The following is a 56,485-nucleotide window of genomic DNA, read 5'->3' as shown; positions in this document are numbered from 1 at the left end:
GTCCGCGAGGTGGGCCAGCCACAGCAGCCGGACGTTGCGCCGCCCGCCGGAGGTCGCGAACCAGGTGCCGACGTCCTCGCCGTCCAGGGCGCGGGTGATGTTCTGCGCCGACGTGACGAGCGCCGGGATGCCCGAGGCCGCCGCGATGCGCGCGGCCTGGACCTTGGTCACCATGCCGCCCGAGCCCACCCCGGCGGCTCCCACCGAGCCGATCTGCACGCCCTCGAGGTCCTTGATGGGGTCGTTGACCACCGGGATCCGCTCGCCGCCCTTGCGGGGGTCCATGGTGTAGAGCGCGTCGACGTCGGAGAGCAGCAGCAGGACGTCCGCCTTGATGAGGTGGGCGATCAGGGCGGCGATCCGGTCGTTGTCGCCGAACTTGATCTCCTGGCTGGAGACGGCGTCGTTCTCGTTGACGATGGGCAGCACCCCGAAGTCGAGGAGCCGCTCGATCTGGCGGTGGGTGTTCTTGTAGTGGCTGCGGCGCATCAGGTCCTCCGCGGTGACCAGCACCTGGCCCACGGTGACGCCGAAGCGGGCGAAGGACTCGATGTAGCGGCCCATCAGCAGTCCCTGGCCCACGGCGGCGGCGGCCTGCTTGCCCGCCAGGTTCTTGGGCCGCCGGGACAGCCCCAGGGGCGCCAGGCCCGCCGTGATCGCGCCCGAGGACACGAACACGAGCTCGATGCCGCGGGCCTTGGTCTCCCCGAGGGCGTCCACGATCATCCGCACGGCCTGCTCGTCGATCGAGCTCTCGATGGACGTCAGCGAGGACGAGCCGACCTTGACCACCACGCGGTGGGCGCGCGGGATGTCCTCGCGGCGCTCGATGGGGCTGCGCCGGTTCTTGCCGCGGTTCTCGCTGCTGAGCTGGACCGCGGACTTCTCCGCGACCTCCTCGAGCTGCTCGACGTCGATCTCGTTCGTCTGCTCGTTCATCCTGGGCGTCTCCCTCGTCCGGTGGGCGTCGTCGGTGTGTCGGTCAGTCGTTCGTCGGGTGCTGCGGTCGGGGGCGGGGCCGGGCACGCCGTCCCGGTCCCGCGGGTGCGGTCAGTCGTGGGTGCCGGAGCCGTCCGGGGCCTCGCCGCGCCGGGCGTCGACCGACTCGGTCCACACCCCGGCGGTGCGCTCGGCCTCGAGCTCGGCGCGGGCGGCGGCCTTGGCGTCCTTGCGGTCCTGGTACTGCTGGCGCTTCTGCTCGCGGGTGGGGCGGTCGATGTCCGCGAAGCGCAGGTCGGTGCCGCGGGGCCCGGCCAGCAGCTCGGCGCCGCCGACCATCGTGGGCTCCCAGTCGAAGACCACGCCGTCGTCCTCGGGTCCGATGAGCACGGCGTCGCCGGGCCGGGCGCCCTGCTTGAACAGCTCCGACTCGACGCCGAGCTTCGCGAGCCGGTCGGCGAGGTAGCCGACGGCCTCCTCGTTGTTGAAGTCCGTCTGCAGGATCCAGCGGTCGGGCTTGTCGCCGCGCACGTGCCACAGCGGCTCGAGGTTGCGCTCCTCGCGGCTGATGGTGAACTCGGGCCCGCGCACGCCCTTCGGGCGCAGCACGACCCTCGGCGCCTCCGCCGGAGCGGGTCGCGCCGCCCGTGCCTGCTGCACGACCTCGCCCATGGCGAAGGTCAGCGGTCGCAGCCCCTCGTGGGAGGCGGTGGAGATCTCGAACACGCGGTAGCCGCGGGACTCGAGCTCGGGGCGCACGAACTCGGCGAGCTCCCTGGCCTCGGGGACGTCGATCTTGTTCAGCACCACGAGGCGGGGACGGTCGTTGAGGGGCACCGCCTGCCCGCCGTCGAGGTCGCCGTCGACGGCGTAGCCGGCGAGCTCCCGCTCGATCGTCTCGAGGTCGGAGACCGGGTCCCGGCCGGGCTCGAGGGTCGCGCAGTCGAGGACGTGCACGAGCGCGGCGCAGCGCTCGACGTGGCGGAGGAACTCCAGTCCCAGCCCCTTGCCCTCGGAGGCGCCGGGGATCAGCCCCGGGACGTCGGCCACCGTGTAGCGCACGTCCCCCGCCTGCACCACGCCGAGGTTCGGGACGAGCGTGGTGAAGGGGTAGTCCGCGATCTTGGGGCGGGCGGCGCTGATGGCGGCGACGAGGCTGGACTTGCCGGCGGAGGGATAGCCGACCAGGGCGATGTCGGCGATGGACTTGAGCTCCAGGACCACGTCGCGGGCCGAGCCCGGCGTGCCGAGGAGCGCGAAGCCCGGGGCCTTGCGCTTGACCGAGGCCAGCGCGGCGTTGCCCAGCCCGCCCTGCCCGCCCGGCGCGGCCACGAACTCGGAGCCCTGCCCCACCAGGTCGGCCAGGACGTTGCCGTCCTGGTCCTTCACCACGGTCCCGTCGGGGACGGACAGGACGAGGTCCTCGCCCTTGTGCCCGTGCCGGAGGTCGCCCTTGCCGGGGCCGCCGTTGGGCGCGGACTGGTGGGGCGCGTGGTGGTAGTTGAGCAGCGTGGTGGTCTGGCCGTCGACGCGCAGGATCACGCTGCCGCCGTCTCCCCCGTTGCCCCCGTCCGGCCCGCCGAGCGGCTTGAACTTCTCCCGGCGGATGGACACGCAGCCGTGCCCCCCGGAGCCGCCGGAGACGTGCAGGACGACGCGGTCGACGAAACTGGCCACGGGGAACTCCTCTGGTCAAGAACGGGCGGGCCCGCGAACGGGCCACGTTAAGACTGTAGAGGGCGGGCGCTGGACGCACCCACCCTCTACAGCACAAACAATGGGCGGCGCGGGTGGGGACCCGCACCGGGACCGACAGGGCCGGTCCTTCCGACTACTCCGCGGCAGCCTGGATGTTGACGACCTTGCGGCCCCGGCGGGTGCCGAACTCGACCTGGCCGGCGGCCAGGGCGAACAGGGTGTCGTCGCCGCCGCGGCCGACGTTCAGGCCGGGGTGGAAGTGCGTGCCGCGCTGCCGGACGAGGATCTCGCCGGCGTTGACGGTCTGGCCGCCGAAGCGCTTCACGCCGAGGTACTGCGCGTTGGAGTCGCGACCGTTGCGAGTGGAGCTCGCGCCCTTCTTGTGTGCCATGAGGTGTGCCTACCTTCGGGTCTTTACTGGCTGATGGAGTCTGGAGGGGAACCGGGCCGATCAGGCGTCGATGCCGGTCACCTTCACGGTGGTCAGCTCGGCACGGAAGCCCTGGCGCTTCTTGTAGCCGGTCTTGTTCTTGAACTTCTGGATGGAGATCTTGGGACCGCGGAGGTTCTCGACGATCTCGGCCGTGACCTTGACGTTCGCCAGGGTCGGGGCATCCGAGGTGATCTTGTCCCCGTCGACCAGCAGCAGGGCAGGGAGCTCGATGGTGCTGCCTGCTCCGCCGGCGACGCGGTCAAGGGTAACGAGGTCTCCGACGGAAACCTTTTCCTGGCGGCCGCCAGCGCGGACAATCGCGTACACCACTTGGGAACTCACTTCTCTCGACGTCATGTGTAAACAGTGTGGGTCGAGCGCATACCTGTCAGGACCAACGACGTTGAGACGAGCTGTCGGTGACCGGCCCGTGGGACTAGGCCGAGGTCAGCGCAGGTTCGCCGCAATTCAGGAACTGCACCCGCATGTGCCGCCAGGTGGGGTGTCGAGTTTTTACACGCGCGCACCGGCATGGCACCGAAGATCAAGACTACTCGATCCGGTCAATGCCCGCCAACCGGCGCCCCGTCCCCGGCGCGGCGAAGAAGTCCCGCTCGAGCGCGCAGGCCTCCAGGAACACCTCCCGCATCCGCTCCCGGACCTCCGCCGGGGCCGCCCGGGCGGCGTCGTCGAGCAGCCGCCGTGCCGTGCGGGTGGCCTCCTGGAACCCCTCGTCCGCGTACGTGGCGAGCCAGTCGGCGTAGGGGTGCTCGCCGGGCCCGCCGGCCGCGGCGAGCTCGCCCAGGTGGCGTCCCACGTCCGCGTACACCCAGTAGCACGGGAGCACGGCCGCGAGGCCCACGGGGTAGGGCTCCGCGGCGGTGGCCGCGAGCAGGAAGGTGGTGTACCGCCGTGTCACCTCCGCCGGCTCGTCCCGCGCGCCGCCGTCCCCCGCGTGCTGCAGCCGGGCCCGGTGCAGCTGCGCCTCGGTCTCGGTGCAGGACACGGCGCCGGCCGCGAAGAACAGCCGCTGCTCCTCGTCGGGCGCCCGTGCCGCCAGCAGGGCGAGCGCCCTGCTGTAGCCGTCGAGGTACTGCAGGTCCTGGTCGAGGTAGGCGAGGAAGCGGTCCGGCTCGAGCCGCCCGTCCCCGAGGCGGCGCACGAACTCGAGCTCCTCGATCTCCCGCCGCAAGGCCGCGGAGGCCTCCCACAGCTCGTCGCTGAACCGCTCCGGCACGGTGCCCCAGGTCTCGAGGGCGTGCTGGACGTGGTGGAAGTGGTGGACGGGCCCGCTCCCGTGGCCGACGGAGAGCTCCCCGGAGGTCTCGAGGGCCCCGCGCAGCCAGTCCCGGGCGATCCGCAGGCTCCGGGGCCAGTCCCCGTGCCGGGCCTGGAGGGTGGCCAGGGCCGAGGAGAGGGAGCACCCGGTGCCGTGCGAGTTCTCGGTGGGCACCCGGACGCCGTCGAACGCCACGAGGGGCTCCGGGGCGTCCGGGCCCACGAGGGCGTCCGGGGTCCGGTCCCCGGTGAGGTGCCCGCCCTTGACGAGCACCAGGGTCCCGTGGGCGCGGGCCACGCGGTGGCCCTGCGCGAGGGCCTCCTCCCACGACGACGCCGTGTCCTCGCCTGCCAGCACGGCGAGCTCCTGCAGGTTCGGGGTGATCAGGTCGGCGAGGCCCAGCATCGAGCGCAGGGCGTCCTCGGCGTCGGGCTCGAGCAGGCGCCCCCCGGAGGTCGCGACCATGACGGGGTCCAGGACCACGACCGGGGGCCGGTGGGCTCCGAGCCACCGGGTGACGGCCTCGATGACCGGCACGGAGCCGAGCATCCCGATCTTGACGGCGTCGATCTCGACGTCCTCGGCGACCGCCTCGAGCTGGGCGGTGAGGAACTCGACCGGCGGGACGTGGATGGCGCGCACGCCCACGGTGTTCTGCACGACGACGGCGGTGACGGCGCTCATCCCGTAGCCGCCCATCGCGGCGATCGACTTGAGGTCCGCGTGCTGGCCGGCCCCGCCCGTGGGGTCGGTGCCGGCGACGGCCAGGACGCGGGGCACGCGTGCGCTCACAGCGCCACCTCCTCGGCGGGCGCCGCGCCGAAGGCGCGCACGTAGCGGGCGGCAGCGGCCGCGGGGTCGGGAGCGGCGCAGATCCCGGAGACCACGGCCAGCCCGGCGGCGCCCGCGGCGCGCAGGGCGGCGGCGTCCTCGGCCTGCACCCCGCCGATGGCCAGGCAGGGCAGAGAGGTGCGCGCCGCCGCGCGGGCGAAGCCCTCGACGCCCAGCGGCTCGGGGTGGTCGGGCTTGGTGCGCGTCGCCCGCACCGCCCCGACGCCCAGGTAGTCGACCGTGCCGGCGGGCAGCGCGGAGGCGGTGTCGAGCTCCTCGGCCGTGGCCGCGCTGAGGCCCAGCACGGCGTCGGGGCCGCAGATCCGCCGGGCGAGCGCCACGGGCAGGTCCGTCTGCCCGACGTGCACCCCGGCCACGGGGGCGCCGGCCGCGCGGGCGGCAAGGTACACGTCCGCGCGGTCGTCCACGAGCACGGGGACCTGCCGGCCCACGCGCTCGGCGACGGCCGTCAGCAGGGCGACGAGATCACGGACCGGGGCGTCCTTCGCGCGGACCTGGACCATGGTGGCGCCCCCGCGCACGGCGGCGGCCACGACGTCCGGGACCGGCCGGGGCGCGCTGAGGGCGGTGTCCGTCACGAGGTGCAGGGCCAGGGCCGCGGGATCGAGGCGCGGGCTCACCGGGCCACCTCCTCGCGCACCAGCTCCGCCCGGGCGGCGACCTGCTCCGGCGTCACGGCGTACAGGCGGTCCAGCAGGGCCACGGCGAAGGACCCGGGGCCGGAGGCGTCGGCGGCCGCGTCCTCGGCGGCGAGGGTGTACACCGTGGTGGCGGCCACGGCCGCCGCGCCGGGGTCCGTGCGCACGGCGGTGAATGCGGCCATGAGGGCGCCCAGGGCGCAGCCCCCGCCGGTGATGCGGGTCAGCAGCGGCGTGCCGTGCGGGACGCGGACGACGGTGCCGTCCGGGGAGCGCACGAGGTCCACGGGCCCGGACACGGCCACCGCCGAGCCGGCCCGCTCGGCGAGCGTGGCGGCGGCGTCACGGGCGGCCTCGACGCCGTGCGTGGCGTCCGTGCCCCGCCCGCCGGAGCCGCCGGCGAGAGCCATGATCTCGGAGGCGTTGCCGCGCACGATCGCGGGCCGGAACTCGAGCAGGTCGCGGGCCAGCGCGGTGCGCACGGGCAGGGCGCCCACCGCCACGGGATCGAGGACCCACGCCCGGCCGGCGCGGTGCCGAGCCCCGACGGCCTCATAGGCGGCGCCGCGCTGCTCGGCGGTGGGCGTGCCGGTGTTGACGAGCAGGCCGTCCGCGAGCTCCGCGAAGACCCCGCCCTCGCCCTGGATGTCGGTCATCGCCGGGGACGCGCCCACGGCGAGCAGCGCGTTGGCCGTGAAGTTGGTGACCACGGCATTGGTGATGCACTGCACCAGCGGCGCCGCGGAGCGCAGGTCCTCCAGGGCCGCGGCGGCGTCCTCGGCGAGCGCGGGGTCCGGTGGTACCGGCCGGACGGCTCCCGGTGTTCCGGCGGACGTGGGTACGGCATCGCGCATCTGCGACATCCCTTCGCTAGTACTGGCTAGATCAGGTTCGACGGGTGTGTTCTCAGCCGCTCGCGCGGCACCCCGTGTCAGGTGTCCTGCCAGTCTAGTCGCTGAAGGTGCGCCGGGACGCCGGAGGGCCCCGTCCGCGGCGCTCGGGTTATTCCGGCCGTCCTGCCCTCGGGGGCTGCCGTCCGGGCGGAGGGGCACGCCGGTGATCGGCTCCCCACGGCCCGACACCATCGGGCTCGTGGGGACGTCCTGACGCTCAGAAGAAGCCGTTGCCGTGCGGCATCCGCTCCGGGACGGGCTGGCAGACCTCCCAGTGCTCGAGGATCCGGCCGTCCGAGACCCGCCACAGGTCGTAGCAGGCGGCCGGGACGCGGTCTCCGGGCTCGGCGCCTCCCTCGCCGGGACCGAGCAGGGCCTCGGTGACGGTGAGGACGAGGTCGCCCTCGCCGAGCACCCGGTGCAGGGTGCGCCGGGCGAGCCGGTCGTCCGGGCCGGGGCCGTGCTCCACGTAGCGCGGGTCGCGGGCCAGCTCCTCGAGGGCGTCCCGGTCGGCGCCGATGAGCCGCTCCTGCACCCACTCGGTCACCGCTGCCTTGTTCGCGCCGGTGCGCTCGCGCCCGGTGATCTGCCGTGGTCCGTCGATCCGGTGCGTCCCGGCCGAACCGCCGGGCAGGGGCGCCAGGGCGTCCCAGTGCTCGGCGATCTTTCCCTCCGACACCCGGAACACGTCCACCGCTGCCGTGGGGTCGGGTCCGAACCCGTGGTAGACGCAGTGGACCGCGACCATGTCGCCGTCCTCGAGCACCCGCAGGACGTCGATGCGGAAGTCCTCCGGCAGCTGCCCGAGCGCCGCGCGGAGGCCGTCCCGGCCGTCGGCCCCGAGCGCGGAGTGCTGCCGGTAGTCCGGGGCCCAGTGCCGGTCGATGGCCGAGGCGTCCCGCTCGCCGAAGAGCTCGCGGCCGGCGGTGAGGACGATCTGCTTGCTGTTCATGGCTGTCCCCTCGGGGCTGCGGGCCGGGGATCCGACGGATCGGCCCGGTCGGCCGGCCCGCGTGTCGTGCCACCACGCTACTCGCGCCGTGCCCGGCCCGACAGAGAGGCGGAGCGCACGACGACGGAGGACCCCGACCGCTCCGGTCGGGGTCCTCCGTCGTGCTGCTCGCGGGGGCGGCTCAGCCGCGCTCGGCGGGCCGGCCGCTGGTGAGGTCCTCCGCCTTGACCCCCACGCCGACGACGGTCGGCGCGCGGCCCGAGGTCTCCTCCGGGGAGCGCTGGGCGACGGCCTTGGCCTCGTGCCGGGCGCCCTCCGCGGTGGCCGCCTGCCCGGCGGTCACCTCGGCCTCGCCCGGGCGGGCCTCCGGTGCCGAGGCCCGCCGGGAGCGCCGGCGGGGGCGCGCCGGCTCGGCGTCCGCCCGCGGCTGCTCCGGGGCGGGAGCCTGCGGCGCCGTGCCTGCGCGCCCCGCGCTCCGCTGCCCGGCGGTCCCCGCCCGGGCGCCCTCCGTGGCGGTGTCCCGCGCGGCCGTGTCCTGCGCGGCCGTGTCCTGCGCAGCGGCGCCCGTCGTTCCGGCCGGCTCCCGCGGAGTGGAGGCCGCGTCCGGCGAGGGGTGCTCGAAGGCCTCCGCGAGGGAGTCCAGGCTCAGCGGCCGGGCCTCGGCGGGCTCCTCCGCGGGGGCGTGGCCCTGCGGCAGCTCGATGACCTCACCCTTGATCGTCAGGCGCGAGCCCTGCCCGGCCGGGGTCTCCTCAGCGGAGACCTGCTCGGGTGCGGACGCGGCGGGCTCCTCCCCCGTGCCCGGCTGCTGCTCGGCGGCGGTGTCCGCGCCCTGGCCGCGGTTGCGGCTGCGCTTGCCGCGCCGCTTCTTCCGGGAGCGCCCCGAACCCTCGGGCCGGGACTCCGCCGGCGGGGCGGTCTCCTCGGCACGGGCCGGCTCCTCCGCGACGGCCTCCTCGTGGTGGGTGGCCGCGGCGATGGTCGCGAACGCCGTCCGCGCGGCCTCGGCCTTGGCCTTCTCCGCGGGATCCGGCTCGACGGAGCGCTGCTCCGTCCGGGCCGGCTGCTGCTCGCCCCGGCCCCCGCGGCCGCGCTTGCGCTCCGTCCGGTTGGGCCGCTGGTCGCGCGACTCGCCCGTGGCGCCGCCGGAGCGACCCTCGAGCGGGTGGTCGTGGACCACCACGCCGCGACCGGCGCAGTGCTCGCACGGCTCGGAGAACACCTCGAGCAGGCCGGTGCCCATGCGCTTGCGCGTCATCTGCACGAGCCCCAGCGAGGTCACCTCCGCCACCTGGTGCTTGGTGCGGTCCCGGCCGAGGCACTCCACCAGCCGGCGCAGCACGAGGTCCCGGTTGGACTCGAGCACCATGTCGATGAAGTCGATCACGATGATCCCGCCGATGTCCCGCAGCCGCAGCTGCCGGACGATCTCCTCGGCCGCCTCCAGGTTGTTCTTGGTGACGGTCTCCTCGAGGTTGCCGCCGGAGCCGGTGAACTTGCCGGTGTTCACGTCGACCACCGTCATCGCCTCGGTCCGGTCGATCACGAGCGAGCCGCCCGACGGCAGGAAGACCTTGCGCTCGAGTGCCTTCTGGATCTGTTCCTCCACGCGGTAGTTCACGAACAGGTCCTCGTCCTCGTCCCACTTCTGGAGCCGGTCGAGCAGGTCCGGCGCGACGTAGGTCACGTACGCCTCGATGTTGTCCCACGCCTCGTCGCCCTGGACGACCATGGTGGTGAAGTCCTCGTTGAAGACGTCGCGGACGGTCTTGATCGTCAGGTCCGGTTCCGCGTAGAGCATCTCGGGCGGCAGCGTCTTCGTCGAGCCGGCCCGCTCCTGGATCTGCTCCCACTGGGCGCGCAGCCGGTTGATGTCGTGGGTGAGCTCCTGCTCGGAGGCCCCCTCGGCCGCGGTGCGCACGATGACTCCCGCCCCGTCCGGCAGCCGGTCCTTGAGGATCTTCTTCAGCCGGGCACGCTCGACGTCGGGCAGCTTCCGGGAGATCCCGGTCATCGACCCGCCCGGGACGTAGACCAGGTACCGGCCGGGCAAGGAGATCTGGCTCGTGAGCCGCGCACCCTTGTGCCCGACCGGGTCCTTGGTGACCTGCACCAGGACCGAGTCCCCGGACTTCAGCGCGACCTCGATCCGGCGGGGCCCGCCCTCGAGCCGCGACGCGTCCCAGTTGACCTCGCCGGCGTACAGCACGGCGTTGCGGCCGCGGCCGATGTCGATGAACGCGGCCTCCATGGACGGCAGCACGTTCTGCACCTTGCCCACGTAGACGTTGCCGATCAGGGAGTCCTGCTGGGTGTGCGAGACGAAGTGCTCGGCCAGGACGCCGTCCTCCAGGACGCCGATCTGGATCCGGTTGTCCTTCTGCCGCACCAGCATCTGCCGCTCGACGGACTCGCGGCGGGCCAGGAACTCCGCCTCGGTGATCACCTGGCGGCGGCGGCCGGTCTGGCGGGACTCGCGCCGGCGCTGCTTCTTGGCCTCGAGCCGCGTGGAGCCCTTCACGGCCACGACCTCGTCGACCGTGGCGGAGTCCGCGGCGCGCGGCGCCCGGACCCGCGTCACGGTGTTGGGCGGGTCGTCGTCGCTGCCGCCCACGAGCTCCATGTCGACCTCGCCGCGGCGGCGGCGACGGCGCCGGCGGCTGGTGGTGCCCCCGCCCGAGCCCTGTCCGGCCTCCTCGCCCTCGTCGGCGAGCTCGGCCGTGTCCGGCTCCTCGGGACCGTCGCCCGGGTCCTCGGCGGAGGCGTTCTCCTCCTGCTGGCGGCGCCGCGCCTCGCGGCGGCGGGCCGCGCGCTGCTGAGCGGCCTCGCGCAGCTCGTCGAGGTCCGGGGCGTGGAACATCAGCGAGGTCGCCGCCACGGCGGCGGACAGCGCCGTGCGCGGCTCGTCGCCGTCGGTGCCCTCGGCGTCGGCATTCCGGTCGCCGGTGTTCTCGTCGTCGGTGGTCCCGTTGCCGGCGTTCCGGTCGTCGTTGGCCCCGTTCCCGGCACCCTCGGCGTCGGCATTCCCGTTGCCGATGTTCCGGTCGTCGGTGGTCTCGTTTCCGGCACCCCCGCCGTCGGCATTCCCGTTGCCGGCGTTCCGGTCGTCGGTGGCCCCGTTCCCGGCTCCCACGGCGTCGGTGTCCCGGGCGTGGCCCTGTTCGCGACCGCTCGTCGGGTCCTCGACCGGGGCGTCCGTCCCGGTGCCCAGGTCCTCCGCCTCACCGGCGGGCTCGACGCCTTCGGCAGCCTCCTCGGCACCGGGCGTGCCCGGCGCCGGGTGCCCGGGCGCGGCGGCCTCCTCGGCCACCGCTCCGGGTCGCTCGTCGCCGGGAACAGCAGTCCCCGGCGCGACGTCGAGGGTGTCGGTCCCGGCGGCCGCGGCTCTGTCCGGCTCCACGACCGGCTCAGGGTCCGGATCGGCGACCGGCTCGGTGCCTGTCTCTGCGACCGACGCGGCAACCGGCTCGGGGTCCGACTCCGTGATCGGCCCCGTGCCCAGCTCGGTCTCCGGCTCCACGACCGGCTCAGTACCCGGTTCTGCGACCCCAGCGACCGGCTCAGTGCCCGGCTCCGTGATCGGCGCGGCGTCCGGCTCTGTGACCGGCGCGGCGTCCGGCTCCGTGATCGGCGCGGCGTCCGGCTCTGTGACCGACGCGGCGTCCGGCTCCGTGATCGGCGCGGCGTCCGGCTCTGTGACCGACGCGGCGGCCCGCTCAGTGCCCGGCTCCGTGACGGGATCAGTCTCCGACCCGGTGCCCGGCGCGTCGGCCGGGGCCTCGGGGGCGGGGTCCTGCACCATTTCCTCCGCTACCGGGAGGTCCCGGGGCGCGTCGTGCGATGTGTTCTGCTGACCAGCGTCCAGGGCGTCCTGCGCCCCGACCTGGTTCTCCTGTTCGGCATCCATATACAGCTGTGCTCCTGCCGCGGTACGCCGTCCGTACCCGGTCCCCGCGGCGGCTTGGTCGGCGTATCGCCGGTGGGGGTCCACGCGGCGGCCAGAAGTCCTGTGCGTACCCGTCGCGTCCCGCACACCTCGCGAACGGGCGGGGACGGCAACGAGCCAGTCCGGGGCTTCGAGCCGCTGCTCACGAGGGCAACGGTCTTGAGCCGGCGGCGGACGCGCTCAATCCGATGAGAGCCGCGGGTCCTGCCGACCTGGGGTCGAAGTCCGACTGGGCCGAGATCCCGCGTACGGGCGGGCTCGACCGTGGCCAGTATCTCACAGACGTCCCGGTCCGGGCCGGATTGGCCCTGTCACGGCCCGCAACCCTCCCGCAACCCTCCCGCGATCGTCCCGCGGTCCTGTTGCGACCTCCCGTCACGCGCCCGGCATCCTCCCCGGGTCCTCCCGGGTTACTCCGGCCGGGGACCGGGAGGGCCGGAGGAGGCATCGCCTAGGATCGGCGTGTGACCTCCACTCCGTCCGCTCTCGACGACTCCCCCGCCGCACCTCCCGGCCACGACCCCCGCGCCGACCGGCGCTGGGGGCTCGTGGCGCTCGTGACCGCGGTCCTGGGCTTCTACGGCGCCGCCACCCTGGTGTACGAGCGGCTCCAGCTCTTCCTGGACGCCGGGCACCGCACCAGCTGCGACATCAACTCGTGGCTGTCCTGCGGCACCGTCATGCGCACGCCGCAGGCGGAGGCGTTCGGCTTCCCCAACCCCTTCATCGGCATCGTGGCCTACGCGGTGGTCGTGGCCGTGGCGCTTGCGGTGCTGGCCGGCGCCCGGTTCGCCGCCTGGTACTGGTGGGGCCTGCAGCTCGGGGTGACCCTCGGCTGGGTCTTCGTGCTGTGGCTGTGGTGGCAGACCACGTTCGAGATCAACGCCCTGTGCCTGTACTGCATGCTCGTGTGGGTGATGCAGACCGTACTGGTGGTGCGGACCACGGCCCGCAACCTGCGCGCCGGGGTGCTGCCGGCGCCCGCCGGTCTGGCGCGCGCCGCCGAACCGTGGGCGTGGTTCGTCTCCGCGGCCCTGCTGGTGCTGATCTTCGGGACGGTGCTCGTGCGCTTCGCCGGGGTCATCTTCCCGGCCTGAGACCGGCCTGAGACAGGACCCCGCCGGCCCCGGCCCGGACGACGACGGCCTCCGCCCGGTCCGGGCGGAGGCCGTCGTCGTCGGTGGGACCGGGATCAGGCGAACCAGATGCCGATCTCGCGCTCGGCCGACTCCGGGGAGTCGGAGCCGTGCACGAGGTTCTGCTGGACCTTTCCGCCCCAGTCCCGGCCGAGGTCCCCACGGATGGTGCCCGGCGCGGCGGTGGTCGGCTCGGTGGTCCCGGCCAGGGAGCGGAAGCCCTCGATCACCCGGTGGCCCTCGACGACGGCGGCCACGACCGGGCCGCTCAGCATGAACTCGACGAGCGGCTCGTAGAACGGCTTTCCGCGGTGCTCCGCGTAGTGCTGCTCGAGCACCGAGCGCTCCGCGTGCAGCAGCCGCAGCTCCACGAGGCGATAGCCCTTCGTCTCGATCCGGGCGAGCACCTCGCCGGTGAGGCCGCGGGCCACGCCGTCGGGCTTGACGAGGACGAGGGTGCGTTCCGTGGTCATGGGAGTCCTTCCGAGGTGGGGATCCGGGATGTCGGTGCTCAGCCTAACCGTCCGGGTGCTCCCGCTCCCACTGCGCCTGGGCGGCGTCGCGGGCGGCGTTCTCCCGGTCCAGCCGCGCCCCGGTGCGCACGGCGTACCACCAGGCGAGCACGGACAGCCCGCCCACGAAGAACATCGTGGGGAGCACGAGGCCCGTGGCCAGGAGCACCCCCTGCAGGACCCACCCGACGGTGTACCCCCAGGGCCGGCCCAGCACGGCGGGGGCCAGCCCCATGACCAGGGCGAGCGCGGTCCCGCCCGCCAGGACCGCCACGCGTGCCCCGTCCGCGAGCTCGCGGCCGAGCACTCCGTAGGCGGTGAGGGCGGCGAAGAACGCGATGAACGCCTCCATGACCAGCACGGAGGAGGCGAACATCGTGCGGATCGAGCGCCGACGCCCGGGCTGCCCGGAGGGCCTGCCGCGCTGGGCTCTGCTCATGCGTGCCACGGGGAACGGGTCCTCTCCTGCGAGTGGTGCGGGGGGCGGGGGTGGCGGGGGACGCGGGGCACGGTCACAGCCCCAGCAGCGTGCGGGCCTCGCCGACCACGGTGATCGAGCCCGTGACCAGCACGGCGCCGTCGAACTCCGGGCGGGCGGCGGCGTCCTGGACGGCCTCGGTCATCGCGTCGTCGAGCTGGGGCACGGCGTGGACCACGTCCTCCGGGAAGCCGAGGTCCACGGCGAGCTCCACGAGCTCCTGCGGGTCGACCGCCCGCGGCGAGGAGGACCGGGTGAACCAGAACTCGGTGTGGAACTCCTCGTACTCGTCCAGCAGGACCCGCAGCATCGCCTCGGCGTCCTTCTCCTGGAGCACCCCCACCACGAGATTGAGCTTCCCGAACGTGAAGGCCTCCTTGAGGGCGGCCGCCGCGGCCGTGAGCCCGTGCGGGTTGTGCGCGGCGTCGAGCACCACCGGGGGCGCCTTGCGGGCCAGCTCCAGCCGCCCCGGGGACTCGACGGCGCCGAGTCCGGTGCGGACCAGCTCGGGGCTGAGCTCCTTGTCCCCGCCGCCCAGGAAGGCCTCCACGGCGGCGACGGCCAGCGCGGCGTTCTCCGCCTGGTGCGCGCCGAACAGCGGCAGCAGGACCTCGGGGTACCGTCCGGCCAGGCCCTGCAGGTCGAGCACCTGCCCGCCCACGGCCGTGGCGCGGGACTCCACGCCGAACTCGACGCCGCCGAACCGGAACGGGATCCCGAGCTCCCGGGCCCGGGCGAGCAGCACCTCGGCGGCCTCCGGGTCCTGGGCGGCGGAGACGAGGAACCCGCCCGGCTTGAGGATCCCGGCCTTCTCGGCGGCGATCTCGGCGAGCGTGTCGCCGAGCATGTCGGTGTGGTCGAGGTCGACGGGCGTGACCACGGAGACCACGGCGTCGGCCACGTTCGTGGCGTCCCAGGAGCCGCCGATGCCCACCTCGAGGACGACGACGTCGACCGGCGCGTCCGCGAAGACCGCGAACGCGAGCGCCGTGACGGTCTCGAAGTAGCTGAGCCGGGGCTCGCCCCGCTCGGCCAGCTCGGCGTCCACGAAGCCGAGGTACGGGGCGATCTCGCCGTACACGCGCACGAACGTCGCGTCGTCGACGGGCGCGCCGTCCACGCTGATCCGCTCGGTGACCCGGGAGAGGTGGGGGCTCGTGTAGCGGCCCACCCGCAGGTCGTGGGCGAGCAGCAGGGCCTCGATCATCCGGGCGGTCGAGGTCTTGCCGTTGGTGCCGGTCAGGTGGATCACCGGGGCGGCGCGCTGCGGCTCGCCGAGGACCTCCATGGTCCGGCGCATCGCGTCCAGGCGCGGGGCCATCCGGTTCTCGGGGGCGCGCTCGAGCAGCCGGGCGTAGACCTCCTCGACCGTCTCCGCGCCGCCGGTCTCCGCGAACGGGGCGCTCACGCCTGCACCGCCCCGGCGTCGACAGCGGTGCCGGCCGGACGCCCGGCCGCAGTCCCCACGACGGTCACCGCCACGGACGGCTCGCCCACGCGCAGCTCGAGCTCCGCGGAGAGCGTCTCGCCCGCCACGAGCCCGCGATTGGCCTCGAGCGCGGCGACCGTCCGCTCGTCCGCGGTCACGACCGTGCGGATCCGGTCGGAGACCTGGAGAGCGGCGTCCTTGCGGGCCTGCTGGATCGCCCGGACCATGTCCCGGGCCGTGCCCTCGGCCTCGAGCTCGGGGGTGAGCTCGGTGTCGAGGACGAGGAACCCGCCGCCGGGCAGGACGGCCACGGCGCGCGAGCCGGCGGCCGCGTCCTGGGCCACGACGGTCTCGAGCTCGTACTCGCCCTCCTGCAGCGCCACCCCGCCGGCGGTGACGGTGCCGTCCTCCGCGGTGGACCAGTCCCCCGCCTTGGCGGCCTTGATCACGGCCTGCACGCCCTTGCCCAGGCGCGGGCCCGCGGCGCGGGCGTTCACCTTGAGCTGCTGGGAGATGCCGAACTGCTCCGCGGAGGCCTCGGCGGCGTCCAGCAGGGTCACGGACTTCAGGTTCAGCTCGTCCGCGACGATGCGCTCGAAGGTGCCGGCGAGCTCGTCGCCCCCGGGCACCACCACGGTCATCCCGGCCAGCGGCTGGCGCACGCGCAGCTGGTGGGCCTTGCGCAGCGCGGAGCCGTTGGAGCAGATGGTGCGGGTCGTCTCCATGCGCGCCACCAGGCCGGCCTCGGCCGGGAACAGCGAGGCGTCCGGCCAGTCGGTCAGGTGCACCGAGCGCCCGGCGGTCAGCCCGCGCCAGATCTCCTCGGCGACCAGCGGCAGCAGCGGGGCTGCCACCCGGCAGACCGTCTCCAGGCACGTGTACAGCACGTCGAAGGCGACGGTGTCCTCGTCGAAGAACCGGTCCCGGGAGCGGCGCACGTACCAGTTGGTCAGCGTGTCCATGTAGGAGCGCAGGTGCTCCGCGGCGCCCGAGACGTCGTAGCGGTCGAAGGCGTCCTGCACGTCCGTCACGAGCCGGCCGGTGGCGGCGAGCACGAAGCGGTCCATCACGTTCCCGGACTCGTGGCGGGTCCGTGCCTCGTAGCCGGCGCCCCCGTTCGCGGCGTTCGTGTAGAGACCGAAGAAGTGGTACACGTTCCACAGCGGCAGCATCATCTGGCGCACGCCGTCCCGGATGCCCTGCTCGGTCACGACCAGGTTCCCGCCGCGCAGGATGGGGCTGGACATCAGGAACCAGCGCATCGCGTCGGCGCCGTCCCGGTCCAGGACCTCGTTGACGTCCGGGTAGTTGCGCAGGGACTTCGACATCTTCTGCCCGTCGGAGCCCAGCACGATCCCGTGGCTGATGACGTTGCGGAACGCGGGCCGGTCGAACAGCGCCGTGGCCAGGATGTGCAGCGTGTAGAACCAGCCTCGGGTCTGGCCGATGTACTCCACGATGAAGTCGCCGGGGTTGTGGGTCTCGAACCACTCCCGGTTCTCCATCGGGTAGTGCACCTGCGCGTACGGCATCGACCCGGAGTCGAACCACACGTCCAGCACCTCGGGCACGCGCCGCATCGTGGCGCGGCCGGTCGGGTCGTCGGGGTTCGGGCGGGTCAGCTCGTCGATCCACGGCCGGTGCAGGTCGACCTCGCCCCGGTCGTTGACCGGCAGGCGGCCGAAGTCGGCCTCCAGCTCGGCGAGGGAGCCGTAGACGTCGCGGCGCGGGTGCTCGGGGTCGTCGGACTCCCAGACCGGGATGGGCGAGCCCCAGTAGCGGTTGCGGGAGATCGACCAGTCGCGGGCGTTCTCCAGCCACTTGCCGAACTGGCCGTCCTTGACGTTCTCCGGGATCCAGTGGATCTGCTGGTTGAGCTCGACCATCCGCTCCTTGATCCGGGTGACCTCCACGAACCAGGAGGACACGGCCCGGTAGATGAGCGGATTGCGGCAGCGCCAGCAGTGCGGGTACGGGTGCTCGTAGGTGGCCTGCCGGACCAGCCGGTCCTGCGCCTTGAGGTCCCGGATCACCGTGCGCGCCACGTCCCTGTCGAAGACGTTGCGCCCGGCGATCCCGGCCAGGGGCGCCCCCGGGGCGAGCCGCTCGTCCTCGAAGAGCCGGTAGAACACCCCCGACTCGTCGAGGGAGAGCACCACGGGGATGTCGTAGCGGGCGCAGACGTTCTGGTCGTCCTCGCCGTAGGCGGGCGCCTGGTGCACCAGCCCGGTGCCGTCGGTCGTGGTGACGTAGTCGGCCACGACGAACTGCCAGGACGTGCCCGTGCCGAAGCGCTCGGCGTCGGCGAAGTAGTCCCACAGCCGCTGGTAGCGCAGCCCCTCGAGGTCCGCGCCGGGGTGCCGGGCGGTCACGGCGGCGGCCGCGGCCGAAGCCGGGTCCTCGGCGTCCCCGTAGCCGAGGTCCTTGGCGTAGGCGCCCAGCAGCTCCTCGGCGACCAGGAAGCGCCGGCCCGCGAGCTCCCCCGCGCCGGGGACCACGGCGTAGACGATCCCGGGGCCCACGGCGATCGCCTGGTTGGTGGGCAGCGTCCAGGGGGTGGTGGTCCAGGCGAGGGCCTCGACCCCGGCGAGCTCGGCGGCCAGCTCGGGCCGGACCGCCCACGAGGCGTCGTCGAGCACCGGGAACGTGACGGTGACCGTCTGGTCCTGGCGGTCCTGGTAGACGTCGTCGTCCATCCGCAGCTCGTGGTTGGACAGCGGGGTCTCGTCCTTCCAGCAGTACGGCAGGACGCGGTAGCCGGAGTAGACGAGGCCCTTGTCGTCGAGCGCCTTGAACGCCGCGATCACGGACTCCATGTAGTCCGGGTTGAGGGTCTTGTAGTCGTTGTCGAAGTCGACCCAGCGCGCCTGGCGGGTGACGTAGTCCTGCCACTCGGAGGCGTACTTCATCACGGAGGACCGGCAGGCGTCGTTGAACGCCGCGACGCCCATCCGCTCGATCTCCTGCTTGTCCGCCATCCCGAGCTGCTTCATCGCCTCCAGCTCGGCGGGCAGGCCGTGGGTGTCCCAGCCGAAGCGGCGCTCCACCCGGCGCCCCTGCTGGGTCTGGTACCGGGCCACGAGGTCCTTGACGTAGCCCGTGAGGAGGTGGCCGTAGTGCGGCAGGCCGTTGGCGAAGGGCGGGCCGTCGTAGAACACGAACTCGTTGGCGCCGTCCCGGCCGGGATCGCGCTGGTCCACGCTGGCCTGGAACGTACGGTCCTGCGCCCAGTAGGCCAGGACGCGCTCCTCGACGGCGGGGAACGCGGGCGCCGCGGGGACGCCGCGGGCCTCGGGGTCGGTGGTCGCCTTGGGGTAGACGGGCTGGTCTGACACGGGGTCCATCCTCGTTCTGACGTCGGTGCTGCTCGTGCGGGTCAGGGTGCAAGGACGCTGCCGGCCGGTCGCCCGGGGCGGAACGCGGTACCACCTCGCTTGCGCCCCGGTCCCCGGGGGGACGCGGGCCGCCGCTCGTGACTGCTGTGACGGGCTTACCCGTTCGGTTCTACTGGGGGCCCGGGGGCCCTGTTCTTCCGAAGGCTCCCCGGTGATGGCCGGATCGACGCCGCGATGACTGCCCCCATCTTAACCCACCCGGCAGCCCGCCGAGGTCGCGGCTGTCGGCGACCCGGGCTCGCCGGGTCGCCGACAGCCGCAATCTCGGCGGGGGCTACGAGCAGGGGGCTACGAGCGGCGGATCATCTTGTGCGGGGCCGCCTGGGCGACCGGCTTGACGGTCACGGTGTCGAGGTCCACGTGGTGCGGCAGGTTCACCGCGAAGATGCACACCTGGGCGACGTCCTCGGCGGTGAGGGGCTTGTCCACGCCCGCGTAGACCTGCTCCGCGGCCTGCTGGTCCCCGCCGAGGCGGTTGAGCGAGAACTCGGGGGTGTGCACGAGGCCCGGGGCGATCTCGACCACGCGCACGTTGTGCTCGGCCTCCTCGAGCCGCAGCGCCTCCGTCATGGCCCGCTGGGCGTACTTCGCGGCGTTGTAGCCGCCGCCGCCCTCGTAGGCCCGGTGCGCCGCGAGGGACGTGAGGTTCAGGACGGTGCCCTCGCCGTTCTCGCGCAGGGCGGGGAGGAAGGCCCGGGTCAGGCGCATCGTGCCGAGCACGTTGACCTGGTACATCCACTCCCAGTCCTCGGTGCCGGCCTCGGCCACCCGGTCGGTGCCGCGGGCGCCGCCGGAGATGTTGAGCAGCGCGTCCACGCGGCCCTGCTCCTCCAGCACCTGGTCCCGGAGGGCGTCCACGTCGGCGTCCGAGGTGATGTCGCACGGGGCGGGGATGGCTCCCGTCTCCCGGGCCAGCGCCTCCAGGCGCTCGGCGCGGCGGGCCACCGCGTAGACGGTCCAGCCGCTGCGGCGCAGCTCGCGCGCGGTGGCCTCCCCGATGCCGGTCGAGGCGCCGGTGACGACGGCGACCCGGCCGGTGTGCGTGTGCGGACTCTGCTGATCGGTCATGGGCCCCACGCTAGCCGGGCACCGGGCACCGCCCAAGGACCGGGGCGTCGGGGCCCGCCCCGGGGCTCGTGAGAGACTGGTCCGCATGGCTGACAACACGCAGGGCACAGACACGCCCGGAACCGCACCGGAGACCACGCCCGCCACCACGCCCGTGACCGTTCCCGAGAAGCCCGCGCTGGAGGGTCTGGAGCAGAAGTACTCGCGCACGTGGCGCGAGGAGGGCACCTACGCGTTCGACGAGGACACGACCCGCGAGCAGGTCTACTCGATCGACACTCCCCCGCCGACCGCCTCCGGCTCCCTGCACGTCGGCCACATGTTCTCCTACACGCAGACCGACGTGATCGCCCGGTTCCAGCGGATGAGCGGCAAGAACGTGTTCTATCCGCTGGGCTGGGACGACAACGGGCTGCCCACCGAGCGCCGCGTGCAGAACTACTACGGCGTGCGCTGCGACCCCACCCGGCCCTATGTGGAGGGCTACCGCCCGCCGGAGAAGCCCGCGAAGAACCAGCGCGACTGGGACGTGGTCTCCCGCAGGAACTTCATCGAGCTGTGCGAGGAGCTGGCGGTCGAGGACGAGAAGGTCTTCGAGCACCTGTTCTCCACGCTGGGCCTGTCCGTGGACTGGACCCGCACCTACCGCACCATCGACGCCCGCTCGCGGGCGGTCTCCCAGCGCGCCTTCCTCCAGGACCTCGAGGCCGGCAACGCCTACATGGCCGAGGCCCCCACCCTGTGGGACGTCACCTTCCGCACGGCGGTCGCCCAGGCCGAGCTCGAGGACCGGGAGCGCGAGGGGACCTACCACCGCGTGGCCTTCCACCGTCCCGACGGCGAGCCGGTGCACATCGAGACCACCCGCCCCGAGCTGCTGCCGGCGTGCGTGGCCCTCGTGGCGCACCCCGACGACGAGCGGTACCAGCCGCTGTTCGGCACCACGGTGCGCTCCCCGCTGTTCGACGTCGAGGTCGAGGTCCGGGCGCACCCGCTGGCCAAGCCGGACAAGGGCTCCGGGATCGCCATGATCTGCACCTTCGGCGACCTCACCGACGTCACCTGGTGGCGGGAGCTGGACCTGCCCACCCGCGCGCTGATCGGCCGCGACGGCCGCTTCGCGGGTGAGACCCCCGAGTGGATCGCCGCCGGCGCCCCGGCCGAGCACTACGCCGAGGTGGCCGGCAAGACCGTGTTCTCGGCCCAGCAGGCCGTCGTGGAGATGCTCCGCGCGTCCGGGGACCTGGCGGGCGAGCCCCGGAAGGTCATGCACCCGGTGAACTTCTACGAGAAGGGCGACAAGCCCCTCGAGGTCGTGACCTCCCGCCAGTGGTACATCCGCAACGGCGGCCGCGACGCCGAGCGGCGCGAGGCGCTGCTGGCGCGCGGCCGCGAGATGGACTGGCACCCGGCGTTCATGCGCTCCCGGTACGAGAACTGGATCGAGGGCCTGCACGGCGACTGGCTGATCTCCCGCCAGCGCTTCTTCGGGGTGCCGTTCCCGGTCTGGTACCGGCTCGACGGCGACGGCAACCCGGACTACGACGCCCCCGTCCTGCCCGCCCTCGACCAGCTGCCCGTGGACCCGGCCGCCGACCCCGCCCCCGGCTTCGACGAGTCCCAGCGGGACCGGCCGCACGGCTTCACGGGCGACCCGGACGTGCTCGACACCTGGGCCACGTCCTCGCTGACCCCCCAGATCGCCACGGGTTGGGCGTTCGACGAGCGGCTGCACGCCAACACCTTCCCGATGGACCTCCGGCCCCAGGGCCACGACATCATCCGGACCTGGCTGTTCTCCACGGTGGTGCGCTCCGAGTCGCTGGCCGGCACGGTGCCCTGGACCAACACCGCGCTCTCCGGGTGGATCCTCGACCCGGACCGCAAGAAGATGTCCAAGTCCAAGGGCAACGTGGTGGTCCCCACGGAGGTGCTCGAGAACTACGGGGCCGACGCGGTGCGCTACTGGGCCGCGTCCGCCCGCCTGGGCGCGGACACCGCCTACGACGAGGGGCAGATGAAGATCGGCCGCCGGCTGGCCATCAAGCTGCTCAACGCCTCGAAGTTCGTCCTCGCCCAGGGCGTCACCGAGGCCTCCGTGCTCGGCGCCGGGGCGTCCACGGACGTCGTGACCGACCCCGTCGACCGGGCGCTGCTCGCCCAGCTGGGCACGGTCGTGGAGCGCGCCACCCAGGCGTTCCGGGACTACGAGTACGCCCGCGCCCTGCAGCTCACCGAGCAGTTCTTCTGGACCTTCACCGACGACTACGTCGAGCTCGTCAAGGACCGCGCCTACGGCGCCCGCGGGGAGGCTGCGCAGGCGTCCGTGCACGCGGCGCTCGCCACGACCCTCGACGCGCTGCTGCGCCTGTTCGCCCCCGTCCTGCCGTTCGCCACGGACGAGGTCTGGTCCTGGTGGCGCTCCGGCTCCGTGCACCAGGCGGCCTGGCCGAGCGCCGAGGGCTTCGCGGAGGCCGTGGCCGACGCCGACCCGGAGGTGCTCACGACCGTGGGCGAGGCCCTCTCCGGACTGCGCAAGGCGAAGTCGGAGGCCAAGGTCAAGCAGCGCACCGCGGTGCGCTCGGCGACCATCACGGCCTCCCCCGAGGACGTGGCCCGTCTCGAGGCGGGCCTGGGCGACCTCAGGGCCGCGGGCAACGCCGCCGAGCTCGTGCTCGTCGCCGGGCCGGAGGGCCTGGCCGTGCGCGACGTCGAGCTGGTCCCGGCGGAGGAGCCGGCCCGGTAGGACCGCGCGGAGCGCAGCACGAGGGCCCGGCCGCCGCGGCGGCCGGGCCCTCGTGCGTCCCCGGCGGGTCCGCGCGTGCGGTCCCCGGGGACAGGACTCAGTCGAAGACCGGCTCCGCGGTGCGGGAGCGCTTGAGCTCGAAGAACCCCGGGTAGCCGGCCAGCAGCACGGCGCCGTCGAAGATCCGGCCGGCCTCCTCGCCCGTGGGCGCCGGGGACATGACGGGCCCGAAGAAGGCCGTGCCGTTCACGGCGATCACGGGGGTGCCGACGTCGTCGCCCACCCGGTCCTGCGCCTCCTTCTGCGAGGCCCGGACCAGGTCGTCCCAGCGGTCGGTGTCCGCGGCGGCGGCCAGCCCGGCCGGGAGGCCGACCTCGGCCAGGGACTCGGCGATCACGGCGCCGAAGTCCTTCTGCCCGCCCGGGTGGAGCCGGGTGCCCATGGCGTCGTAGAGCGCCTTGACGTGCTCGGGGCCGTGCTCCTCACGGGCGGCGACGACCACGCGGACGGGGCCCCACGCCTTCTGCAGGAACGTCCTGTAGTCCTCCGGCAGCTCGTCGCGCCCCTCGTTGAGGACGGCCAGCGACATGATCCGCCAGTCCACCTCGACGTCGCGGACCTTCTCCACCTCGAGCATCCAGCGGGAGGTCATCCACGCCCAGGGGCACGCGGGGTCGAACCAGAACTCCACCTTGTCCGTCATCAGCTTCCTCTCGTGCGGGCGTCCGCCGGGGGTGGCGGACGCGTCACCGGGTAGAAGCCACGGATCAGGCGGTTTTGTTCCGGTTCTGCTCCTCGCGGATCATCTCGTGGGTGATGACCTCCGGCTCGGCCTGCTTGGCCACGGCCTCCGCGGTCACCAGCACGGCGGCGATGTCGTCCCGGCTGGGGAGCTCGAACATGACGGGCTGGAGCACGTCCTCCAGGATGGCGCGCAGCCCGCGGGCGCCCGTGCCCCGCTTGATCGCGAGCTCGGCCACGGCCGTCAGCGCCTCGGGGTCGAACGTGAGCTCGACCCCGTCCAGCTGGAACATCTTCTTGTACTGCTTCACGAGCGCGTTGCGCGGCTCGGTGAGGATGCGGGCGAGGTCGGCCACCGACAGCTCGCGCAGCGTGGTCACCACGGGCAGGCGGCCGATGAGCTCGGGGATCAGGCCGAACTTCAGCAGGTCCTCCGGCATGACGTCGGCCATCACCTCGTCCCGGGTCCCCGCCTGCTTGAGCTCCGCGCCGAAGCCGATGCTCGTGCGCCCGGCCCGGGACTCCACGATGTCCTCGAGGCCGGCGAACGCCCCGGCCACGACGAACAGGACGTTGGTGGTGTCGATCTGGATGAACTCCTGCTGCGGGTGCTTGCGCCCGCCCTGCGGCGGCACCGACGCCACGGTGCCCTCGAGGATCTTCAGCAGCGCCTGCTGCACGCCCTCCCCGGAGACGTCGCGGGTGATCGAGGGGTTCTCGGACTTGCGCGAGATCTTGTCGATCTCGTCGATGTAGATGATGCCCGTCTCGGCCCGCTTGACGTCGTAGTCGGCGGCCTGGATGAGCTTGAGCAGGATGTTCTCGACGTCCTCTCCGACGTAGCCGGCCTCCGTGAGGGACGTGGCGTCCGCGACGGCGAAGGGCACGTCCAGCCGGCGCGCCAGCGACTGCGCCAGGTACGTCTTGCCGGAGCCGGTGGGCCCGACCAGCAGGATGTTGGACTTCGCGATCTCGACGTCCTCGTCACCGGCAGCCGTGGCCAGGGACAGGGGCTTGCCGTTCTCCCCGGCCCGGACCCGCTTGTAGTGGTTGTACACGGCCACGGCCAGCGCGCGCTTGGCGGTCTCCTGGCCGATCACGTACTGGTGGAGGTGCTGGTAGATCTCGTGGGGCGTGGGGAGCTCCTGCTGCTCGAGGTCCTTGACCTCGCTCAGCTCCTCCTCGATGATCTCGTTGCACAGCTCGATGCACTCGTCGCAGATGTAGACGCGCGGGCCCGCGATGAGCTTGCGGACCTGCTTCTGGCTCTTGCCGCAGAAGGAGCACTTGAGCAGGTCCGCGGTCTCGCCGATGCGCGCCATGAAACAGTCCTCCGGTCGGGTACGGGAAATCCTCGTCCAGGATAGGCGAGGACCGGGCCCCGCCCCAACACCGGGGTGCGGTCGGGCGGGCTGCCCGGGTCAGGAGGTGACGGTCGCGGGCTTGTGGATCTTGCGGGACTCCAGGACGTGGTCCACGATCCCGTACTCCTTGGCGGCGGCCGCGGTGAGGATCTTGTCGCGCTCGATGTCCCGGTTGACCTCCTCGGAGGTCTTGCCGGAGTGCAGGGCCAGGGTGTCCTCGAGCCACTCGCGCATGCGCATGATCTCGTTGGCCTGGATCTCGATGTCCGAGGCCTGTCCCCCGCCCTGGCCGGACATGGCCGGCTGGTGGATGAGCACGCGGGCGTTCGGCAGGGCCAGTCGCTTGCCCGGGGTGCCGCCGGCGAGCAGCACCGCGGCCGCGGACGCGGCCTGCCCGAGGCAGACCGTCTGGATCTCGGGCCGGATGAACTGCATCGTGTCGTAGATGGCGGTCATCGCGGTGAACGACCCGCCCGGGGAGTTGATGTACATCGTGATGTCGCGGTCGGCGTCCTGCGCCTCGAGCACGAGCAGCTGGGCCATGACGTCGTCGGCCGAGGCGTCGTCGACCTGGACGCCCAGGAAGATGATCCGGTCCTCGAACAGCTTGGTGTAGGGGTTCTGCCGGCGGTACCCGTAGGGGGTGCGCTCCTCGAAGTCGGGGAGCACGTAGCGGCTGGTGGGCAGGGCGGCCGCGGAACCGGCCGTGGACGAGGGTCCGTGGGTGAAGGTCATGGTTGAGTTCCTCGGAGGTCTGGAAGAGCGTGCCGGGTGGATGGGTGGGACCGCCGAGGTCCTACGCCTGGTCCTTCGTGTCCTGGTCCTTCATGGTCCCGCCGCCACCGGTCATGGACCCGGCCGAGCTGGCGATGTGGTCGAAGAAGCCGTACTCGAGGCCGCGCTGGGCGTCGAACCAGTTGTCGCGGTCGTTGTCCCGCAGGATCGTCTCCAGGGTCTGGCCGGTCTGCTCGGCGGTGAGCTCCGCGAGGCGCTGCTTCATCGACAGGATGAGCTCGGCCTGCACCCGGATGTCCGAGGCCGTGCCGCCCATGCCGCCGGAGGGCTGGTGCATGAGGATGCGGGCGTTCGGGGTGGAGTAGCGCTTGCCCTTGGTGCCCGAGGAGAGCAGGAACTGGCCCATCGAAGCGGCCAGGCCCGTGGCCACGGTGACCACGTCGTTCGGGATGAGCTGCATGGTGTCGTAGATCGCCATGCCGGCGGTGACGGACCCGCCCGGGGAGTTGATGTACAGGAAGATGTCCGCCTGCGGGTCCTCGGCCGAGAGCAGCAGCATCTGCGAGCAGATGAGGTTCGCGTTGTCGTCGCGCACCTCGGAGCCCAGCCAGATGATGCGCTCCTTGAGCAGCCGGTTGTAGACGTAGTCGTCCTGGCCGCCCATCGGGCCGCCGCCCTGCAGGCGCGGTCCGGTGGAGGTTGCGTGGGTCGAGCCGAACGGCGACTCGTGAGCGGAGGTCATGTAACAGTGCCTCTTTCGTCCGTGTGGTCCGGTGATCTCTGAACAGAACACTAGTGCCCGCCCCGGGCCCGGGCCGGTCCGCGTCCGGGTTGTTCGCTGATGGCGCATGGTCGGCGCCGGGGGCCCCGCGACGGACGAAGGCGCCGCCGTCCCGGGCGGGACGGCGGCGCCTTCGGGGCGTGCTCAGGAACTCACTTGGCGGAGTCCGGGGAGTCGGCCGACTCGGCGGACTCCGGGGAGTCGCCGGACTCCGGGGACTCGGGCGAGTCCGCGGACTCCTCCTCGGTGCCGGGGGTCGGGGCCGCGGTGGTCTCCTCGGGCTCGACCTCCTCGGCGGGCTCCCCGGCCTGCTCCTCGCCCTGGGGGCGCACGAACTCGGAGAGGTCCACCGTGTTGCCCTCGGTGTCGGTGACCGTCGCGTACTCCAGGACCTTGGCGAGGGCCTTGCGGCGCCGCACCTCGCCCACCATCAGGCCGGCCTGGCCCGAGGAGTCCAGCAGCTGGGCGAACTGGTTCGGGTCCATGCCGTACTGCTGGGACATGTTGATGATGTAGTCGATCAGCTCGGACTGCTCGACGCCGATCTCCTCGGCCTCGGCGACCGCGTCCAGCACGATCTCGTTGCGGAAGGCGTCCTCGGCGTTCTTCTGGACCTCGGCCCGGTGGTCCGGGGTGTCGTGGTCCGCCTCGGCCTGCGGGTTGTCGAAGTGCTGGGCGATCTGCTCGTCGATCACGGCCTGCGGCACGGGGATCTCCACGAGGGCCAGCAGCTTCTCCAGGACCTTGTCGCGGGCCTCGACGCCCTGCTCCACCACGGTGCCCTCGGCGGCCTGCTTCTTCAGGTCCTCCTTGAGCTCCTCGATGGTGTCGAACTCGGAGGCCAGCTGGGCGAACTCGTCGTCGGCCTCGGGCAGCTCGCGCTCCTTGACGGCGGTGACCTTGACCTTGACGGTCGCGTCCTCGCCGCTGTGCTCGCCGCCGGCGAGCTTGGTCTCGAACGTCGCGTCCTCGTCGGCGGAGAGGCCGGTGATGGCCTCGTCCATGCCGTCGAGCATCGTGCCGGCGCCCACCTGGTAGGACAGGTCGTTGGCGGCGTCGACCTCCTCGCCGTCGACCAGGGCCTGCAGGTCGAGGGTGACGAAGTCGCCCTCGGCGGCGGGGCGGTCCACGGTCTTGAGGGTGCCGAAGCGCCCGCGCAGCTCGTCGAGGGCCTTCTGCTCGTCCTCGGCGGAGGCCTCGCGGGCCTCGACCTGGACCTCGAGGCCCTTGTAGTCGGGCAGCTCGATCTCGGGGCGCACCGCCACGTCGATCTCGACCTTGGTGTCCGCCTCGCGGTCGGTCTCGTCGGGCTTCGCGACGACCTCGACCTGGGGCTGGGTCAGCGGGGTGATCTCGTTCTCGGCCAGGGCCTGCTGGAAGAAGGTGTTCAGGCCCTCGTTGAGCGCGTTCTCGACGACGAAGTCGAAGCCCACGCGCTGCTCGATCAGCCGGGCCGGAACCTTGCCGCGGCGGAAGCCGGGGACCTGGATCTGGTTGGCGAGCGAGGTGTAGGTCTGGTCGATGAACGGCTTCAGTTCCGCGAACGGGACGTCCACCACGATCTTGACCTGGGTGGGATTGAGTTTCTCGACGGCGCTCTTCACTTCCGCTGCACTCCTGAGTGGTAGGTCGGTTGGGTCTTCCGGTGCCGTTGCCCGGCCCGGGACAGTCGGGAAGGCGGCTGCCCGGCGGGGCCGGACAACCGCTCCAACGTCGGGGCGACAGGACTCGAACCTGCGATCTCCTGCTCCCAAAGCAGGCGCGCTAGCCACTACGCTACGCCCCGGTACCTGCAGCCTCGGCTGCAACGACTGCGGTCCTGGCAGGTGGAAAACGGTGCACTCACCAGAAACCACCGGCGAGTCTACCGGCTGGGCGGACGGGGCCGCACCTCGGCCCGCCGGGAGCCGCCCGGACGGCCCCGGCGCGATCCGCCGGACGCTGCCCGCGGGGCCGTCCGGCCCTGGGGGATTTGACACTGCGCGCGCCGGGCCGGTTAATGGGATTGGCCTCGACAGAGCGCCCTGTGGGGATGTAGCTCAATGGTAGAGCCTCAGTCTTCCAAACTGATTACGCGGGTTCGATTCCCGTCATCCCCTCGTCGCCCCGAACGCCCCGGTCCCCGGACCGGGGCGTTCGTCGTTCCCGGACCATCCCGCCCGGCGTGCGGCCCGGCCGCCGGGTCCCCGGCCGTGCGCAGGCCCCGGCCGACGGAGGGAGGACGGAGCCTGCTGCTGTCCGGTGGGCGCCGCGAACGCCCGGTCCGCACCGCGGGCCGCCGGCGCGGGGCCTCAGCGGACGAGGCCGACGACCCGCCAGAACCGGCCCCGGTGGGCGTACACGGGCCGCAGGCCCCGGCCGCGCAGCACCGCGAGCATGGCCTCGGGGGAATGGGCGTAGTTGCGGAAGCTCCGCCCCGTGGCCCGGTAGAACGCGTTGAGCAGGGCCAGGGACGCCCGGACCGCCGGGGTGCGGGGCGGGAAGCTGAGGACCAGCAGCCGCCCGGCGTGGTCCGCGGCGGCCGTGAGGAGCCGCTCGTGGTCGGGATAGCAGCACACCACGCGGTGCAGGACCACGACGTCGTGGGGCTCCACCGCACCGGGGTCGGCCGCGATGTCGAGCCGGCGCCGGGTCGTGCGGCCGGCCGTCCCGGCCGCCGCGGCGAGGGCCGAGGCCTCCGCCTCGTAGGAGTCGACGAGCTCGAGGTTCGTGGTGCGGGCCGCGCCGCGGCGCAGCAGCTCGAGCTGGACCTCCCCGACCCCGCCGCCGATCTCCAGCACGCGGGCCCCCTCGATCCCGTGGGCGGCCAGGAAGCCGAGGAGCCGCCGCGTGGTCCGGTCCGGGCCGGTGCGCCGGTACCGGGCGGCGAGGTGGCGGGCGAGCCGGGGCCCGAAGACGCCCTCGTAGGCCCCGGGGCCGCAGCAGCTGCTCATGGGAGCAGGATATCCCCGCCCGGGCCCCGGGTCAGCGCTGGCAGGAGGGGCACCAGTAGAGCGCGCGCCCCTCCAGCTCCCCGGCCGCCACGGGCGTGCCGCACCGGCGGCACGGCAGGCCCTGGCGCTTGTAGACCAGGTGAGCGTGCTCCGGCCAGGCCCGTTCCGCCGGCGTGCCCGGGCGGTCCCCGGGGTCGGTCGTCACGATCCGGCCGAGCCGCACGCCCGTGCGCATGAGGGCCGCGTTCTCCGCCCACAGCGCCAGCAGCACGGGCTCGCCGAGCGCGCGCCCCGGCGTCATCGGGTCCAGTCCGCGCCGGAACAGCGACTCCGCCCGGAAGATGTTGCCGACCCCGGCCACGACCGCCTGGTCCATCAGCAGCGCGCCCACCGGGCGGCGGCTGCGCCGCGCCGCCGCCACGAAGGGGGCGGGGTCCGCGTGCGGGTCGAGCGGGTCCGGTCCCAGGCGCGCCCGGGCCGCCTCGGCCTCGGCGCGGGTCTCGAGCACGCACAGCGCGGGTCCGCGCAGGTCGGCCCAGCCCTCGTCCCCGACCAGCCGCACGCGCACCGCCCCCACCGGCGGGGGCGGGACCGGCGGGCCGGCGGAGGGGGCGCCGTCGTCGGGGGCGCCGTCGTCGAGGGCCTCCCGCTCGCCGATCCGGCGCGGGGCCCCGATCGAGGAGGCGCCCCGGAAGCGGTCGGTGCCGCCGAAGCTCCACGCGCCGTAGAGGCCGAGGTGCGAGCGCAGCACGCGGTCCCCGGCGAAGTCGAGGAACAGCTGCTTGCCGTGGGCCCGCGCCGCCTCGAGCACGGCGCCGTCCAGGGCGGCCGCGCCGTCGGCGAAGCGCCCCTGCGGGGAGCTCACGGACAGGGCCTGTCCCACGAAGCAGTCGGCGAACTGGCGGGCGAGCCGGTGGACCGAGTGGCCCTCCGGCACTCAGGCCTCCCGGGCGGCCGGGAACTCGCGCGGGCGCAGCTCCTCCAGCCTGCCGGCGACGGTGCCGGTGGTCTCGTACTCGCCGATCTGCGCGATCCGCCGCTCGTGGCGCTCCTCCCCGGAGAAGGGCTCCGCGAGGAACGCCCGCACGATCTCCAGCGCCTCCTCCCGGGGGTGCTGGCGTCCTCCGACCGCCACGACCTGGGCGTCGTTGTGCTGGCGCGCGAGCCGGGCGGTGTCGAGGTTCCAGGCCAGGGCCGCCCGGATGCCCGCGACCTTGTTCGCGGCGATCTGCTCGCCGTTGCCCGATCCGCCCAGCACGATGCCGAGGGAGTCGAGACCGGCGTCCCGGTCCGCCCGGACCGCGCGCGCGGCGCTGATGCAGAACGCGGGGTAGTCGTCGAGGGCGTCGTACTCGGCGGGGCCGTGGTCGACGAGGTCGTAGCCGGCGGTGACGAGCTCCTCCACCAGGAAGCGGGAGAGGTCCAGTCCGGCGTGGTCGGTGGCGATGTGGACGCGCATGGGCGGCGTGCTCCTGGGATGTCGCGGGAACGGGGCGGGGTCGTGGCGCAGGGCCTGCGGAGGCGGACCGGCCGCCCTCCAGCGTAGTGGGTGCCGCGGCGGCCGGGGCGGACACCGCAGGGCCTCCCGGGACGGCCCGGACCCGGCTGACATAATGGGACGATCCGCCGCGGCCCACCGGCCGCGGACGCCCGATCACGACCCCGACCCCGACCCCGACCCCGACCCCGACGAGAGGACGGCACTGAAGTGCCCGGAACCAACCTGACCCGCCAGGAGGCGGCCGCGCGGGCCGAGACCGTGGCGGTGGACGCCTACGACGTGGTCCTCGACCTGACCCGCGGCGAGCGCGTCTTCCGCTCCACGACCACCGTGCGCTTCCGGGCGACCCCGGGCGCCACGACGTTCATCGACGCGATCACCGACGCCGTGCACTCCGTGGTGCTCAACGGCACGCGGCTCGAGCCCGCCGAGGTCTCGGACGGCGTGCGGATCCAGCTGCCCGGGCTCGCCGGGGAGAACGTGCTGACGGTCGAGTCGGACTGCCGGTACATGAACACCGGCGAGGGCCTGCACCGCTTCGTGGACCCGGTCGACGACGAGGTGTACCTCTACACCCAGTTCGAGGTGGCGGACACCCGGCGGATGTTCGCCGTGTTCGAGCAGCCGGACCTCAAGGCGCGCTTCGCGTTCACGGTCACGGCCCCCGCGCACTGGACGGTGGTCTCTACCCAGCCCACCCCGGAGCCCGTCCCCGCCGGCGAGGGCGCCGCCACGTGGTCCTTCGCCCCCACCCCCGTGGTCCCCTGCTACGTCACGGCGCTGATCGCCGGCCCGTACGCGTCGGTGCACGACGAGCTCACCAGCGCCGACGGCCGCACGATCCCCCTGGGCCTGTACGCCCGGCGCTCGCTCATGGAGCACGTCGAGGCGGAGGAGATGTTCGGCGTCACCAAGCAGGGCTTCGAGTTCTACGAGGCGCAGTTCGGCGTGCCCTATCCGTTCGAGAAGTACGACCAGCTGTTCGTCCCCCAGTTCAACGCCGGGGCCATGGAGAACGCCGGCGCGGTGACCTTCGTGGAGCTCTACGTCTTCCGCTCCCGGCCCACGCAGGCCCGGGTGGAGCGGCGGGCCGTCACGATCCTGCACGAGCTCGCCCACATGTGGTTCGGCGACTTCGTGACCATGCGCTGGTGGAACGACCTGTGGCTCAACGAGTCCTTCGCGGAGTTCATGTCCACGCTCGCCGCGGCGGAGAACACCCGCTGGACCGACGCGTGGACCACGTTCGCCGCCGGGGAGAAGTCCTGGGGCTACGAGCAGGACCAGCTGCCCACCACGCACCCCATCGAGGCCGAGATCCGCGACCTCGAGGACGTGCTGGTGAACTTCGACGGGATCACCTACGCCAAGGGCGCCTCGGTGCTCAAGCAGCTGGTGGCCTGGGTGGGCCAGGAGCAGTTCATGGCCGGGCTGAACCGGTACTTCCGCGAGCACGCCTGGGGCAGCACCGAGCTGCGCGACCTCATGGTCCGGCTCGAGGAGGCCAGCGGCCGGGACCTCGACGGGTGGGCCGCGAAGTGGCTGGGGACCGCCGGCGTGAACACGCTGAGCCCGGCCCTGGAGACCGACCAGGACGGGATCATCCGCGCCTTCCGGATCGAGCAGACGGCGCCCGCGGAGCACCCCACGCTGCGCCCGCACCGCCTGGCCGTGGGCTTCTACGACCACGACGCGGAGCAGGGCAAGCTCGTGCGCACCCACCGGGTGGAGCTCGACGTGGACGGCGCGTCCACGGAGGTGCCCGAGCTGGTGGGCCGGGAGCTGCCGGACCTCGTGCTGCTCAACGACGACGACCTCGCCTACGCGAAGATCCGGCTCGACGAATGCTCCCTGGACACCGCCCTCACCCACCTGAAGAACTTCGAGGACCCGCTCCCGCGCGCCCTCGTCCAGGCCTCCGTGTGGGACGGCGTGCACGACGGCGAGACGCCCGCCCGCCGCTACGTGGAGCTCGTGCTGGGCAACATCGCCCACGAGACGTCCTCGACCGGCATCCAGGTGCAGCTGCGCCAGCTCGACACCGTGCTGGACGGCTACGTGGCGGAGCCCGTGCGCGGGACCACCGTGCGCACCGCCGCCGACCGGCTCCGGCGGCTCACCGAGGAGGCGGCCGCCGGGTCCGACCAGCAGCTGCAGTTCCTGAAGGCCTTCGCCCGGCACGCCCGCACCGGGGAGCAGCTCGACGTCCTCGAGCAGCTCCTCGACGGCCGGGGCTCCCTGCCGGGCCTGGCGCTGGACACCGACCTGCGCTGGAGCCTGCTCACCGCGCTGTGCGCCGGCGGGCGCCTCGGCGACGCGGACGTGGACGCGATGCTCGCCCGGGACAACACCGAGAACGGCGCGATCGCGGCCGCCCGCGCCCGGGCGTCGATCCCCACGGCCGAGGCCAAGGCCCGGGCCTGGCAGCAGATCGTGGTGGACGGGTCGCTGCCCAACTCGATCCAGGACGCGGCGATCGACGGGTTCCGCACGGCCGCCGACACGGCCCTGCTCGCCCCGTACGTCGAGCAGTACTTCGCGGCGATCCCGGAGGTCTGGCGCACCCGCACCCACGAGCTCGCCCAGCAGATCGCGACCGGCATGTACCCGAACATCCCCACCCAGGAGACGGTCGACGCCACGGACGCCTTCCTCGCGGACCTGCCCGGGGATCTGCACGGGCTCCGCCGGCTCGTGCTCGAGCAGCGCGACGCGACCGCGCGCGCGGTCCGCGCGCAGGCCGTGGACGCCGCCTACCAGGCGGTGCGCGCGTGAGCGGCGAGCAGCGACGGCCCGGTCCCGGCGAGGACGGTCCCGGCGGGCACGGCCCCGGTGGGCACGCTCCCGGCGGTCCCGGCCCGACGCCCCCGGCCGGTGCGGACCCGCGGACCGACCCCGCCGCCGCGGCCCCGCCCGGGGCGCGGTCCTTCGCCGTGGGGGCCCCGCTCGCCCAGCTGCGCCGCCCGGTGCCGCAGGTCGGCGACGAGCGGCAGCAGGCCGAGGCGGGCACGTCGTCGTCGTTCTACGAGCAGGTGGGCGGGCACGAGACGTTCGTGAAGCTCGTGCACGAGTTCTACGCCCGGGTGGCCCAGGACGAACGGTTCCGGGCGCTCTACCCGGAGGACGACCTCGGCCCCGCCGAGGAGCGGCTGCGGATGTTCCTCGAGCAGTACTGGGGCGGGCCGACCACCTACTCGGAGCGGCGCGGGCACCCGCGGCTGCGGATGCGGCACATGCCGTTCCCCGTGGACACCTGGGCGCGCGAGACGTGGCTGACGCACATGCGCGCGGCCCTGGACGCCTTGGAGCTCTCCCCGCTGCACGACGGGATCATCTGGGACTACTTCGACCGCGCCGCCCACGCGATGGTCAACCGGCCCGGCTGAGCCGGCCCCCCGCCGGCCTCAGCGCTTGGCGAGGACGTGCCCGCCGGGGGTGCTCAGGCGCACCCAGCGGCCGTTCTCGGCCACGGCGACCGCCGTGCCGGGGCGCAGGAAGCCGAGGGAGTACGCGGCGAACGCCGCGCCGTCCGGCGGCGGCGCCCCGGTGAGGCGTCCCGCGAGGGGCTCCGCCCACCCGGACGAGCGGCCCCAGACCTGCGAGCGCACGGTGTCGACGACGGCGGCCCCCGCGTCCGTGGGCACTGTCCGCGCGACCTCGGCGATCCCGGCCCGGGCGGCCTCGCGCAGCTCGTCCCCGGCGACGTCCCCCACCGGCGCCCACCCGCTCAGCGGCGGGGCGATCCCCGCCCAGGAGACGGTCGCGTCCATCGGGGGCAGCCCCACGTCCGTGGCGTCCTGGTCCTGGCGCGGCATCCGGTCGAGGACCCCGCCGAGCGGGACGGTGACGTCCAGGGACTGCTCCCGGGCCAGCGCCGCGGTGCGCAGGCCCAGCACCGTGGGCGTGCTGTCGAGCAGGCCGTGCGGTTCGAGCACGCACACGTAGACGCCCAGGGCACGCCCGCGCGCCTGGAAGCGCACCGCGCCCTGGGGGTCCACGCCGCGGGCGCGGGACAGGTAGGTCCGCAGGTCGGCGACGTCCCGCGGGTCCGTCAGGGGAAGGGAGCGGCTCACGGGGCTCAGGCCTCGGCGGGGACGGGCCGGCGGGCGAAGCGGGTCGGGGCGTCCGACCACAGGCCGAGCGCGCTCCGCGGCGTCTCGTCGAGGCGCACGGGACGTCCGGTGGCCCGGTCGATCACCACGACCACGGTCTGGGCCACGGCGTAGACCCGGGAGCCGTCCTCCTCCTGGACCGCGTAGTCCAGCACGAAGCTCGACCCGCCCACGGAGGAGACCCACACGCGCACGAACACCGGCTCGGGGCGGTACAGCAGCTGTTGCGTGTACTCGACCTCCTGCCGGCCGATCACGGTCATCCGGTCGCCCAGCAGGGAGCGGAACGTGGCGTCCGCGGGCGCACCGGCCACCGCGTCCCCGGGCAGCGGGCGGGCCATGAGCCGGACGCGGGCGTCCTCCAGGTACTGGAGCATCGTGACGTTGTTGACGTGGCCGTAGCTGTCGATGTCGCCGAAGCGCATCTGGATGGGGATCAGCAGCGAAGACATGCCCCCCATCCCATCACACCGCGCCCCGCCGGTCGCGCCGCGGCGCGACCGGCGTCCTGGCTAGAGTGAGGCCCATGACCTACAGCCCCATCCCGGACCCCACGCAGGCCCTGCTCGACATGCTCGACCTCGCGGACGGGGGTGGCGCCCGCACCCTCGAGGACATCTACGTGGGCCACTCCATCTCCCCCGCACGCGGCCGGGTCTACGGCGGGCAGGTCCTGGCGCAGGCGGTGACCGCCGCGATGCGCACGGTGGAGCCGGAGCGGATCATCCACTCCCTGCACGCGTACTTCCTGCGCGCCGGGGACGTGTCCCGGCCGATCACCTTCGGGGTGGAGCGGATCCGGGACGGCCGGTCCTTCTCCGCCCGCCGCGTGCACGCCTACCAGGAGGGGCGGGCCATCCTCTCGGCCATCGCGTCCTTCCAGGTACCGGCCCGGGGCCTGGACCACCAGGACGAGTGCCCGCAGAACCTGCCGGACCCGGAGTCCCTGCCGAGCGCCGTGGAGCTGCTGGGCCACGTCGACGCCCCCGAGGCGCAGGCGATCGCCCACGAGCGGCCCTTCGACATGCGCTACATCACCGAGCCGATCTACTTCAAGCCGGACTCCCGCGGCGAGCCGTTCAACGCGGTGTGGATCAAGACCCTCAAGCCCCTGCCGGACGACCCGAACGTGCACCGCGCCGCGCTCGCCTACGCGAGCGACTACACCCTGCTCGAGCCCATCCTCCGGCTGCACGGCAAGACGTGGATCGAGCCGGGCATGAACATCGCCTCGCTCGACCACGCCATGTGGTGGCACCGGGAGGCCCGCGCCGACGAGTGGCTGCTCTACGTGCAGTCCTCCCCCAACGCGTCCTCGGCCCGCGGCCTCGGGGTGGGCCGGATGTTCTCCCGGGACGGGCGGCTCGTGGCCACCACCGCCCAGGAGGGCATGATGCGCTTCCCCGAGTTCGCCTAGCCGCACCGGAGCACGACGAAGGGGCCCGTCCGGCGGGAGAGAACAGTTCTCTCCCGCCGGACGGGCCCCTTCGGTGCCGTCGAGGAGTCCGGGCGCGGCCCGGCTCCGCGTCAGTCGCGGGTGAGCCGGCGGTGCGTGACGCGGTGCGGCCGCGCGGCGTCGGCGCCGAGGCGCTCCACCTTGTTGGCCTCGTAGGACTCGAAGTTGCCCTCGAACCAGTACCACCGGTCCGGCTCCTCCTCGGTGCCCTCCCACGCGAGGATGTGGGTGGCGACCCGGTCGAGGAACCACCGGTCGTGGGAGACCACCACGGCGCAGCCCGGGAACTCCAGCAGGGCGTTCTCCAGCGAGCCGAGGGTCTCGACGTCGAGGTCGTTGGTGGGCTCGTCGAGCAGCAACAGGTTGCCGCCCTGCTTGAGGGTCAGAGCCAGGTTCAGCCGGTTGCGCTCACCGCCGGAGAGCACCCCCGCCTTCTTCTGCTGGTCGGGGCCCTTGAACCCGAACGCGGAGACGTAGGCGCGCGAGGGCATCTCCACGTTGCCGACGTTGATGTAGTCGAGGCCGTCGGAGACGACCTCCCACAGCGACTTGTTGGCGTCGAGGTTCGCGCGGTTCTGGTCCACGTAGGAGATCTTGACGGAGTCGCCGATCCGCAGCTCCCCGCCGTCCAGCTCCTCGAGGCCCACGATGGTCTTGAACAGGGTCGACTTGCCGACGCCGTTGGGGCCGATGACGCCCACGATGCCGTTGCGCGGCAGGGAGAAGGACAGCTCCTTGATGAGGCTGCGGTCCCCGAAGCCCTTCTGCAGGTCCTTCGCCTCGATCACGAGGTTGCCCAGGCGGGGACCCGGCGGGATCTGGATCTCCTCGAAGTCCAGCTTGCGGGTCTTCTCGGCCTCGGCGGCCATCTCCTCGTAGCGGGCCAGGCGGGCCTTCGACTTCGCCTGGCGGCCCTTGGCGTTGGAGCGCACCCACTCGAGCTCGTCGGCCAGGCGCCTGGCCTGCTTGGCGTCCTTCTTGCCCTGCACCTCCATGCGGGCGCGCTTGGTCTCGAGGTAGGCCGAGTAGTTGCCCTCGTAGCCGTACAGCCGGCCGCGGTCGACCTCACAGATCCACTCGGCCACGTGGTCGAGGAAGTACCGGTCGTGGGTCACGGCCATGACGGCGCCGTGGTAGTCCTTCAGGTGCTGCTCGAGCCACAGCACGGACTCGGCGTCGAGGTGGTTGGTGGGCTCGTCCAGCAGCAGGAGGTCCGGCTTCTGCAGCAGCAGCTTGCACAGGGCCACGCGGCGGCGCTCGCCACCGGAGAGGACCTTGACGTCGGTGTCCGGCGGCGGGCAGCGCAGGGCGTCCATCGCCTGCTCCAGCTGGGAGTCGAGGTCCCAGGCGTTGGCGGCGTCGATGTCCTCCTGGAGCTTGCCCATCTCCTCCATGAGGGAGTCGAAGTCGGCGTCCGGCTGGGCCATCTCCTCGGAGATCGCGTTGAAGCGGTCGACCTTGGCCTTGATCTCGCCCACGCCCTCCTCGACGTTGCCGAGGACGGTCTTCTCCTCGTTCAGCGGCGGCTCCTGCAGCAGGATGCCGACGGTGTAGCCGGGGCTGAGCCTCGCCTCTCCGTTGGAGGGCTGGTCGAGGCCGGCCATGATCTTGAGGATGGTGGACTTGCCGGCCCCGTTGGGCCCCACGACGCCGATCTTCGCGCCGGGGTAGAACGACATGGTGACGTCGTCCAGGATGACTTTGTCGCCCACGGTCTTGCGGGCCTTGGACATTGTGTAGATGAATTCCGCCATGCCCTCAAGGCTACCCCGCTCCGCGGCGGCCCACGGGCGGGGACGGAGCGGGGACGGCGGCCCCGCTCCGTCCCTCGGACACCAGGGCGGCCCCGCGGTCCGTTCCGTCCCCGGAACACCGGGGCGGCCCCGCCCGGGCGGCTCAGCCGGCCGCGGGTTGCCGGCGGGAGCGCCGGCCGGGGTCGGCCGCCGCCCCGACGAGCTCGCCGGTCTCCGGGTCGACGCCCTCCGGGACGGCCGGGGCCCCTGCGTCGTGGTCGCCACCCGAGTCCGCCGGAGCCTCGCCCGGGGCCTCCGGAGCGTCCGAGGCACCGGTCGCCGCTGCGTCCCCGGGCTGTCCGGCGAGCCGTTCCCCCGTCTGGTCGGCGGGTGGCGAGGAGCTCACGGTGCGCTGGAAGCAGGCCGTGCCGAGCGCGAGGTCGTGGCCGACGGACACCGCGTCCACGTCGACCGCCGTGTTGCGGCCGTGCTCGCCCTCCCAGAACCGGACCTTGAGCTTGCCGACCACCACCACGGGCTGGCCCTTCTTGATGCTGGCCAGGACGTTGAGCCCCAGGGCGCGGAACGCCTGGATCGAGAACCAGTTGGTGTGCCCGTCCCGCCACGAGCCGGCCTGCTGGTCGAACCAGCGCGGGGTGGAGGCCAGGCGGAAGGTCACCACCACGGTGCCGTCGGGCAGGCTGCGGGACTCGGGATCCGTGGCCACGTAGCCGCGGACGGTGATCTGCTCGGTCATCGGGAACTCCTCTGGACGGCGGCCGGTGCGGCCGGTGCTGGCCCCGGTGGCGGGGTGCACCCAGCGTCCGTCCGCACCGGGGGCCGCCGCGGCGCGGACGCCCGCGGTGTGGACGGCAGGTCCGTCGTCGCCGGCGAACGGTGCGCTGTGCAGTGCGGTCGAGGGCCCGGCGTTCTATGGGTTCGCCCGTCGCGAGGTCCACGGCCGGTCGGGCGAAGGGTCGCACTCGTGGTCAGCCGCCCACAGCCCGGCACCGTCGGACTGCGGACGTCCTCACTGCCCGTCGATGTCGGCGGCGTTCCAGGCGATGACGCCGAGGGGTTCCCGGCGCCGCTCCTGCTCGTGGGAGCACGCCCAGCACCACGGGCCGTACAGGGGCGGGGCGCCGCACTGGCAGAGCCGGATCCGGGCCATCGGACTCACCTCGATGTTCGTTGCAGTGGCCTGGCAGGTGGTGGCCTGCCGGACGACATCCTGCGCGGGTGTCCTCACCCCTACTACCGGTGCGGGAGCCTCTGTGGATGCACCGGGACCGGCTTTTCCGCGGTCCGCGACACCCGCGCGCCCTCCGCCTCAGCGGCGGCTGCTCCGGACGGGGGCCGTGTCCCGCAGGATCGCCGCCGGGCGCCCTGCCGACCGCAGCGCTGCGCTGCGGCCGGCAGGGCGTTCCCGTGGTCGTCGGCCGGCACGCCCTCGCGGCGCGGACCCGACGGTGCAGTGCGGCCGCCCTGGCCCGGCACAGTCGGCTCCGCGCCGGGCGCGCTCTCCCCCGCGTGCGGCCACCGCACCGCGCACCGGTGTCCTTTACCGTGCGACCCCTGCGGCTACGCGGCGCTCCCCGGCTCGACGACGACGCAGTCCTCCCGGAAGTCCAGGTGCATGCAGTGCAGGTCGACGACGCCCCGGATGATGGTCTCCAGCTGCTGCGGGTCGATGTCCTCGCCGACCTGCCGGACGATGAAGTCCCTGGTGTCCTCCGCGGCCTCCTCCACCGTGTCGTAGTGGTAGTAGCGGGCCCCCCGGCCCGTCCACTGCCTGATGATGGTGACGCTCATGGTTCCTCCCCTGGATCGGATCCGGACGCACGGTCCGTGGCCGCCCCGGGCACCCCGTCCGGGAACTGCGGCCGTCCCGGCGGGCTGCCGCCGGGGACGTCGCCGAGGTGCTGGTCCTGCCCTTCCCCGTCCCGGCGAGGACGTCGGGTGGCCGGAGCACCGCACCCCGCGATGTGCTTATTAACGTATGCGAATTCACAGGGTGGTGGCTGTCCACACTTTCGCGAAAACTCATAGCAGCGGTGGGCGGGAGGCGGGATGACGGCCACGGCGCCCTCGCCCCGGAGTGACGGCGACCCCGCCCTGTCGGCGGTGAGCCGGCGGGACGGGGTCGCACGGGTGCCCCAGGAGGGAGTCGAACCCCCGACCAAGAGATTAGAAGGCTCCTGCTCTATCCACTGAGCTACTGAGGCGGGCCGCCCGGGAGACCGTCCCGGGCGCCGCGCACGAGTTTACCAACTCGCCGCGGTGGCCCGGTCCGCCCTCGGTGCGCGGCGCGCTGCTGCGGGGGCCGACAGCGGCCCCCGACGACCCGCCCGGTCGCCGGGACGGCCCGGCCGCCGGGGCCGCCCGGCGGGCTCAGATCACGGCGCTCTGCACCGGGGGCTGGTAGCGGCCCCGGAAGAGCCGCCGGGTCGCCGGGTCGATGAACCACAGGTACACGCCGTAGGAGAGGGCGACGACCGCCGCGATCAGCCGGCCGGAGCTGAGGTCCAGGTCCAGGTACGGGAAGACGTCCAGCTGGTCGGACACCGCGTAGATCATGAAGAAGACGGTGAGGAAGAACAGGATGTCCACCTGCCAGTCGCTGCGGATCCCCGTGACGGCGAACAGGGGGATGAGCCACACCACGTACCAGGCCTGGATCATCGGGGAGAAGAGCACGATCGCGGCGAACGCCCACGCCAGACGGCGGATGATCCGCTCGTCCCGGCCCACGAACATGAGCCAGAGGATCACCGGCACCGCGAGCGCCTGCCCCACCGAGTGGGTGACCTCCCGCCACTGGCCCGAGTCGCCGCCCACGGCCGCGGCCAGGGTCGCGGCGAGGCCGCCGACGAAGCCCACGGGGGCGTACCAGATGGACACCGAGCCCGGGGTGGACATGGCGGCGACCCAGCCGAAGCCGAAGCCGTTGACCAGGCCCATGAGCCCGAGCAGGGCGATCGAGTAGGCGAGCACGAGGAACCAGATCACGAAGCGGCGCGTCCACGAGGCGCCCCGGCCCGCCCAGAGCAGACCGATGAACGGGAGGAAGACGAGCGTGATGGGCTTGATCGCCACGGACAGGGTGACGAGCGTGGTGCCGAGCAGTCCGCCCTTCCAGTTCCGGTGCACGGCGGCCGCGTAGGTGCCGCCCAGGGCCAGGGCGATCATGATGGCGTCGTTGTGCACGGAGACGATGAAGTTCGTGAGGAACAGGGGGTTCGCCACGCTCAGCCACAGGGCCCGTGCCGGGTTGATGCCGTGCAGCCGCGCGAGCCGCGGGATCAGCCACATGCACGCGATCACGGCGAGCACGCACAGCCCCCGGAACCAGAGCACGGCGGCGTCCGGGTCCGCCCCGGTGACGGCCACCACGAACTGCTCGATCCACAGGAAGAGCGGCCCGTAGGGCGGCGGGGACTCCGACCACATCTGGTCCGCCCCGAGCTGGAAGAAGTTGTCGATCGTGGAGACGCCGTGCTCGTAGGGGTTGAGCCCGTTGGCCATGACTCTGCCCTGGCCGATGTAGGAGTACACGTCGCGGCTGAACAGCGGGATCGTCACGAGCATGGGGGCGGACCACGCCGCGATGGCGGTGAGCACCCAGCGGCCGCTGCCCGGTCCCCACCGGTTGAGCTTCTGCCCCAGCCGCAGCCACTCGCGGATCAGGAGCATCCCGCCCACGGCGAGCAGGAGGATGGAGACGATCACCCCGGTGGTGGTGAAGCGCATGCCGATGATCACCGGCGCCTGCCGCAGCGGGGAGACGGAGGCGAGCCAGCCGACGCCGAGGGAGCCGACGAGCAGCATGACGGAACCGACGGTGCCCATGATCACGGTCCGCAGCGGCGATCCGGAGATGTACCGCGAGCTCCCGGGATCCGCCGGCGGCCGGACGCCGTCGGGGCCCTCGCCCGGGGCCGCCGCCCTCGAAGTGGTCTGCACTGCTCTCCCGATGCGCCCGTCCGGTGGCTTCGGGTGCCGCGGCTGGGCGCAGCACGGACCCGTGGTCGCCCCGATCCTATCCCCGGCCGCTGCGGGATCCCCGAAGGAGCCGGGGCGGGGAGCTGCGCCGTCGGGGCGGCACGGTAGATTGTCCGGGTGGCTATTTCGAACGGACGCATAGTGTGGATCGACTGCGAGATGACGGGGCTGTCCCTCGAGGATGACGCCCTCATCGAGGTGGCGGCGCTCGTCACCGACGACGAGCTCAACGTCCTCGGCGAGGGCGTCGACGTCGTGATCCGCCCGAGCGAGGCGGCGCTGGCGCAGATGGGGGACTTCGTGCGGAACATGCACACCTCCTCCCGGCTGCTCGACGAGCTCCCCTCCGGCATGACGATGGAGGAGGCGCAGGCCCAGGTCCTCGCCTATGTCAAGCAGTGGGTGCCCGAGCCGGGCCGGGCGCCCCTGGGCGGGAACTCGGTGGGCACGGACCGCACGTTCCTGGTGCGCGACATGCCGGAGCTCGTGGCGCACCTGCACTACCGCGTGATCGACGTCTCCACCATCAAGGAGCTCTCCCGCCGCTGGTTCCCCCGGGCCTACTTCCAGGCCCCGCCGAAGACCGGCAACCACCGGGCCCTCGGCGACATCCGCGACTCGATCGACGAGCTGCGCTACTACCGCCGCGCCGTGTTCGCCCCCGAGCCCGGACCGGACTCGGAGACCGCGAAGACCATCGCCGCGGAGATCTCCGCCTCCCGCACCGGCGCCTGAGCCCTTCCTCCGCCGGCGCGGCCCGCGGGCGGCGGAGGAAGGGCTCCGGCGTGGTCCTGGGCGGTCCGGGAATGCGGTACACTCGTATGCGTTGCCCAGCGGAAGCACGGTCTTCCGGCGGGCGTTCATGGTGGGCGTAGCTCAGTTCGGCAGAGCGCCTGGTTGTGGTCCAGGAGGTCGCGGGTTCAACCCCCGTCGCTCACCCGCTGTGAAAGGCCGTCCCGAGGACTCGGGACGGCCTTTCGTCGTTCCCGGTCCGGTTCGAAGGGGCGCCAGCCCCGGCAAGTCGAAGGAAGTGCGTCATGGCCGTCCGCCCCGTGGTGATCACCGGCGATCCCGTCCTCCACCGTCCCGCCGCGAAGGTGGCGCGCTTCGACGAGGAGCTGCGCGCCCTCGTCGAGGACATGTACGAGACCATGGACGCCGCCCACGGCGTGGGCCTCGCCGCCCCGCAGATCGGCGTGGGCCTGCGGATCTTCACCTACACCTTCCAGAACGACGACGGCGTGCCGCCGCGCGGCGTCCTCGTCAACCCCGTCCTGACCCCGGGGAAGATCTCCCAGGACGCGCCGGACCCGGACGAGGAGACCGAGGGCTGCCTGTCCGTGCCGGGTCACAGCTGGCCGCTCAAGCGCGCGGACTGGGTCCGGGTCGCGGGCTTCGACGCCGACGGCCGTCCGGTGGACTTCGAGGCCACGGGCTGGTTCGCCCGGGTCATGCAGCACGAGTACGACCACCTGGACGGCAAGCTCTACGTGGACCGGCTCAACGACCGGTGGGCCCGGAAGGCGCGCAAGGCCGTCAAGGCCGAGGGCTGGGGCCAGGCCGGCCGCACCTGGACGCCCGGCGTCGACGAGGACCCGTTCGGCCACTGAGCCCCGGCGGGCTCCGACGCAGGTCCGCGCCCGAACCCCGGCAGGCGGCCGCGCGGGCCCCTGACCCGGGCTCGACGGTCTCCGGCGCAGGCCCCGGGCCCGGACCGAGGACCCGCGACCTGTGCGACCGGCCCGCCCCCGGACTCAGTCCTCAGTGCGCACCACGACGAGCTCGCCCGCCGAGCGGGCCGTGGGCCCGGTGAGCTCGGCGTGCCAGCGCTCGCGCGCCGCCGCGAGCAGCTCCTGCGGCGTCGCGGGGCGCTCGCCCTCGGCGGCGCGCTCGACCAGGTGCCGGGCGAGCAGCCCGCGGGTGTGCTTGGCCATGTGCGAGACGACCTGCCGCTTCCCGTGGCGCTCCCGGACCACCTTCACGCCCACCGTCCGCTCGCGCGGTCCGCGCCACGCCGCCGCGTAGGCCGCCGACCGGCAGTCCACGACGATCCCGTCCCCGGCGGCGGCTCCCAGCACGGCCGGCAGGTGCTGCTTCCAGTGGGCGGCGAGCCGGCCGAGCCCCGGCAGCTCCGCCCCCATGGACAGGCGGTAGGCGGGGATCCGGTCCTCGGGGCGCACCGCGCCCCACAGGGCCGAGACGACGACGAGGGACTCCGCCGCGGCGGCCCGCTGCGCCCCGGTCATCCCGGCCGGGTCGAGGGCGTCGTAGAGGACGCCGGTGTAGACGCTCAGGGCGGGTGCGGCGGGCTCCGTGCCCAGGCGGGTGTTGCGCTCGACCTCTCCCCGCAGCCGCTCCCCCACGCCCAGCAGCTCGAGCGCGTCGTCGCGGGCGCTCGTCGCGGACAGCTCGGCCAGGACCTGCTCGCGGGCGGCCGTGAGCTCGGGGAAGGACAGCAGCGCGGGGTCGACGGGCGCACCGGTGTCGGGGGCGGTCTTGGTCTCGGAGGGCGGGAGGAGGATCAGCACCCGCAGAAGTCTAGTGACCCGGCGGGGCCGGTGCGCCCGCGGGGCGGACAGGGAGCCCGGGGCCGGTCCGGACCCGGTGGTCCGGCGGGTAGGATGGGCGGCGGACAGGTCGGCCGGGTGACCGCGGGCCGCGCAGCTCCGGCTGCCGCGGCGCGAGGAAAGTCCGGGCTCCGCAGAGCAGGATGATGGGCAACGCCCACTCGGGGAGACCCGCAGGAAAGTGCCACAGAAAACAGACCGCCCGCCCCGGTCCGTCCGGGCAGCGGGTGAGGGTGAAAAGGTGGTGTAAGAGACCACCAGCGCGCCGGGTGACCGGCGTGGCTCGGCAAACCCCATCCGGAGCAAGGCCAGACAGGGTGCGTCCGAGGGCTGCTCGTCCGAGCACCCGGGTAGGCCGCTCGAGCCCACCGGCAACGGTGGGCCTAGATGGATGGTCACCAGCACGGCACGGGCGACCGGCCGTGTGCACAGAACCCGGCTTACAGGCCGGCCTGTCCCCCGCATCCCTCCCGGCGCCGCCGGCGCGCCAGGCCCCGCCGGGGCCTCAGGAGCGGACGAGGATCACCCCGCACTCCGGGCACGTGAGCACCTCGTCCGCGGCCGCGCCCCGGAACGTCGCGGCGTCCGTGGGGCTGAGCGCCGATCCGCAGGACCCGCACACGGTGCCCCGCAGCTCCGCGGCCGCCGGCCGCTCGGTGCCGCGCCCGGTCCGGATCTTCTCGTACCGCGCCAGCAGGCCGGGATGGCCCACGCCCTCCGCGGCGGCGGCGCGCGTGCCGGCCAGGTCGCCGCGCTCGGCCGTCAGGGTCCGGCCCTCCTCGTCCCGGGCTGCAACGAGACGGCGCGCCTCCGCGTCGGCCTCCTTGAGCCGCGGGGTGATCCGGGCGCGGTGCGCCACGGCGTCGTCGAGCTCCTGCATGATCTCCAGCTCCGCCTCCTCGGCCTCGGCCAGCTGCCGGGTGCGGGTCTCGATCTCGTGCTGCAGACCCATGAGGTCCTTGGCGGATCCGCCCTGCTCGAGGCGCCGGCGGTCCTTCTCGATCGAGGCCTGGACGCGGGCGGCCTTCTGCTCGGCGGCCGCCAGCCGGTCGCGGACCGCCTGCTCCCCGGACTCGAGCTCCTTCGCGGTGGCGATCGCCCGGGCCCGCAGCTGCAGCGCGGCGGCGACCTCGGGGTCGGCCTTCAACTCAGCGATCCGGGCGGTGATCCGGCGCAGCCGGGCGTCGACCTGCTCGAGCGCCAGCAGGGCTCGTTGCTGCTCGGGCGTGGCGGTGCTCATGCGGGTCCTCCTGCGGTCGGGGCGTCGGGGGCGGAACGGTCGTGGCCGGGGTGGTCCCGGCCCGACCGGACGGGGTCGGACCCGTCGTGGCCGGCGTGGTCGAGGCGGAAGTCCCACGGGTCGGAGCGCCGGTGCGAGACCTCGACCTCGACGTCGTGGCCGCGCGCGGCGAGCGCCGCCCGCAGCGCCGCGGCGCCCACGGGCAGCCACAGCCACTCGCTCGCGAAGTGGGACAGGTCCACGAGGTACGGCGTGCCGTCGGCCCCGGGACCCGCGGCGGCCTCGCGCGCCTCGGACGCGGGGTGGTGGCGCAGGTCCGCGGTCACGTAGGCGTCGGCCCCGGCGGCCCGCACCGCGTCGAGGAGCGAGTCCCCCGCTCCTCCGCACACCGCGACGCGCCGCACGAGGGCGTCGGGGTCCCCGGCCACGCGCACGCCGTGGGCGGTGGGCGGCACGGCGTCGGCCAGGCGCCGGGCCAGCTCGCGCAGGCGGACGGGACGCGCGAGCTCCCCCACGCGCCCGATGCCCACGGCCGGGTCGTCGGGGTGCGGCGCGAGCGGCGCCGTCGTCGTGAGCCCCGCGGCCCGGGCCACGGCGTCCGAGACGCCGTCCGGGGCCGAGTCCGCGTTGGTGTGGCAGGCGAGCAGCGCGCACCGGTGCTCGATGAGCTCGTGCACCACGGCGCCCTTGAAGCCGTCGGCGGCCACCGAGGTGACCCCGCGCAGGAGCAGGGGGTGGTGGGTGATCAGCAGGTCGGCGCCGGTGGAGACGGCCTCGGCCACGACGTCGGCCACGGGGTCCACCGCGAAGAGGATCCGGCGGACCGGCTGGTCCGGGCGCCCGGTGACGAGCCCGCTGGCGTCCCAGGGCTCCTGCAGGCGAAGGGGCCACAGCTGCTCGACGGTCTCGAGCACCTCCGACAGGGAGGGCGCGGGCCGGGGCGGGGACGTGCTCTGCTCGCTCATGGGGCCAGTCTAGGAGCCGCCCCCGCCGCGGGCCCGGAGGGTCCCGGGAATGATGCGGGCCGCGCGGTGTTGTACGGGTCATGGCCTTCTCCGCGCACGACGACGCACGCCCCGTCCCTGCTCCCGCTCCCGGCGGCCCCGCCGGCCCCGTGACCTTCGTGCTCGCCGGCGGGTGCTTCTGGTGCCTCGACGCCGTCTACCGCATCACCCGGGGAGTCACCTCCGTGGTCTCCGGGTACACCGGGGGCGGCCCCGGGCGCCCGAGCTACTACGAGGTGTGCTCGGGCACGACCGGCCACGCGGAGGCCGTCGCCGTGACCTTCGACCCGTCGGTCGTGCCGGCGGACGTGATCCTCGACCTCTTCTTCACCGGCCACGACCCCACCACGCTCAACCGGCAGGGCTACGACGTGGGCACCCAGTACCGGTCCGCCATGTTCTGGGCCGACGAGTCCCAGCGGGAGCTCTTCGAGCGCTCGATCGCCCGGACGCAGCCGGCGTGGGACCAGCCCATCGTCACCACGCTCGAGCCGCTGGGCACGTTCTGGGAGGCGGAGCCCGAGCACCAGGACTTCTACGCCGCCCAGCCCTGGAACGGCTACTGCCAGGTGATCATCAACCCCAAGCTGGCGAAGGTCCGGCAACGTTACTCCGCGTGGCTTACCGCGTAGTAGCGGTTGCGGGGCCTGGCTAGGCTGAGCTAGGACCGCGCCGCCGCGGGCCCCCCAGAGCACCGGCGGCCAGTGCAGCACCCGAGCTCCACCGGAATCCGACCCAGAAGTCCGACAGAGAACCGACCACGCAGAAACCGAGGTACGCACATGGCGAAGATCTACAACGACGTCACCGAGATCGTGGGCCGCACCCCGCTCGTCCACCTGAACCGGCTCGACGAGGGCCTGCCCGGCAACGTCGCCGTGAAGCTGGAGTTCTACAGCCCGGCCAGCTCCGTGAAGGACCGCATCGGCGTGGCCATCATCGACGCCGCCGAGAAGTCCGGCCAGCTCAAGCCGGGCGGCACGGTCGTCGAGGGCACCTCCGGCAACACCGGCATCGCGCTGGCCATGGTCGGCGCCGCCCGCGGCTACAAGGTCATCCTGACCATGCCCGAGACCATGTCCACGGAGCGGCGGGTCATGCTCCGCGCCTACGGCGCCCAGATCGTGCTCACCCCGGGCGCCGAGGGCATGCGCGGCGCCGTGGAGAAGGCCCAGGAGATCGTCGAGACGACCGAGAACGCGGTCCTCGCCAGCCAGTTCGCCAACGAGGCCAACCCGGCGATCCACTACGCGACCACGGGCCCCGAGGTCTGGGAGGACACCGACGGCCAGGTCGACGTGTTCATCTCCGGCGTGGGCACCGGCGGCACCATCACGGGCGCGGGCCGCTACCTGCGCGAGCAGAAGCCGGACGTGCGCCTCGTCGTCGTCGAGCCGGCCGACTCGCCGCTGCTCACCGAGGGCAAGGCCGGTCCGCACAAGATCCAGGGCCTCGGGGCGAACTTCGTCCCGGACATCCTCGACCGCGAGATCTACGACGACGTCTACGACGTGACCGTCGAGGACTCCGTGCGGGTCGCCCGCGAGCTCGGCACCAAGGAGGGCATCCTCGGCGGGATCTCCTCGGGCGCCATCGTCTGGGCCGCCCTCCAGGAGGCCGCCAAGGAGGAGAACCGGGACAAGCTGATCGTCGCGATCGTGTGCGACTTCGGCGAGCGCTACATCTCCACCCTGCTCTACGAGGACATCCGGGGCTGAGCCCAGCGACGCCCGCACGACCCGTCCCTGCCGGGAATAGCGCCGCCTGCCGGTGACGTTTCCCCCGGTGGTGGGCGGGTCGTTCCCGTCCGCGCCCCAGCACGTCCTGCCGGTCCCGGCAGGACACGACCCCGGAAGAACAGAGGACAGCCGTGAGTTTCTGGAGCCGACTCGCCGAGGACCTGCAGACGGCCCGGACGCACGACCCGGCCGCGCGCTCCCGGGCGGAGATCGCCCTCAACTACTCGGGTCTGCACGCCATCTGGATCCACCGGCTGTCCCACCGGCTCTGGCAGCGACCCGACCGGCGGCTGCTGGCCCGCACGGTCTCCCAGCTCGGCCGCTTCCTCACCGGTGTGGAGATCCACCCCGGCGCCACCATCGGGCGCCGCTTCTTCATCGACCACGGCATGGGCGTGGTCATCGGGGAGACCGCCGAGATCGGCGAGGACGTGATGATCTACCACGGGGTGACCCTGGGCGGGCGCTCCCTCGAGAAGGTCAAGCGGCACCCCACCGTGGGCGACCGGGTGGTGATCGGCGCCGGCGCGAAGATCCTCGGCCCGGTGGAGATCGGCGCCGACTCCGCCGTGGGCGCCAACGCCGTGGTGGTCAAGGACGTCCCGGAGGACTCGATCGTGACCGGAATCCCCGGCAAGGTCCGCCCGCGCACCCCGGAGAAGCAGCAGCCGCTCGTGGACCCCTCCAGCTACATCGACCCCGCCATGTGGATCTGACCCGCCCTGCGGATCTGAGCCCCGCCGGTCAGCACGACGCCGGCCGGCCGCTCCCCGATCGGGGGGACGGCCGGCCGGCGTCGTCGTGCGGGGGTCGGGCCGGGTCAGGCGACGACCTCGGAGCGGTCCCCGCTCCACAGGGTGTGGTAGACGCCCTCGGCGTCGTCGGTGCGCCGGTAGGTGTGCGCGCCGAAATAGTCGCGCAGCCCCTGCGTGAGGGCCGCGTTGAGCCGGGGCCGGCGCAGCGAGTCGTAGTAGTTCAGCGTGGTGGCGAACACCGGTGCCGGGATGCCGCGCTCCACGGCACGGGCCACGACCCGCCGCCAGGACGGCAGGGCGTCCTCGATCGCGGTGACGAACTCGGGGGCGAACAGCAGGTTCAGCGGCTGCTTGTCGCCCTTGTACGCCTCCATGATCACCTCGAGCAGCTCGGCCCGGATGATGCAGCCCTCGCGCCACAGGCTCGCGATCGTGGCGAGGTCCAGGTCCCAGCCGTACTCCCGGCCGGCCATGGTGAGCATGTCGAGGCCCTGGGCGTAGCTGACGAGCTTCGAGGCGTACAGGGCCTTGCGCACGTCCTCCACGAACTCGGGGTCGTGCACGACGTCCTCGGTGGTGCCCCCGACGCCGGCGGGCAGCACGCGCTGCGCCTCGAGTCGCATCTCCGGCTCGGCGGAGGACAGCGCCCGGGCGAAGACGGACTCGGCGATCGCGGTGACCGGGGAGCCCAGCTCGAGGGCCTCCTGGACCGTCCAGCGGCCAGTGCCCTTCTGCCCCGCGGCGTCCACGATCACGTCGATGAGGGGCTGGTCGGTGCGGGCGTCGACCTGGCGCAGCACGTGGGCGGTGATCTCGATGAGGTAGGAGGCCAGCTCGGTGCGGTTCCACTGCTCGAAGACGTCGGCCTGCTCGGCCGGCTCGAGCCCCGCGACGGAGCGGAGCAGCTCGTGCGCCTCGCCGATGACCTGCATGTCGGCGTACTCGATGCCGTTGTGCACCATCTTCACGAAGTGTCCGGCGCCGTCCGTGTCGATCCACGCGCAGCACGGCCTGCCGTCCTCGGCCTTGGCGGCGATGTCCTCGAGGAGGGGGCCGAGGGAGTCGTAGGACTTGGCCGGGCCGCCGGGCATGATGGAGGGCCCGAGCAGGGCGCCCTCCTCACCGCCCGAGACGCCCACGCCCACGAAGTCCAGGCCCTTCTCGGCGAGCTCCCGCTCGCGGCGCCGGGTGTCCTGGAAGTAGGAGTTGCCGCCGTCGATGATGATGTCGTCCTTCTCGAGCAGCGGCACGAGCTGCTCGATGACGGCGTCCACGGGGGCGCCGGCCTTGACCATCACCAGGATGCGGCGAGGGGTCTCGAGGGCGTCCACGAGCTCCTGGAGGCTCTCCGTGCGGATGAACGCCCCCTCGTCGCCGTGGGCGTCGAGCAGGGCGTCCGTCTTCCCGACGGAGCGGTTGTGGAGGGCGACGGTGTAACCGTGCCGGGCGAAGTTGCGGGCGAGGTTGGCGCCCATGACCGCGAGGCCGGTGACGCCGATCTGGGCTTTCTGTTCTGCTGGCATGCCCCCAGCCTACAAACCCCGGGGACCGGCCATGTCCGGTGCGCACTTGTTGCCGCCGCTTCCCGGGGCGGATCGCGCGGGCGGGCCGACGGTGACGTCCGGGGAAGCACCGGCGTCACAATCGCCGCGCGCCCGGCAGGGGCTCCTAGATTGGTCCTGCAGCACGACGAGTCGGGGGGCCGGGGATGAACGCGTGGACGAGGGCACTGGCGGGGGCCGTGGCCGGTGCCGCCCTGTGGTCGGGCGCCGCGCTCGCGCCCGCCGCCGCCGCCGGCGGGGTCGACCTGGTCCTGGGCACCAGGGTGGTGCTCGACGAGGCCACGGTCGGCCAGGCCACCGAGGGGGCCGCCCGGCTGTGCGGGGGCCCGCCCTCCGGCTACGTGAAGCGGGCCCGGAAGGCCGCCCGCACGGGCAGCATCGTGGTCCTCTGCACCCGCCCCGGGAACAAGCAGGTGTACTTCCGCTGACCGCGCGCCGGTTCCCGGCGTGTCGTGGTGGGTCCTACCGGGATCGAACCGATGACATCCACGGTGTAAACGTGGCGCTCTACCAGCTGAGCTAAAGACCCTGACAACCGGGTGGGAGGTTTGCGCAACCGCCGGCACCCGGTTCCCGAACAGGCTACCCGCCGCGGCGGACCGGCGCCGACCGGCCGGGGGCCCGCCCCGGTGTGACGTTGCCCATATTCCGCGGGGAGCCTACGGGCGGGCGAGTCGCTGCTCGAGGCCCACCAGGAACTCGGTCGCGGAGGCGTCGACCTTGAGCCGTGCCGCGGCGTCCCCCCGGGTGCGCCCGTGGTTGACGATCACCACCGGCACGTCGGCGCGCACGGCGTGCCGGACGAAGCGCCGTCCCGAGTTCACCGTCAGGGAGGAGCCGACGACCAGCAGGGCGTCCGCGGCGTCCACCATGCGCAGCGCGCGCAGCACCCGGTGCCGGGGGGCGTTCTCCCCGAAGAACACGACGTCGGGCTTCAGGACCCCGCCGCAGACGGGGCAGTCCGGCACCCGGAACCCGGCCGTGCGCGGCACCACGGCGTCGGCGTCCGGGGCGAACTCGATGTCCTCCGCGGAGGAGATCGAGTCGTAGAAGCCGGGGTTGAGCTCGTCGAACAGCTCGGAGAGCACGGACCGCGGGATCCGGCTGGCGCAGCGCAGGCACCCCACCTGCGTGTACCGCCCGTGCAGGTCCACGACATTGAGGGATCCGGCGGCCTGGTGCAGCCGGTCGATGTTCTGAGTGACCACGCCCGTCACGGCCCCCGACTCCTCGAGGCGGGCCAGGGCCGCGTGCCCGCGGTTCGGCCGGGCCCGGGCCAGGTGGCGCCAGCCGTACTGGTTGCGCGCCCAGTAGTGGCTGCGCATCGCGGCGCTGCCCGTGAACTCGTCGAACGTCATGGGGGTGCGGGGGGTGGAGCCGGGGCCGCGGTAGTCCGGGATCCCGGAGTCCGTGCTGATCCCGGCGCCCGTCAGCACGGCGGTCCGGCGGCCCGCCAGCAACTCGACGGCCCGGGCCAGCCCGGCGTCGAGCCCGGCGGCGTCGGGATCGGGGAACTGGTCGGGGTGCACGGGGGCGCCGTAGCCGGCGCGGACGGTGGGCATCGTGGCTCGCTCGGGGACCGGGCCGGCCGCGCTCAGCCGGGCAGCCGGGTGAGGGCGGCGCGGTAGGCCTCCAGCTCCCGGGGCACTCCGCGCTCGGACCGGAAGGCGTCGACGACGACGCCGTCCGCGTCCAGCACGAACGTGGCCCGCTCCGCGAGGCCGGCCTCCGCGTCGAAGACCCCGTAGCGCTGCGCCACGGCCCCGTGGGGCCAGAAGTCGGAGAGCAGGTCGAAGTCGAAGGACTCCTCCCGGGCGAACGCCCGCAGCGTGTACTTGGAGTCCACGGACACCGCGAGCAGCCGCACCCCGGCGTCGTCGAACACGGGCAGGCTGTCCTGGAGCCGGCACAGCTCCCCGGTGCAGGTCCCGGAGAACGCGAACGGGAAGAACACGATCGCCACCGGACGGCCGCGCAGGCCGCTCAGGGCGACCGGCTCGCCGAACTGGTTCTGGAGGGTGAAGTCCGGAGCGGGGGCGCCGATCTCGAGCATGCGTGGTCTCCTCCGGTGGGTTCCGTGGCGCCCGGTCAGACGTTGCGCTTGGGCATGAGCCGGGTCGCGGCCCAGTCCGCGCTGACGCGCGCGGTCGTGGTCACGTGCAGGCCCGCCGTGGGGGCGGCCTCCTGGACCTCCGCGGGCGGCACGTAGCCGTCGCGCCCGGCCTTCGGGGTCAGCACCCACACCACGCCCCCGTCGTCCAGGGTGGTGGTGACGTCCACCAGCGTGTCGACCAGGTCGCCGTCGCCCTCGCGGAACCACAGGAGCACGGCGTCGACGACCTCCTGGTCCTCCTCGTCGAGCAGGTCCGAGCCGATCACTTCCTCGATGCCGTCCCTCAGGTCGAGGTCGACGTCCTCGTCGTATCCGAACTCCTGGATGTAGTCGCCATCCTTGAAACCGAGCTGGACTACCGCGTCACCCGCGGTGGTCTTGGCCTCGCTCACTGTTCATGCTCCTTCTGGGATCGGGCCGACGAACGACGACCACGCACTGCGTACCGGTGCTGGGCTCCGCCTGCCCGTCGGCGGACCGCGGGGGCACGGTGGCGGGCCGGATACCGGCTTCACCGTCCAGACAACACCGGATCAGGGACTCTTTCAAGCTCCCGCACGGTGCGGACCGCCGAATCGTGGGGCGACACGTCGTGTGACGGCCCGCCCCGGTTGTGGAAGCATGGTCCCAACAGACACCCCGTGCGCCCGGGTGGCCCTGTCGGCGCAATCCGCACGACGGGCCGGTTCCCGGACGCCGCCCGCCCCGGGCGGCGTCCGGACAGCCGGACAGCCGGACGGGCAACGGGTATTTTGAGACTGTCGGACGACCCGGCCGCGTTCTCGCGCGCACCCGCCCGGGAACCTGATCGGGCAACTCGACGAAGAGAGGTTGAACGTGCCTTCATCCAGCAACCACCACATCCTCAGTGGCTTGACCAACAACCTGAAGGACTCCGACGCCGAGGAGACCCGGGAGTGGATCGAGTCCTTCGAGGGCCTGATCGAGACGCACGGCACGGAGCGGGCGCAGTACATCATGCGTGCCCTGCTCCAGCACGCGGGCGCCAAGAGCGTGGGCGTGCCGATGGTGACCACCACCGACTACGTGAACTCGATCCCCGTGGACCAGGAGCCGGAGTTCCCGGGCGACGAGGAGATCGAGCGGCGCTACCGCGCGTTCCTGCGCTGGAACGCCGCCGTGATGGTGCACCGGGCCCAGCGCCCCGAGATCGGCGTGGGCGGGCACATCTCCTCCTACGCCGGCGTGGCCACCCTCTACGAGGTGGGCCTCAACCACTTCTTCCGCGGCCCCGAGCACCCCGGCGGCGGCGACCAGGTGTTCTGGCAGGGCCACTCCTCACCCGGCAACTACGCGCGCGCCTACCTCGAGGGCCGGCTCACCGAGGAGCAGCTGGACGGGTTCCGGCAGGAGAAGACCAAGGCCCCGAACGGGCTGCCCTCCTATCCGCACCCCCGCTCCATGCCGGACTTCTGGCAGTTCCCCACGGTCTCGATGGGCATCGGCCCGATGAACGCGATCTACCAGGCGCAGTTCAACCGGTACCTGCACCACCGCGGCATCAAGGACACCTCCGAGCAGCACGTCTGGGCGTTCCTCGGCGACGGCGAGATGGACGAGCCCGAGTCGCGCGGACTGCTGCAGCTGGCCGCCAACGACAAGCTGGACAACCTCACCTTCGTGATCAACTGCAACCTGCAGCGCCTGGACGGACCGGTGCGCGGCAACGGCAAGATCATCCAGGAGCTGGAGGCCTTCTTCCGCGGCGCCGGCTGGAACGTCGTCAAGGTCCTCTGGGGCCGCGAGTGGGACGAGCTGCTCGCCAAGGACGAGGACGGCGAGCTCGTGCGGATCATGAACGAGACGCTCGACGGCGACTACCAGACGTACAAGGCGGAGTCCGGCGGCTTCATCCGCGACCACTTCTTCGGCAAGTCCCCGGCCACCAAGGAGCTCGTCGCGGACATGTCCGACGACGAGATCTGGGAGCTCAAGCGCGGCGCGCACGACTACCACAAGGTGTACGCCGCCTACAAGGCCGCGACCGAGCACCAGGGCCAGCCGACCGTGGTCCTGGCGCAGGGCGTCAAGGGCTACGGCCTGGGCAGCCACTTCGAGGCGCGCAACGCGACCCACCAGATGAAGAAGCTGACCCTGGAGGACCTCAAGGCCTTCCGGGACCACCTGCGCATCCCCGTCTCGGACGAGGAGCTGGAGAGCGACCTCTACGGCGCCCCGTACTACCACCCCGGCAAGGACTCCCCGGAGATCAAGTACCTGCTCGAGCGCCGGAAGGAGCTCGGCGGCTTCGTCCCGGACCGCCCGCACGAGCAGCCCGAGATCGCGCTGCCGTCCGACGACGCGTACCGGTCCGCGAAGAAGGGCTCCGGCAAGCAGATGGCGGCCACCACCATGGCCTTCGTGCGGATCCTGAAGGACCTCCTGCGGGAGAAGGAGTTCGGCCACCGGATCGTGCCCATCGTCCCCGACGAGGCCCGCACCTTCGGCATGGACTCGTTCTTCCCCACGGCCAAGATCTACAACCCCAACGGGCAGAACTACCTCTCCGTGGACCGCGAGCTCATGCTCGCCTACAAGGAGTCCCCGCAGGGGCAGATCCTGCACGCCGGGATCAACGAGGCCGGCTCCGTGGCCGCATTCACCGCCGCGGGCACCGCCTACGCCACCCACGGCGAGCCCATGGTGCCGGTCTACATCTTCTACTCGATGTTCGGCTTCCAGCGCACCGGCGACTCCTTCTGGGCCGCCGCCGACCAGATGACCCGCGGGTTCATCATCGGGGCCACCGCCGGGCGCACCACGCTCACCGGCGAGGGCCTCCAGCACGCCGACGGCCACTCCCCGCTGCTGGCCGCGACCAACCCGGCGGTGGTCTCCTACGACCCGGCCTACGGCTACGAGATCGCCCACATCGTGCGGCGCGGCCTCGAGCACATGTACGGCACGGGCGACGAGGACCACAACGTCATGTACTACCTGACGGTCTACAACGAGCCGTACCAGCAGCCGGCCGAGCCGGAGGGCGTGGACGTCGAGGGCATCGTCAAGGGCATCTACCTGCTCAAGCCCGCCGAGAACGAAGGGCCCCGCGCGCAGCTGCTCGCCTCCGGCGTGGCCGTGCCGTGGGCCCTCGAGGCGCAGAAGCTGCTCGCCGAGGACTGGGGCGTCTCCGCCGACGTGTGGTCCGTGACCTCCTGGGTGGAGCTGCGCCGCGACGGCCTGGCCGCCGAGAAGGAGGCGTTCCTCAACCCCGGCGACGGCACCCGGACCCCGTACGTGGCCCAGCAGCTGGCCGGGGCCACGGGCCCGGTCGTGGCCGTCTCGGACTTCAGCGCGGACCTGCCGGACAAGATCCGCCAGTTCGTCCCGAACGATTTCGCGTCCCTGGGCGCCGACAGCTTCGGCTTCTCGGACACCCGCGCCGGCGCCCGCCGGCACTTCAAGATCGACTCCCACTCCATGGTGGTCCGTGCCCTGGAGATGCTCGCCAAGCGCGGCGAGGTCGACTGGCGCGCCCCCGGTGAGGCGATCGAGAAGTACGCCCTCAACGACGTCACCGCCGGCACCTCCGGCAACGCGGGCGGCGACGCCTGAGCCCTGCCCCCGGCGCACCACGGCGCCCCGCCCACCCGCGTCCGGGTGGGCGGGGCGCCGTCGTCGTGGCCGGGTCCGGACGCGGCGGACCGGTGCTCTAAGACCTGGTCTCAAAACCTGATCGGTCGTTGCCCACCTGCCTGGGAACGGTCCACAGTGCCTGCATGACGACGAGGA

At 73.1% G+C, this 56,485-nt stretch carries 48 protein-coding genes, 5 tRNA genes, 1 other RNA gene and 1 riboswitch (1 of these 55 cut by a window edge); of the genes, 15 read left to right on the top strand and 39 right to left on the bottom strand.

Annotated features, from left to right (window positions below; all coding sequences use genetic code 11):
• From proB to ACPYN7_RS03965, 9 genes are all read right to left on the bottom strand, one after another.
• Positions 1-939, bottom strand: partial view of a glutamate 5-kinase gene (proB, locus tag ACPYN7_RS04005; protein ID WP_082696903.1) — the 5' portion only. Its footprint begins 315 nt before the window's first position; only the first 939 of its 1,254 coding nucleotides appear in the window; its start codon is at positions 937-939; its stop codon lies beyond the left edge, outside the window.
• Between the two features lie 111 nt (positions 940-1,050).
• On the bottom strand, positions 1,051-2,616 hold the full coding sequence (obgE, locus tag ACPYN7_RS04000; RefSeq protein ID WP_424346747.1) for a GTPase ObgE: 1,566 nt from the start codon (positions 2,614-2,616) through the stop codon (positions 1,051-1,053).
• 154 nt (positions 2,617-2,770) lie between these two features.
• A complete protein-coding gene (rpmA, locus tag ACPYN7_RS03995; RefSeq protein ID WP_017834601.1) occupies positions 2,771-3,028 on the bottom strand; it encodes a 50S ribosomal protein L27 in 258 nt (85 codons plus the stop codon).
• A gap of 60 nt (positions 3,029-3,088) precedes the next feature.
• Complete coding sequence (gene rplU / locus ACPYN7_RS03990; protein ID WP_058872743.1) at positions 3,089-3,400, bottom strand: 50S ribosomal protein L21; 312 nt, start codon at positions 3,398-3,400, stop codon at positions 3,089-3,091.
• Positions 3,401-3,620: 220 nt separating this feature from the next.
• Complete coding sequence (locus ACPYN7_RS03985) at positions 3,621-5,141, bottom strand: bifunctional hydroxymethylpyrimidine kinase/phosphomethylpyrimidine kinase (protein ID WP_424346746.1); 1,521 nt, start codon at positions 5,139-5,141, stop codon at positions 3,621-3,623.
• Positions 5,138-5,821: a thiamine phosphate synthase gene (thiE, locus tag ACPYN7_RS03980; RefSeq protein WP_424346745.1), complete on the bottom strand. Its 684-nt coding sequence runs from the start codon at positions 5,819-5,821 to the stop codon at positions 5,138-5,140. Before thiE ends, ACPYN7_RS03985 begins: the two co-directional genes overlap by 4 nt.
• Entirely contained in the window at positions 5,818-6,693 is an 876-nt protein-coding gene (thiM, locus tag ACPYN7_RS03975; protein WP_424346744.1) for a hydroxyethylthiazole kinase, read from the bottom strand. The genes thiE and thiM overlap by 4 nt, the downstream gene beginning before the upstream one ends.
• A riboswitch (TPP riboswitch) is annotated at positions 6,685-6,778 on the bottom strand. (Overlaps the previous gene by 9 nt.)
• A gap of 171 nt (positions 6,779-6,949) precedes the next feature.
• Positions 6,950-7,684 carry a nuclear transport factor 2 family protein gene (locus ACPYN7_RS03970; protein WP_424346743.1) on the bottom strand — a complete coding sequence of 245 codons (735 nt, stop codon included), beginning with the start codon at positions 7,682-7,684 and terminating at the stop codon, positions 6,950-6,952.
• Positions 7,685-7,865: 181 nt separating this feature from the next.
• Positions 7,866-11,591, bottom strand: coding sequence for an Rne/Rng family ribonuclease (locus ACPYN7_RS03965; protein WP_424346742.1), 3,726 nt, complete (start codon positions 11,589-11,591; stop codon positions 7,866-7,868).
• Positions 11,592-12,094: 503 nt separating this feature from the next.
• Between ACPYN7_RS03965 and ACPYN7_RS03960 the strand changes: the two genes are divergently transcribed.
• Complete coding sequence (locus ACPYN7_RS03960; RefSeq protein WP_424346741.1) at positions 12,095-12,727, top strand: vitamin K epoxide reductase family protein; 633 nt, start codon at positions 12,095-12,097, stop codon at positions 12,725-12,727.
• Positions 12,728-12,822: 95 nt separating this feature from the next.
• On the opposite strand, the gene ndk is transcribed toward ACPYN7_RS03960, so the two are convergent.
• The 5 genes from ndk to ACPYN7_RS03935 form a co-directional block, all read right to left on the bottom strand.
• On the bottom strand, positions 12,823-13,239 hold the full coding sequence (ndk, locus tag ACPYN7_RS03955) for a nucleoside-diphosphate kinase (RefSeq protein WP_424346740.1): 417 nt from the start codon (positions 13,237-13,239) through the stop codon (positions 12,823-12,825).
• Between the two features lie 43 nt (positions 13,240-13,282).
• Complete coding sequence (locus ACPYN7_RS03950) at positions 13,283-13,717, bottom strand: DUF4233 domain-containing protein (protein ID WP_424346739.1); 435 nt, start codon at positions 13,715-13,717, stop codon at positions 13,283-13,285.
• Between the two features lie 73 nt (positions 13,718-13,790).
• Positions 13,791-15,164 (bottom strand): bifunctional folylpolyglutamate synthase/dihydrofolate synthase, encoded by a 1,374-nt coding sequence (locus ACPYN7_RS03945; RefSeq protein WP_058872752.1) that lies wholly within the window; start codon positions 15,162-15,164, stop codon positions 13,791-13,793.
• Positions 15,161-18,529, bottom strand: a complete 3,369-nt coding sequence (gene ileS / locus ACPYN7_RS03940) for an isoleucine--tRNA ligase (protein ID WP_424346738.1) — start codon at positions 18,527-18,529, stop codon at positions 15,161-15,163. The genes ACPYN7_RS03945 and ileS overlap by 4 nt, the downstream gene beginning before the upstream one ends.
• 339 nt (positions 18,530-18,868) lie before the next feature.
• Positions 18,869-19,648, bottom strand: a complete 780-nt coding sequence (locus ACPYN7_RS03935; RefSeq protein ID WP_424346737.1) for an SDR family oxidoreductase — start codon at positions 19,646-19,648, stop codon at positions 18,869-18,871.
• Positions 19,649-19,733: 85 nt separating this feature from the next.
• On the opposite strand from ACPYN7_RS03935, the gene valS reads away from it, so the two are divergent.
• A complete protein-coding gene (gene valS, locus ACPYN7_RS03930; RefSeq protein WP_424346736.1) occupies positions 19,734-22,394 on the top strand; it encodes a valine--tRNA ligase in 2,661 nt (886 codons plus the stop codon).
• Between the two features lie 97 nt (positions 22,395-22,491).
• Here valS and ACPYN7_RS03925 read toward each other — a convergent pair whose 3' ends face one another.
• From ACPYN7_RS03925 to ACPYN7_RS03900, 6 genes are all read right to left on the bottom strand, one after another.
• Positions 22,492-23,097, bottom strand: a complete 606-nt coding sequence (locus ACPYN7_RS03925) for a DsbA family protein (protein ID WP_424346735.1) — start codon at positions 23,095-23,097, stop codon at positions 22,492-22,494.
• Positions 23,098-23,161: 64 nt separating this feature from the next.
• Positions 23,162-24,457 carry an ATP-dependent Clp protease ATP-binding subunit ClpX gene (clpX, locus tag ACPYN7_RS03920; protein ID WP_058874177.1) on the bottom strand — a complete coding sequence of 432 codons (1,296 nt, stop codon included), beginning with the start codon at positions 24,455-24,457 and terminating at the stop codon, positions 23,162-23,164.
• Between the two features lie 99 nt (positions 24,458-24,556).
• A complete protein-coding gene (locus ACPYN7_RS03915) occupies positions 24,557-25,234 on the bottom strand; it encodes an ATP-dependent Clp protease proteolytic subunit (RefSeq protein WP_058874176.1) in 678 nt (225 codons plus the stop codon).
• 61 nt (positions 25,235-25,295) lie between these two features.
• A complete protein-coding gene (locus ACPYN7_RS03910; RefSeq protein WP_058874175.1) occupies positions 25,296-25,976 on the bottom strand; it encodes an ATP-dependent Clp protease proteolytic subunit in 681 nt (226 codons plus the stop codon).
• Positions 25,977-26,167: 191 nt separating this feature from the next.
• Positions 26,168-27,619 carry a trigger factor gene (gene tig / locus ACPYN7_RS03905; RefSeq protein ID WP_424346734.1) on the bottom strand — a complete coding sequence of 484 codons (1,452 nt, stop codon included), beginning with the start codon at positions 27,617-27,619 and terminating at the stop codon, positions 26,168-26,170.
• 109 nt (positions 27,620-27,728) lie between these two features.
• Positions 27,729-27,801: transfer RNA gene (locus tag ACPYN7_RS03900), tRNA-Pro, on the bottom strand.
• Positions 27,802-28,043: 242 nt separating this feature from the next.
• On the opposite strand from ACPYN7_RS03900, the gene ACPYN7_RS03895 reads away from it, so the two are divergent.
• Positions 28,044-28,114 (top strand) — tRNA-Gly (locus tag ACPYN7_RS03895).
• Between the two features lie 192 nt (positions 28,115-28,306).
• Here ACPYN7_RS03895 and ACPYN7_RS03890 read toward each other — a convergent pair.
• Genes ACPYN7_RS03890 through ACPYN7_RS03880 form a run of 3 tightly spaced genes read right to left on the bottom strand, consistent with a single transcriptional unit; the run spans position 28,307 to position 30,407 of the window.
• On the bottom strand, positions 28,307-28,948 hold the full coding sequence (locus ACPYN7_RS03890) for a methyltransferase domain-containing protein (RefSeq protein WP_058874173.1): 642 nt from the start codon (positions 28,946-28,948) through the stop codon (positions 28,307-28,309).
• 31 nt (positions 28,949-28,979) lie between these two features.
• Entirely contained in the window at positions 28,980-29,885 is a 906-nt protein-coding gene (locus tag ACPYN7_RS03885; protein ID WP_058874172.1) for an Fpg/Nei family DNA glycosylase, read from the bottom strand.
• On the bottom strand, positions 29,886-30,407 hold the full coding sequence (locus ACPYN7_RS03880) for a ribose-5-phosphate isomerase (RefSeq protein WP_424346733.1): 522 nt from the start codon (positions 30,405-30,407) through the stop codon (positions 29,886-29,888).
• Between the two features lie 249 nt (positions 30,408-30,656).
• Here ACPYN7_RS03880 and pepN point away from each other — a divergent pair, with 249 nt between their 5' ends.
• Positions 30,657-33,224: an aminopeptidase N gene (gene pepN / locus ACPYN7_RS03875; RefSeq protein WP_424346732.1), complete on the top strand. Its 2,568-nt coding sequence runs from the start codon at positions 30,657-30,659 to the stop codon at positions 33,222-33,224.
• A gap of 179 nt (positions 33,225-33,403) precedes the next feature.
• On the top strand, positions 33,404-33,835 hold the full coding sequence (locus ACPYN7_RS03870) for a globin (protein WP_424346863.1): 432 nt from the start codon (positions 33,404-33,406) through the stop codon (positions 33,833-33,835).
• A gap of 18 nt (positions 33,836-33,853) precedes the next feature.
• On the opposite strand, the gene ACPYN7_RS03865 is transcribed toward ACPYN7_RS03870, so the two are convergent.
• Both ACPYN7_RS03865 and ACPYN7_RS03860 read right to left on the bottom strand, forming a co-directional pair.
• Positions 33,854-34,522 (bottom strand): hypothetical protein, encoded by a 669-nt coding sequence (locus ACPYN7_RS03865; RefSeq protein ID WP_058874169.1) that lies wholly within the window; start codon positions 34,520-34,522, stop codon positions 33,854-33,856.
• A 5-nt stretch (positions 34,523-34,527) separates the two neighbouring features.
• Positions 34,528-35,013, bottom strand: a complete 486-nt coding sequence (locus tag ACPYN7_RS03860; RefSeq protein WP_058874185.1) for an acyl-CoA thioesterase — start codon at positions 35,011-35,013, stop codon at positions 34,528-34,530.
• A 74-nt stretch (positions 35,014-35,087) separates the two neighbouring features.
• On the opposite strand from ACPYN7_RS03860, the gene ACPYN7_RS03855 reads away from it, so the two are divergent.
• Entirely contained in the window at positions 35,088-35,978 is an 891-nt protein-coding gene (locus ACPYN7_RS03855; RefSeq protein ID WP_058874168.1) for an acyl-CoA thioesterase, read from the top strand.
• A 110-nt stretch (positions 35,979-36,088) separates the two neighbouring features.
• Here the strand turns inward: ACPYN7_RS03855 and ettA are convergent, their stop codons facing one another.
• From ettA to mptB, 6 genes are all read right to left on the bottom strand, one after another.
• A complete protein-coding gene (ettA, locus tag ACPYN7_RS03850; protein WP_424346731.1) occupies positions 36,089-37,771 on the bottom strand; it encodes an energy-dependent translational throttle protein EttA in 1,683 nt (560 codons plus the stop codon).
• A 142-nt stretch (positions 37,772-37,913) separates the two neighbouring features.
• Positions 37,914-38,507, bottom strand: coding sequence for a single-stranded DNA-binding protein (locus ACPYN7_RS03845; protein ID WP_058874166.1), 594 nt, complete (start codon positions 38,505-38,507; stop codon positions 37,914-37,916).
• A gap of 273 nt (positions 38,508-38,780) precedes the next feature.
• The gene (locus tag ACPYN7_RS03840) at positions 38,781-38,921 is read right to left on the bottom strand and encodes a hypothetical protein (RefSeq protein WP_157571375.1); all 141 of its coding nucleotides are present in this window, start codon (positions 38,919-38,921) and stop codon (positions 38,781-38,783) included.
• A gap of 410 nt (positions 38,922-39,331) precedes the next feature.
• A complete protein-coding gene (locus ACPYN7_RS03835) occupies positions 39,332-39,562 on the bottom strand; it encodes a hypothetical protein (protein ID WP_058874165.1) in 231 nt (76 codons plus the stop codon).
• 340 nt (positions 39,563-39,902) lie between these two features.
• A tRNA-Arg gene (locus tag ACPYN7_RS03830) sits at positions 39,903-39,975 on the bottom strand.
• 166 nt (positions 39,976-40,141) lie between these two features.
• Positions 40,142-41,713 carry a polyprenol phosphomannose-dependent alpha 1,6 mannosyltransferase MptB gene (gene mptB, locus ACPYN7_RS03825; protein WP_424346730.1) on the bottom strand — a complete coding sequence of 524 codons (1,572 nt, stop codon included), beginning with the start codon at positions 41,711-41,713 and terminating at the stop codon, positions 40,142-40,144.
• Positions 41,714-41,911: 198 nt separating this feature from the next.
• On the opposite strand from mptB, the gene orn reads away from it, so the two are divergent.
• The 3 genes from orn (at position 41,912) to def (ending at position 43,362) form a co-directional block, all read left to right on the top strand.
• Positions 41,912-42,487, top strand: coding sequence for an oligoribonuclease (orn, locus tag ACPYN7_RS03820; RefSeq protein WP_058874183.1), 576 nt, complete (start codon positions 41,912-41,914; stop codon positions 42,485-42,487).
• Between the two features lie 130 nt (positions 42,488-42,617).
• Positions 42,618-42,691: transfer RNA gene (locus tag ACPYN7_RS03815), tRNA-His, on the top strand.
• A 98-nt stretch (positions 42,692-42,789) separates the two neighbouring features.
• A complete protein-coding gene (gene def, locus ACPYN7_RS03810; protein WP_424346729.1) occupies positions 42,790-43,362 on the top strand; it encodes a peptide deformylase in 573 nt (190 codons plus the stop codon).
• 144 nt (positions 43,363-43,506) lie between these two features.
• On the opposite strand, the gene ACPYN7_RS03805 is transcribed toward def, so the two are convergent.
• On the bottom strand, positions 43,507-44,280 hold the full coding sequence (locus ACPYN7_RS03805; RefSeq protein ID WP_058874163.1) for a YaaA family protein: 774 nt from the start codon (positions 44,278-44,280) through the stop codon (positions 43,507-43,509).
• 105 nt (positions 44,281-44,385) lie between these two features.
• Here ACPYN7_RS03805 and rnpB point away from each other — a divergent pair.
• An RNA gene (gene rnpB, locus ACPYN7_RS03800) (RNase P RNA component class A) lies at positions 44,386-44,778 on the top strand.
• Positions 44,779-44,824: 46 nt separating this feature from the next.
• On the opposite strand, the gene ACPYN7_RS03795 is transcribed toward rnpB, so the two are convergent.
• Positions 44,825-45,559, bottom strand: a complete 735-nt coding sequence (locus tag ACPYN7_RS03795; RefSeq protein ID WP_058874162.1) for a zinc ribbon domain-containing protein — start codon at positions 45,557-45,559, stop codon at positions 44,825-44,827.
• Positions 45,556-46,524 (bottom strand): Nif3-like dinuclear metal center hexameric protein, encoded by a 969-nt coding sequence (locus tag ACPYN7_RS03790; protein WP_424346728.1) that lies wholly within the window; start codon positions 46,522-46,524, stop codon positions 45,556-45,558. The genes ACPYN7_RS03795 and ACPYN7_RS03790 overlap by 4 nt, the downstream gene beginning before the upstream one ends.
• Before the next feature lie 80 nt (positions 46,525-46,604).
• Between ACPYN7_RS03790 and msrA the strand changes: the two genes are divergently transcribed.
• The 3 genes from msrA (at position 46,605) to epsC (ending at position 49,018) form a co-directional block, all read left to right on the top strand.
• The gene (msrA, locus tag ACPYN7_RS03785; protein ID WP_231738364.1) at positions 46,605-47,195 is read left to right on the top strand and encodes a peptide-methionine (S)-S-oxide reductase MsrA; all 591 of its coding nucleotides are present in this window, start codon (positions 46,605-46,607) and stop codon (positions 47,193-47,195) included.
• Positions 47,196-47,345: 150 nt separating this feature from the next.
• Positions 47,346-48,281, top strand: coding sequence for a cysteine synthase A (cysK, locus tag ACPYN7_RS03780; protein WP_058874160.1), 936 nt, complete (start codon positions 47,346-47,348; stop codon positions 48,279-48,281).
• 152 nt (positions 48,282-48,433) lie between these two features.
• Positions 48,434-49,018 (top strand): serine O-acetyltransferase EpsC, encoded by a 585-nt coding sequence (gene epsC, locus ACPYN7_RS03775; protein WP_058874159.1) that lies wholly within the window; start codon positions 48,434-48,436, stop codon positions 49,016-49,018.
• 104 nt (positions 49,019-49,122) lie between these two features.
• Here epsC and gndA read toward each other — a convergent pair whose 3' ends face one another.
• The gene (gene gndA / locus ACPYN7_RS03770; RefSeq protein ID WP_058874158.1) at positions 49,123-50,580 is read right to left on the bottom strand and encodes an NADP-dependent phosphogluconate dehydrogenase; all 1,458 of its coding nucleotides are present in this window, start codon (positions 50,578-50,580) and stop codon (positions 49,123-49,125) included.
• A 185-nt stretch (positions 50,581-50,765) separates the two neighbouring features.
• Here gndA and ACPYN7_RS03765 point away from each other — a divergent pair, with 185 nt between their 5' ends.
• Positions 50,766-51,047: a hypothetical protein gene (locus ACPYN7_RS03765; protein ID WP_058874157.1), complete on the top strand. Its 282-nt coding sequence runs from the start codon at positions 50,766-50,768 to the stop codon at positions 51,045-51,047.
• A 25-nt stretch (positions 51,048-51,072) separates the two neighbouring features.
• On the opposite strand, the gene ACPYN7_RS03760 is transcribed toward ACPYN7_RS03765, so the two are convergent.
• From ACPYN7_RS03760 to ACPYN7_RS03745, 4 genes are all read right to left on the bottom strand, one after another.
• Positions 51,073-51,148, bottom strand: a tRNA-Val gene (locus tag ACPYN7_RS03760).
• Positions 51,149-51,278: 130 nt separating this feature from the next.
• Positions 51,279-52,181 (bottom strand): NAD-dependent protein deacetylase, encoded by a 903-nt coding sequence (locus ACPYN7_RS03755; protein WP_058874156.1) that lies wholly within the window; start codon positions 52,179-52,181, stop codon positions 51,279-51,281.
• 32 nt (positions 52,182-52,213) lie between these two features.
• On the bottom strand, positions 52,214-52,672 hold the full coding sequence (locus ACPYN7_RS03750; RefSeq protein WP_058874155.1) for a peroxiredoxin: 459 nt from the start codon (positions 52,670-52,672) through the stop codon (positions 52,214-52,216).
• A 35-nt stretch (positions 52,673-52,707) separates the two neighbouring features.
• Positions 52,708-53,124: a DUF3052 domain-containing protein gene (locus tag ACPYN7_RS03745; protein WP_058874154.1), complete on the bottom strand. Its 417-nt coding sequence runs from the start codon at positions 53,122-53,124 to the stop codon at positions 52,708-52,710.
• A gap of 445 nt (positions 53,125-53,569) precedes the next feature.
• On the opposite strand from ACPYN7_RS03745, the gene aceE reads away from it, so the two are divergent.
• The gene (gene aceE, locus ACPYN7_RS03740) at positions 53,570-56,308 is read left to right on the top strand and encodes a pyruvate dehydrogenase (acetyl-transferring), homodimeric type (RefSeq protein WP_058874181.1); all 2,739 of its coding nucleotides are present in this window, start codon (positions 53,570-53,572) and stop codon (positions 56,306-56,308) included.
• Positions 56,309-56,485: the final 177 nt, after the last annotated feature.

It is taken from the genome of Kocuria sp. CH-021, assembly GCF_049716185.1.
Classification (GTDB): Bacteria; Actinomycetota; Actinomycetes; order Actinomycetales; family Micrococcaceae; genus Kocuria; species Kocuria cellulosilytica.
Note: the sequence above shows the minus strand (reverse complement) of the source record. Positions and strands in the feature narration are given on the sequence as shown.

Bases quoted from the DNA above. Each gene is read 5' to 3' on its own strand.
- rpmA (WP_017834601.1), bottom strand. From the start codon at position 3,028: ATGGCACACAAGAAGGGCGCGAGCTCCACTCGCAACGGTCGCGACTCC.
- thiM (WP_424346744.1), bottom strand. From the start codon at position 6,693: ATGCGCGATGCCGTACCCACGTCCGCCGGAACACCGGGAGCCGTCCGG.
- ACPYN7_RS03970 (WP_424346743.1), bottom strand. From the start codon at position 7,684: ATGAACAGCAAGCAGATCGTCCTCACCGCCGGCCGCGAGCTCTTCGGC.
- ACPYN7_RS03965 (WP_424346742.1), bottom strand. From the start codon at position 11,591: ATGGATGCCGAACAGGAGAACCAGGTCGGGGCGCAGGACGCCCTGGAC.
- ndk (WP_424346740.1), bottom strand. From the start codon at position 13,239: ATGACCACGGAACGCACCCTCGTCCTCGTCAAGCCCGACGGCGTGGCC.
- ACPYN7_RS03950 (WP_424346739.1), bottom strand. From the start codon at position 13,717: ATGAGCAGAGCCCAGCGCGGCAGGCCCTCCGGGCAGCCCGGGCGTCGG.
- ileS (WP_424346738.1), bottom strand. From the start codon at position 18,529: ATGGACCCCGTGTCAGACCAGCCCGTCTACCCCAAGGCGACCACCGAC.
- ACPYN7_RS03935 (WP_424346737.1), bottom strand. From the start codon at position 19,648: ATGACCGATCAGCAGAGTCCGCACACGCACACCGGCCGGGTCGCCGTC.
- valS (WP_424346736.1), top strand. From the start codon at position 19,734: ATGGCTGACAACACGCAGGGCACAGACACGCCCGGAACCGCACCGGAG.
- ACPYN7_RS03925 (WP_424346735.1), bottom strand. From the start codon at position 23,097: ATGACGGACAAGGTGGAGTTCTGGTTCGACCCCGCGTGCCCCTGGGCG.
- clpX (WP_058874177.1), bottom strand. From the start codon at position 24,457: ATGGCGCGCATCGGCGAGACCGCGGACCTGCTCAAGTGCTCCTTCTGC.
- ACPYN7_RS03915 (WP_058874176.1), bottom strand. From the start codon at position 25,234: ATGACCTTCACCCACGGACCCTCGTCCACGGCCGGTTCCGCGGCCGCC.
- ACPYN7_RS03910 (WP_058874175.1), bottom strand. From the start codon at position 25,976: ATGACCTCCGCTCACGAGTCGCCGTTCGGCTCGACCCACGCAACCTCC.
- ACPYN7_RS03890 (WP_058874173.1), bottom strand. From the start codon at position 28,948: ATGAGCAGCTGCTGCGGCCCCGGGGCCTACGAGGGCGTCTTCGGGCCC.
- ACPYN7_RS03880 (WP_424346733.1), bottom strand. From the start codon at position 30,407: ATGCGCGTCCACATCGCCACCGACCACGCCGGACTGGACCTCTCCCGC.
- ACPYN7_RS03860 (WP_058874185.1), bottom strand. From the start codon at position 35,013: ATGTCTTCGCTGCTGATCCCCATCCAGATGCGCTTCGGCGACATCGAC.
- ACPYN7_RS03855 (WP_058874168.1), top strand. From the start codon at position 35,088: ATGACCTACAGCCCCATCCCGGACCCCACGCAGGCCCTGCTCGACATG.
- ettA (WP_424346731.1), bottom strand. From the start codon at position 37,771: ATGGCGGAATTCATCTACACAATGTCCAAGGCCCGCAAGACCGTGGGC.
- ACPYN7_RS03845 (WP_058874166.1), bottom strand. From the start codon at position 38,507: ATGACCGAGCAGATCACCGTCCGCGGCTACGTGGCCACGGATCCCGAG.
- ACPYN7_RS03840 (WP_157571375.1), bottom strand. From the start codon at position 38,921: ATGGCCCGGATCCGGCTCTGCCAGTGCGGCGCCCCGCCCCTGTACGGC.
- ACPYN7_RS03835 (WP_058874165.1), bottom strand. From the start codon at position 39,562: ATGAGCGTCACCATCATCAGGCAGTGGACGGGCCGGGGGGCCCGCTAC.
- orn (WP_058874183.1), top strand. From the start codon at position 41,912: ATGACGGGGCTGTCCCTCGAGGATGACGCCCTCATCGAGGTGGCGGCG.
- def (WP_424346729.1), top strand. From the start codon at position 42,790: ATGGCCGTCCGCCCCGTGGTGATCACCGGCGATCCCGTCCTCCACCGT.
- ACPYN7_RS03795 (WP_058874162.1), bottom strand. From the start codon at position 45,559: ATGAGCACCGCCACGCCCGAGCAGCAACGAGCCCTGCTGGCGCTCGAG.
- ACPYN7_RS03790 (WP_424346728.1), bottom strand. From the start codon at position 46,524: ATGAGCGAGCAGAGCACGTCCCCGCCCCGGCCCGCGCCCTCCCTGTCG.
- msrA (WP_231738364.1), top strand. From the start codon at position 46,605: ATGGCCTTCTCCGCGCACGACGACGCACGCCCCGTCCCTGCTCCCGCT.
- cysK (WP_058874160.1), top strand. From the start codon at position 47,346: ATGGCGAAGATCTACAACGACGTCACCGAGATCGTGGGCCGCACCCCG.
- gndA (WP_058874158.1), bottom strand. From the start codon at position 50,580: ATGCCAGCAGAACAGAAAGCCCAGATCGGCGTCACCGGCCTCGCGGTC.
- ACPYN7_RS03765 (WP_058874157.1), top strand. From the start codon at position 50,766: ATGAACGCGTGGACGAGGGCACTGGCGGGGGCCGTGGCCGGTGCCGCC.
- ACPYN7_RS03755 (WP_058874156.1), bottom strand. From the start codon at position 52,181: ATGCCCACCGTCCGCGCCGGCTACGGCGCCCCCGTGCACCCCGACCAG.
- ACPYN7_RS03750 (WP_058874155.1), bottom strand. From the start codon at position 52,672: ATGCTCGAGATCGGCGCCCCCGCTCCGGACTTCACCCTCCAGAACCAG.